Origin of the sequence: uncultured Caulobacter sp. (assembly GCF_947036865.1) — a bacterium.
Taxonomy (GTDB): Bacteria; Pseudomonadota; Alphaproteobacteria; order Caulobacterales; family Caulobacteraceae; genus Caulobacter.
The window spans coordinates 1-49,220 of record NZ_CAMQSF010000026.1; the positions used below are offsets into that span (position 1 = coordinate 1).

Annotated in this window: 47 protein-coding genes, 1 tRNA gene and 6 pseudogenes; 36 read left to right on the forward strand and 18 right to left on the reverse strand. The window is 68.7% G+C overall.

Going from position 1 to position 49,220, the window contains the following annotated elements:
• Positions 1–215, forward strand: a pseudogene (locus tag Q0V34_RS13800) (hypothetical protein); the annotation flags it as partial.
• On the opposite strand, the gene Q0V34_RS13805 reads toward Q0V34_RS13800, so the two are convergent.
• Entirely contained in the window at positions 181–975 is a 795-nt protein-coding gene (locus Q0V34_RS13805) for an SDR family oxidoreductase (protein WP_297512839.1), read from the reverse strand. The pseudogene Q0V34_RS13800 and the gene Q0V34_RS13805 sit on opposite strands and share 35 nt — an antisense overlap.
• 131 nt (positions 976–1,106) lie before the next feature.
• On the opposite strand from Q0V34_RS13805, the gene Q0V34_RS13810 reads away from it, so the two are divergent.
• The 3 genes from Q0V34_RS13810 (at position 1,107) to Q0V34_RS13820 (ending at position 2,862) form a co-directional block, all read left to right on the forward strand.
• Positions 1,107–1,664, forward strand: a complete 558-nt coding sequence (locus tag Q0V34_RS13810) for a DUF1003 domain-containing protein (RefSeq protein ID WP_297512840.1) — start codon at positions 1,107–1,109, stop codon at positions 1,662–1,664.
• Complete coding sequence (locus Q0V34_RS13815) at positions 1,661–2,575, forward strand: carbon-nitrogen hydrolase family protein (protein WP_297512842.1); 915 nt, start codon at positions 1,661–1,663, stop codon at positions 2,573–2,575. The genes Q0V34_RS13810 and Q0V34_RS13815 overlap by 4 nt, the downstream gene beginning before the upstream one ends.
• 107 nt (positions 2,576–2,682) lie before the next feature.
• Complete coding sequence (locus Q0V34_RS13820; RefSeq protein WP_297512844.1) at positions 2,683–2,862, forward strand: hypothetical protein; 180 nt, start codon at positions 2,683–2,685, stop codon at positions 2,860–2,862.
• Positions 2,863–2,884: 22 nt separating this feature from the next.
• On the opposite strand, the gene Q0V34_RS13825 is transcribed toward Q0V34_RS13820, so the two are convergent.
• The 3 genes from Q0V34_RS13825 to Q0V34_RS13835 all read right to left on the reverse strand — a co-directional run bounded on the left by Q0V34_RS13825 (position 2,885) and on the right by Q0V34_RS13835 (position 5,112).
• The gene (locus Q0V34_RS13825) at positions 2,885–3,055 is read right to left on the reverse strand and encodes a hypothetical protein (RefSeq protein WP_297512846.1); all 171 of its coding nucleotides are present in this window, start codon (positions 3,053–3,055) and stop codon (positions 2,885–2,887) included.
• A gap of 131 nt (positions 3,056–3,186) precedes the next feature.
• On the reverse strand, positions 3,187–4,080 hold the full coding sequence (locus tag Q0V34_RS13830; RefSeq protein ID WP_297512848.1) for a CPBP family intramembrane glutamic endopeptidase: 894 nt from the start codon (positions 4,078–4,080) through the stop codon (positions 3,187–3,189).
• Positions 4,081–4,170: 90 nt separating this feature from the next.
• Positions 4,171–5,112 (reverse strand): GlxA family transcriptional regulator, encoded by a 942-nt coding sequence (locus Q0V34_RS13835; protein WP_297512850.1) that lies wholly within the window; start codon positions 5,110–5,112, stop codon positions 4,171–4,173.
• A 95-nt stretch (positions 5,113–5,207) separates the two neighbouring features.
• Here Q0V34_RS13835 and Q0V34_RS13840 point away from each other — a divergent pair, with 95 nt between their 5' ends.
• Entirely contained in the window at positions 5,208–5,888 is a 681-nt protein-coding gene (locus Q0V34_RS13840; RefSeq protein WP_297512852.1) for a DJ-1/PfpI family protein, read from the forward strand.
• A 161-nt stretch (positions 5,889–6,049) separates the two neighbouring features.
• Here Q0V34_RS13840 and ygiD read toward each other — a convergent pair whose 3' ends face one another.
• Positions 6,050–6,820, reverse strand: a complete 771-nt coding sequence (ygiD, locus tag Q0V34_RS13845; RefSeq protein ID WP_297512854.1) for a 4,5-DOPA dioxygenase extradiol — start codon at positions 6,818–6,820, stop codon at positions 6,050–6,052.
• Between the two features lie 213 nt (positions 6,821–7,033).
• Between ygiD and Q0V34_RS13850 the strand changes: the two genes are divergently transcribed.
• The 3 genes from Q0V34_RS13850 to Q0V34_RS13860 all read left to right on the forward strand — a co-directional run bounded on the left by Q0V34_RS13850 (position 7,034) and on the right by Q0V34_RS13860 (position 10,501).
• Positions 7,034–8,134, forward strand: a complete 1,101-nt coding sequence (locus tag Q0V34_RS13850) for an acyltransferase (protein ID WP_297512856.1) — start codon at positions 7,034–7,036, stop codon at positions 8,132–8,134.
• Between the two features lie 61 nt (positions 8,135–8,195).
• The gene (locus tag Q0V34_RS13855) at positions 8,196–8,969 is read left to right on the forward strand and encodes a tyrosine-protein phosphatase (protein ID WP_297512857.1); all 774 of its coding nucleotides are present in this window, start codon (positions 8,196–8,198) and stop codon (positions 8,967–8,969) included.
• Between the two features lie 77 nt (positions 8,970–9,046).
• A complete protein-coding gene (locus Q0V34_RS13860) occupies positions 9,047–10,501 on the forward strand; it encodes an MFS transporter (RefSeq protein WP_297512925.1) in 1,455 nt (484 codons plus the stop codon).
• A 226-nt stretch (positions 10,502–10,727) separates the two neighbouring features.
• Here Q0V34_RS13860 and Q0V34_RS13865 read toward each other — a convergent pair whose 3' ends face one another.
• The 3 genes from Q0V34_RS13865 to Q0V34_RS13875 form a co-directional block, all read right to left on the reverse strand.
• On the reverse strand, positions 10,728–11,291 hold the full coding sequence (locus Q0V34_RS13865) for a TadE/TadG family type IV pilus assembly protein (protein ID WP_297512859.1): 564 nt from the start codon (positions 11,289–11,291) through the stop codon (positions 10,728–10,730).
• The gene (locus Q0V34_RS13870) at positions 11,288–11,842 is read right to left on the reverse strand and encodes a TadE/TadG family type IV pilus assembly protein (protein ID WP_297512860.1); all 555 of its coding nucleotides are present in this window, start codon (positions 11,840–11,842) and stop codon (positions 11,288–11,290) included. The genes Q0V34_RS13865 and Q0V34_RS13870 overlap by 4 nt, the downstream gene beginning before the upstream one ends.
• Positions 11,843–11,911: 69 nt before the next feature.
• Positions 11,912–12,364, reverse strand: coding sequence for a pilus assembly protein N-terminal domain-containing protein (locus Q0V34_RS13875; protein WP_297512862.1), 453 nt, complete (start codon positions 12,362–12,364; stop codon positions 11,912–11,914).
• 317 nt (positions 12,365–12,681) lie between these two features.
• On the opposite strand from Q0V34_RS13875, the gene Q0V34_RS13880 reads away from it, so the two are divergent.
• The 10 genes from Q0V34_RS13880 to Q0V34_RS13925 all read left to right on the forward strand — a co-directional run bounded on the left by Q0V34_RS13880 (position 12,682) and on the right by Q0V34_RS13925 (position 22,704).
• Positions 12,682–12,861 (forward strand): Flp family type IVb pilin, encoded by a 180-nt coding sequence (locus Q0V34_RS13880; protein ID WP_297512863.1) that lies wholly within the window; start codon positions 12,682–12,684, stop codon positions 12,859–12,861.
• Between the two features lie 202 nt (positions 12,862–13,063).
• Complete coding sequence (locus Q0V34_RS13885; RefSeq protein WP_297512864.1) at positions 13,064–13,576, forward strand: prepilin peptidase; 513 nt, start codon at positions 13,064–13,066, stop codon at positions 13,574–13,576.
• A gap of 199 nt (positions 13,577–13,775) precedes the next feature.
• The gene (gene cpaB, locus Q0V34_RS13890) at positions 13,776–14,672 is read left to right on the forward strand and encodes a Flp pilus assembly protein CpaB (protein ID WP_297512866.1); all 897 of its coding nucleotides are present in this window, start codon (positions 13,776–13,778) and stop codon (positions 14,670–14,672) included.
• Positions 14,673–14,704: 32 nt separating this feature from the next.
• Entirely contained in the window at positions 14,705–16,645 is a 1,941-nt protein-coding gene (locus tag Q0V34_RS13895; RefSeq protein ID WP_297512868.1) for a type II and III secretion system protein family protein, read from the forward strand.
• Positions 16,646–16,655: 10 nt separating this feature from the next.
• Positions 16,656–17,336 (forward strand): CpaD family pilus assembly lipoprotein, encoded by a 681-nt coding sequence (locus tag Q0V34_RS13900; RefSeq protein WP_297512870.1) that lies wholly within the window; start codon positions 16,656–16,658, stop codon positions 17,334–17,336.
• Complete coding sequence (locus Q0V34_RS13905) at positions 17,336–18,892, forward strand: AAA family ATPase (RefSeq protein ID WP_297512872.1); 1,557 nt, start codon at positions 17,336–17,338, stop codon at positions 18,890–18,892. The genes Q0V34_RS13900 and Q0V34_RS13905 overlap by 1 nt, the downstream gene beginning before the upstream one ends.
• Positions 18,893–20,392, forward strand: coding sequence for a CpaF family protein (locus Q0V34_RS13910; RefSeq protein ID WP_297512874.1), 1,500 nt, complete (start codon positions 18,893–18,895; stop codon positions 20,390–20,392).
• 3 nt (positions 20,393–20,395) lie between these two features.
• Positions 20,396–21,373 (forward strand): type II secretion system F family protein, encoded by a 978-nt coding sequence (locus Q0V34_RS13915; protein WP_297512876.1) that lies wholly within the window; start codon positions 20,396–20,398, stop codon positions 21,371–21,373.
• 13 nt (positions 21,374–21,386) lie between these two features.
• Positions 21,387–22,370 carry a type II secretion system F family protein gene (locus Q0V34_RS13920; protein ID WP_297512878.1) on the forward strand — a complete coding sequence of 328 codons (984 nt, stop codon included), beginning with the start codon at positions 21,387–21,389 and terminating at the stop codon, positions 22,368–22,370.
• 136 nt (positions 22,371–22,506) lie between these two features.
• A complete protein-coding gene (locus tag Q0V34_RS13925) occupies positions 22,507–22,704 on the forward strand; it encodes a hypothetical protein (protein ID WP_297512880.1) in 198 nt (65 codons plus the stop codon).
• A 153-nt stretch (positions 22,705–22,857) separates the two neighbouring features.
• Here the strand turns inward: Q0V34_RS13925 and Q0V34_RS13930 are convergent, their stop codons facing one another.
• Together Q0V34_RS13930 and Q0V34_RS13935 are read right to left on the reverse strand one after the other, a co-directional pair.
• The gene (locus tag Q0V34_RS13930; RefSeq protein WP_297512882.1) at positions 22,858–24,924 is read right to left on the reverse strand and encodes a discoidin domain-containing protein; all 2,067 of its coding nucleotides are present in this window, start codon (positions 24,922–24,924) and stop codon (positions 22,858–22,860) included.
• An 87-nt stretch (positions 24,925–25,011) separates the two neighbouring features.
• Positions 25,012–25,839, reverse strand: a complete 828-nt coding sequence (locus Q0V34_RS13935; protein WP_297512884.1) for a ferredoxin--NADP reductase — start codon at positions 25,837–25,839, stop codon at positions 25,012–25,014.
• A gap of 455 nt (positions 25,840–26,294) precedes the next feature.
• Between Q0V34_RS13935 and Q0V34_RS13940 the strand changes: the two genes are divergently transcribed.
• Positions 26,295–26,711, forward strand: a complete 417-nt coding sequence (locus tag Q0V34_RS13940; protein WP_297512886.1) for a hypothetical protein — start codon at positions 26,295–26,297, stop codon at positions 26,709–26,711.
• Between the two features lie 45 nt (positions 26,712–26,756).
• Here Q0V34_RS13940 and Q0V34_RS13945 read toward each other — a convergent pair whose 3' ends face one another.
• Positions 26,757–27,020: a hypothetical protein gene (locus Q0V34_RS13945; protein ID WP_297512888.1), complete on the reverse strand. Its 264-nt coding sequence runs from the start codon at positions 27,018–27,020 to the stop codon at positions 26,757–26,759.
• A 206-nt stretch (positions 27,021–27,226) separates the two neighbouring features.
• On the opposite strand from Q0V34_RS13945, the gene Q0V34_RS13950 reads away from it, so the two are divergent.
• The 4 genes from Q0V34_RS13950 to Q0V34_RS13965 all read left to right on the forward strand — a co-directional run bounded on the left by Q0V34_RS13950 (position 27,227) and on the right by Q0V34_RS13965 (position 28,827).
• Positions 27,227–27,302 (forward strand) — tRNA-Trp (locus Q0V34_RS13950).
• Between the two features lie 61 nt (positions 27,303–27,363).
• Positions 27,364–27,684, forward strand: a complete 321-nt coding sequence (gene secE, locus Q0V34_RS13955; RefSeq protein WP_297512890.1) for a preprotein translocase subunit SecE — start codon at positions 27,364–27,366, stop codon at positions 27,682–27,684.
• An 11-nt stretch (positions 27,685–27,695) separates the two neighbouring features.
• Complete coding sequence (gene nusG, locus Q0V34_RS13960) at positions 27,696–28,253, forward strand: transcription termination/antitermination protein NusG (protein ID WP_297512892.1); 558 nt, start codon at positions 27,696–27,698, stop codon at positions 28,251–28,253.
• A gap of 205 nt (positions 28,254–28,458) precedes the next feature.
• A complete protein-coding gene (locus tag Q0V34_RS13965; protein WP_297512895.1) occupies positions 28,459–28,827 on the forward strand; it encodes a hypothetical protein in 369 nt (122 codons plus the stop codon).
• Between the two features lie 26 nt (positions 28,828–28,853).
• Here Q0V34_RS13965 and Q0V34_RS13970 read toward each other — a convergent pair.
• Together Q0V34_RS13970 and Q0V34_RS13975 are read right to left on the reverse strand one after the other, a co-directional pair.
• Positions 28,854–28,971, reverse strand: a pseudogene (locus Q0V34_RS13970) (hypothetical protein); the annotation flags it as partial.
• A gap of 62 nt (positions 28,972–29,033) precedes the next feature.
• Positions 29,034–29,189, reverse strand: a pseudogene (locus Q0V34_RS13975) (hypothetical protein); the annotation flags it as partial.
• Between the two features lie 228 nt (positions 29,190–29,417).
• On the opposite strand from Q0V34_RS13975, the gene rplK reads away from it, so the two are divergent.
• A complete protein-coding gene (rplK, locus tag Q0V34_RS13980) occupies positions 29,418–29,849 on the forward strand; it encodes a 50S ribosomal protein L11 (protein ID WP_297512897.1) in 432 nt (143 codons plus the stop codon).
• Positions 29,850–29,853: 4 nt separating this feature from the next.
• A complete protein-coding gene (gene rplA / locus Q0V34_RS13985) occupies positions 29,854–30,543 on the forward strand; it encodes a 50S ribosomal protein L1 (protein WP_297512899.1) in 690 nt (229 codons plus the stop codon).
• 76 nt (positions 30,544–30,619) lie between these two features.
• Here rplA and Q0V34_RS13990 read toward each other — a convergent pair.
• Positions 30,620–30,739 (reverse strand): annotated as a pseudogene (locus Q0V34_RS13990) (hypothetical protein); the annotation flags it as partial.
• A gap of 74 nt (positions 30,740–30,813) precedes the next feature.
• Between Q0V34_RS13990 and Q0V34_RS13995 the strand changes: the two are divergent.
• Genes Q0V34_RS13995 through Q0V34_RS14005 form a run of 3 tightly spaced genes read left to right on the forward strand, consistent with a single transcriptional unit; the run spans position 30,814 to position 32,658 of the window.
• A complete protein-coding gene (locus Q0V34_RS13995) occupies positions 30,814–31,053 on the forward strand; it encodes a type II toxin-antitoxin system VapB family antitoxin (protein WP_297512901.1) in 240 nt (79 codons plus the stop codon).
• Positions 31,053–31,448: a type II toxin-antitoxin system VapC family toxin gene (locus tag Q0V34_RS14000; protein ID WP_297512903.1), complete on the forward strand. Its 396-nt coding sequence runs from the start codon at positions 31,053–31,055 to the stop codon at positions 31,446–31,448. The genes Q0V34_RS13995 and Q0V34_RS14000 overlap by 1 nt, the downstream gene beginning before the upstream one ends.
• 1 nt (position 31,449) lies before the next feature.
• Positions 31,450–32,658, forward strand: a complete 1,209-nt coding sequence (locus Q0V34_RS14005; RefSeq protein WP_297512905.1) for a TIGR03862 family flavoprotein — start codon at positions 31,450–31,452, stop codon at positions 32,656–32,658.
• Here Q0V34_RS14005 and Q0V34_RS14010 read toward each other — a convergent pair.
• The 3 genes and pseudogenes from Q0V34_RS14010 to Q0V34_RS14020 form a co-directional block, all read right to left on the reverse strand.
• Positions 32,657–32,764 (reverse strand): annotated as a pseudogene (locus tag Q0V34_RS14010) (hypothetical protein); the annotation flags it as partial. The gene Q0V34_RS14005 and the pseudogene Q0V34_RS14010 overlap by 2 nt on opposite strands.
• A complete protein-coding gene (locus Q0V34_RS14015; protein ID WP_297512907.1) occupies positions 32,761–34,125 on the reverse strand; it encodes an alpha/beta fold hydrolase in 1,365 nt (454 codons plus the stop codon). The gene Q0V34_RS14015 and the pseudogene Q0V34_RS14010, both read right to left, overlap by 4 nt.
• 15 nt (positions 34,126–34,140) lie before the next feature.
• Entirely contained in the window at positions 34,141–34,650 is a 510-nt protein-coding gene (locus Q0V34_RS14020) for a DUF2165 family protein (RefSeq protein WP_297512909.1), read from the reverse strand.
• A 405-nt stretch (positions 34,651–35,055) separates the two neighbouring features.
• On the opposite strand from Q0V34_RS14020, the gene rplJ reads away from it, so the two are divergent.
• From rplJ to rpoC, 8 genes are all read left to right on the forward strand, one after another.
• A complete protein-coding gene (rplJ, locus tag Q0V34_RS14025; protein WP_297512911.1) occupies positions 35,056–35,574 on the forward strand; it encodes a 50S ribosomal protein L10 in 519 nt (172 codons plus the stop codon).
• 44 nt (positions 35,575–35,618) lie between these two features.
• Positions 35,619–36,005: a 50S ribosomal protein L7/L12 gene (rplL, locus tag Q0V34_RS14030; RefSeq protein ID WP_297512913.1), complete on the forward strand. Its 387-nt coding sequence runs from the start codon at positions 35,619–35,621 to the stop codon at positions 36,003–36,005.
• A gap of 659 nt (positions 36,006–36,664) precedes the next feature.
• The gene (locus tag Q0V34_RS14035) at positions 36,665–36,904 is read left to right on the forward strand and encodes an antitoxin (RefSeq protein WP_297512915.1); all 240 of its coding nucleotides are present in this window, start codon (positions 36,665–36,667) and stop codon (positions 36,902–36,904) included.
• Between the two features lies 1 nt (position 36,905).
• Complete coding sequence (locus Q0V34_RS14040) at positions 36,906–37,292, forward strand: PIN domain-containing protein (protein WP_297512917.1); 387 nt, start codon at positions 36,906–36,908, stop codon at positions 37,290–37,292.
• A gap of 14 nt (positions 37,293–37,306) precedes the next feature.
• Positions 37,307–38,314, forward strand: a complete 1,008-nt coding sequence (locus Q0V34_RS14045; protein ID WP_297512928.1) for a YCF48-related protein — start codon at positions 37,307–37,309, stop codon at positions 38,312–38,314.
• A gap of 199 nt (positions 38,315–38,513) precedes the next feature.
• A complete protein-coding gene (locus Q0V34_RS14050; RefSeq protein WP_297512919.1) occupies positions 38,514–38,672 on the forward strand; it encodes a hypothetical protein in 159 nt (52 codons plus the stop codon).
• 340 nt (positions 38,673–39,012) lie between these two features.
• On the forward strand, positions 39,013–43,083 hold the full coding sequence (gene rpoB, locus Q0V34_RS14055; protein WP_297512921.1) for a DNA-directed RNA polymerase subunit beta: 4,071 nt from the start codon (positions 39,013–39,015) through the stop codon (positions 43,081–43,083).
• Positions 43,084–43,250: 167 nt separating this feature from the next.
• Complete coding sequence (gene rpoC / locus Q0V34_RS14060) at positions 43,251–47,441, forward strand: DNA-directed RNA polymerase subunit beta' (protein ID WP_297512923.1); 4,191 nt, start codon at positions 43,251–43,253, stop codon at positions 47,439–47,441.
• Positions 47,442–48,825: 1,384 nt separating this feature from the next.
• On the opposite strand, the pseudogene Q0V34_RS14065 reads toward rpoC, so the two are convergent.
• A pseudogene (locus Q0V34_RS14065) lies at positions 48,826–49,220 on the reverse strand (hypothetical protein); the annotation flags it as partial.

The window sequence follows — 49,220 nt, forward strand, 5'->3', positions numbered from 1 at the left end:
AACCCGCTTCGGCGGGCGCGGCCCCCGCCGGCGACGCCGCCGCGCCGATCGTCACGGCCAAGGCCCCGACGCCGGCGATCACGCCGGTCAAGTCGGCCGTCGCGCCGGCGGTCGACAAGCCCGCCGCCAAGGCGATCCCGGTCTCGGCCGATCGCCCCGCGCCGCTGGAAGGCCTGAAGACTACAGTAGGGGCCGGGAGCGGAGCTGCTTCCTGACGACGTTCGCCATGTGACTGGTGGCGAAGCGCATCTGCTTGGCCCGCTTGCCGACGAAATAGTGCAGCGCCTTGCCGTGGGCGGCGTCCCAGACCACCTGGGCGGCGTCCTCGACGGGATAGACCTCGAGCCCGCCCTTGCGGAGGGAGTCGACCATCTGCTCGTTCGTGCCTGACGCCCCGGCGTTCAGGATCGGAGTCTCGACGAACCACGGCATCACGCAAGCGACGCTGACGCCCTGGGCGGCGTATTCGACGTCGAGCGCCTCGGAAAGGCCCCGCACGGCGAACTTGGTGGCCGAATAGACCGCCAGCTTCGGCGAGCCGTAGAGGCCCGCGCACGAGGCGATGTTGATCAGCCGCCCCCTGGCCTCCTTCAGCAACGGCAGGCCCGCGCGGGCGCCGTTGATCACGCCCTTGATGTTGACGTCGACCTGGATGTCGCAGTCGGCGTCCGAGAGGTCGCCCAGCAGTCCGAACCGCGCCACGCCGGCGTTGTTCAGCAGGACGTCGAGCTTGCCGCCCGTCTCCTTGCCGAACGCGCCCAGGGCGTTGGCCCAGCTGTCGCGATCGCGCACGTCGAGCATGTTGGCCGTCGCGTTCTCCCGTCCGAGCGCGTCCTGGGCGGCGAGCAGGCCCGCGCGATCGATGTCGGAGAGGCCCACGAACCAGCCCTCCTTGGCGAAGCGCTTGGCGCAGGCCAGGCCGATGCCGCTGGCGGCGCCGGTGATGAAGATGCTCTTGCGGCCGTTCGCTGGCATGTCGGTCCCCTCCCGTATCTTGGTTATCGCCGATCAGACGGGCAGACGGCGAACGGGTCAAGGCGCGTTCGGTCTTGTCAGGCTTCCCCCGGGACGTCGATGATCGCGGCTCCGTCGCGCGCGAGTCCCGCATGAGCCCCGAACGCCTGAACCATCTGTCGCTGGACCTGCTGAACCAGCCCTATGACGAGCTGACCGACGTGCAGAGGCGGGTCATCGACCTGATCCTGGCCGAGGAGCCGTCGGCCGGGCCGCTGGACGACGATGACGATACGACCTTCTGGACGCGGCTGGCCGACCGCGTCGCGGCGATCGGCGGCTCGTGGGGCTTCATCGGCGGCTTCGCCCTGGCGCTGGTCCTGTGGATGGGGCTGAACCTGGCGCTGGAGCCGCTGAAGCGCGCCTTCGACCCTTATCCGTTCATCTTCCTGAACCTGCTGCTCTCGACCCTGGCCGCCATCCAGGCGCCGGTGATCATGATGAGCCAGAACCGCCAGGCGGCGAAGGACCGCAAGACGGCCGAGCACGACTACGCCGTCAATCTGCGCGCCGAGCTGGAGATCATGCGGGTCATCGACAAGCTGGACGCTTTGCGCAGCGAGGAGCTGATGCTGCTGTGCCGCGAACACGCCGAGCGGCTGGCCGAGCTCCAGGCCGAGGTGGCGCGGCTGCGAGCGGGGCGGGAATGACGACCCTGACCGTCGTCACGGCGCAGTTCGCGGTGTCGGCGGACATCGGGGCCAACCTCGCGGCGATCGAGCGGCTGATGCGCCAGGCCTGGTCGGCCGCCGCCGACGTCGTGCATTTCCCAGAAGCGGCGCTATCGGGCTATGCCGGCGTCGATTTCGAAAGCTTCGAGGGCTTCGACTGGGCGCGGCTGGAGGCGGCGACGCGGCGGGTCATGGCGCTGGCGGCCGAACTGGAGCTGTGGGTCGTGCTCGGCTCGGCGCACCGGCTGTCGGAGGGCCGCAAGCCGCATAACTGCGCCTATGTCATCGACGGCGCCGGCGTGCTGGTCGATCGCTACGACAAGCGCTTTTGCGCGGGCGACGCGGCGGGGCTGACCGGCGATCTCGCCCACTACACGCCCGGCGACCACCTGGCGGTGTTCGAGATCAAGGGCGTGCGCTGCGGCGTCCTGATCTGTCACGACTACCGCTATCCCGAGCTCTATCGCGCCTATCAGCGACGGGGCGCGCGCATGATGTTCCACGGCTTCCACGCGGGCGGTCTCTCTCCCGAGCGGTTCGCGGCGATGGAGGCGCAGGTCGGTCGTCACGCGCTCACGGGCGGGACCACGCTGCCGGCGATCACCATGCCGGCGGGGATGATCGCGGCGGCCTCGAACAACAACATGTGGATCAGCTGCCCGAACAGCGCCGCGCCGAGGAGCTGCTGGCCGTCGTTCATCGTGCGGCCCGACGGCGTGATCCCGTGGGCCTGCGCGCCCGAGGCCGAAGGCTGGATCGTCCAGGAGATCGACTTCGACGCGCCGATCTATGACAGCACCGTCGCTTGGCGTGACCGCGCGATCGACGGCGTGTTGCACTCGGGCGTGCTGGTCGATGACCCAAGGTCGCGCGACCGGACCAGGCCATGACCATCCTGGCGCCGCGGGCCGCTTAGCGATGGAGCGGGGCGGTGCGATAGGCGGAACGGGCGGGGGCGGCGCGGGTTAAGCCCTCGATCCCTTCAGGAGCTTGCCCGATGTCCGACAACCCGACCGCACCGCGAGACCCGTCCGAGGAACAGGCCGAGGAGGCCGTCACCCAGGCCAATGACGACCTGAACGATCAAGGCGATATCGCCGCCGACGACGCCGGCGGCACGGCGGCCGGCCATCGCGTGCAGGACGCGCTGGAAAAGACGCCGCGCGCTCCGGATTGATCCAGCGCGCCTTCGGGGGGCTCTAGCGGCGCACCCAGTGGCAGACGCGCGTGGCCTTGTGGTGATGGCGCTCGACCTTGCAGACGCGGACCTTGTGCGGGCGGTGGTGGTGCGGCGCGGCCGAGGCCGGAACGGCCAGGGCCAGGGCGGCGGCGGCCAGGGCGGTGACGCCCAGCTTAGTAGCGATCGTCATGCGGTTTGCTCCCGAGGTCGGTCATGTCTTCGAAGACCGTTCCCGGGATTTGTTGCGCGGTTATGTCGAGCGTTCAATGGGCGCCGGGCGTCCGCCTCGGTGGCCGGGGGCGAGTCCTGGGCGATCCGAATTCAGGCGGGAGCGAGCCGAGGCAGGACGAACCTGATCGTCAGGATCAGCAGGACGGCCGCCGCCAGGCTGAGCAGGCTGCCCTCCGGACCGGCCGAGCCGCCGGTCAGGAGCTCCGGACCCGCCAAGGTCGACCTGAACACGGACAGCTTGCTTTCGCCGCCGCTGTTGGCCAGGCCGAAGACGGTGCTCTGGGCGAAGTTCCAGCTGGCGTGAAAGCCGAGGGCGAACCACAGCGATCCCGTCCGCAGGAACGACCAGGCCAGGATCAGCGCCAAAACCCCCGCCATCGCCAGGGACAGCGGCGTGGCGCCGGGCTGGCCGAGATGGCCGGCCGCGAACCAGAGGCTCAGCAGCGCGGCCGCCGGCCAGAAGGACACGGCGCGGGACAGCCGCGCGAAGGCGTAGCCGCGGTGCAGGGCCTCCTCGTGCGCCGCCTGCAGCGTCCAGAGCAAGGCCGAGAGCAACAGCAGTTCGCCGATGCGCGCCGGCGAGACGGCGAGGGCGCCGGACCAGGCGTGCAGCACCCAGAGCACGAGGACGATCAAGCCCATCAGGCCGGCGCCGGCCGCCACGCCGGCGGCCGCGAGGACAGGCGCGCGACGAGGGGACCAGCCGCTCACGGAGAATGGCTCCTTCCACAGACCAAGGCACAGCAGGGTCGGGACGACCGCCAGGGCCGTGAACAGAGCGGCATGGGCGATCAGCGCGCCGGATAGACCCGCTTGCAGCAACGCCCGCAGATTTTGGCCCGTCGCCGCCTTGAGCAAGGCCGAAACCGCGACCGCCGAGATGAACGCGACCAGCAGATAGACAAGGGCCTTGCCGAGCGCTCCGGCTCGGGATTTCAGGTCGGGGGCCGCGTTGAAGAACGAGGCGTCCTGGTCGGGAGGCATGGCGGTGATCTCTTCACCTCCCGCGTTGGGAGACCGGCAATCTGCCAAACTTCACCGGGCGACCCAAGCTCTACTTTAGGGCGCGGTCGGCTAGCCGGCCTTGGCCGCGCGTCGCAGCGCCTGGGGCGGCTGGCCGAAGGCGCGGACGAAGGCGCGGCGCATGCGCTCGCTGTCGCCGAAGCCGACCTCCAGCGCCACGTCCTCGACCTGCAGCGGCTGGCTGTCGAGCAGGGCGCGGGCGGCCTCCACCCGCAGGCGCTCGACGGCCTTGGCCGGGGTGACGCCGGTCTCCTGGGCGAACAGGCGGGCGAAGTTGCGCGGGCTCATCGCCGCGCGATCGGCCAGTTGCTCGACGGTCAGGGGCTCGGCCAGGTTCTGGCGGGCCCAGGACAGCAGGGCGTCGAAGCGGCCGGGGCGCAGGTCGATCAGCGCCGAGTGCTGCGACTGGCCCCCCGGGCGGTGGTGATAGACGACCAGCTGCTGGGCCGTCCGGCGGGCGACGGCCTCGCCCTCGTCGGCGCCGATCAGGGCCAGGGACAGGTCGATGCCGGCGGTGATGCCGGCCGAGCTCCAGACCGAACCGTCCTGCACGAAGATGCGGTCGGGCTCGAGCCGGATGTTCGGATAGCGGCGCTGGAAATCCTGGGTTCGGCTCCAGTGGGTGGTGGCGCGCTTGCCGTCCAGCAGGCCCGCCTCGGCCAGGACATAGGTTCCCGAACAGACCGAGGCGACGCGGCGGGCCTCGCGGCCGGCGGCGCGGACGAAGGCCAGGGTCTCCGGACAGGTGGCGGGAACCTTCACCCCGTCGCCGCCGGAGATGATCAGAGTATCGAGCCTGGGCGCGTCGGCCAGGGCGGTGGTCAGCAGGGTCGCGCCCGAGGAACTCGGCGTCGGCTCGCCGCGCAGCGACAGGAAGTGCAGGGCATAGGCGCCCGGCGACAGCCGTCCCGCGATCTCGAAGGCCGCGATCGGGCCGGTGGCGTCCAGCAGCTGAAAGCCGGGATAGACGAGAAAGCCGATCGCGCGGGGCATGCCAAGGTCCGTGGCTGAAATCGCGGGAACTACGTCATTTGCGCCAGAGGCTAAGCCAGCGATGCTGCGCCCGTCAATCGCGACGGAGATCAAGAATGACCCAGCCGCTGCACATCGTCATCGCCCTGTTTCCGGGGGTCACCCACCTCGACTTCACCGGTCCGCACCAGATCCTGTGCCGCCTGCCTGGCGCGACGGTGACGACCGCCAGCCTCGCGGGCGGCGAGATCGAGGCCGACGGCCTCGTGTTCGCGCGCCTGCCCAAGCTGTCGGACATCGAGGCCTGCGACGTGCTGATCGTGCCGGGCGGCCTCGGAACGACCGAGGCCATGGGCGATCCCGACTTCATCGCCGAGATCCGCCGGCTGGCCGACGGCGCGCGCTATGTCTGCTCGGTCTGCACCGGCTCGCTGGTGCTGGGCGCGGCCGGGCTGCTGAAGGGCAAGCGCGCCGCCTGCCACTGGGCTTGGCGCGACCAGCTGGCCCTGTTCGGCGCGATCCCCGACCCGTCGCGGGTGGCGCGGGACGGGCGCTACATCACCGGCGGCGGCGTGACGGCGGGCATCGACTTCGCCCTGACCATGGTGGCCGAGCTGGCCGGCGACGACATGGCCCAGAGCATCCAGCTGGCGGTCGAATACGCCCCGGCTCCGCCGTTCGAGGCGGGGCGTCCCGAGACCGCGCCGGAGGCGGTGCTGCGGCGGGTGTCGGCGATCTACGGCAAGGCGATGGACGCGCGAGTCGAGGCGGCGAGGAAGGCGGCGGAGGCGATGTAGCCAGCGCTTCTTCTCTCCTCCCCTCTTGGGGGAGGGGGACCGGCGAAGCCGGTGGAGGGGGCCAGCGCCGACGCGACTGAGTCATGACCAACCCCCTCCGTCACGGCGCGCTTCGCGGCCGCGACACCTCCCCCATGAGGGGGAGAAGAGGGGAAGGGTGATCACCCCACCTTCACTCCCGTCATCGAGATCGCCGCGAAGACGTCGTCGTTGAAGAAGCTGACCGGCTCGCCGGCCGCCGCCGCGCCCAGCACGTAGAGCAGCGGCAGATAGTGCTCGGCGCTGTTGATCGAGGCTTCGGCGTCGGGACCCAAGGTCCGCCAGTCGATCAGCGGGTCGTGGTCGCCCGCCAGGATCAGGCGCTTGGCCGTCTCGTTGAAGCGGTCGGCCCAGGGCGGCGCTTCCGGACGGCGGAAGTCGGCGGCGCGCAGGTTGTGGACGATGTCGCCGCTGCCCATGATCAGCACGCCTTCGTCGCGCAGCGGGGCCAGGCGGCGTCCGGCCGCGTAGTGCCAGCGCTCGGGCCGGGCGCGATCGAGGCTGAGCTGGACGACCGGGATGTCGGCCTCCGGGAACATCGGGGCCAGCACGCCCCAGGCCCCGTGATCGAGGCCCCGCGTCGGGTGCTGGACCACCCGGTCGGGGGCGAGCAGGTCGGCCACCCGCGCCGCCAGGGCCGGATCGCCCGGCGCCCGGTAGCGCACGTCGAACAGCGCCTGGGGGAAGCCGAAGAAGTCGTGGATGGTCTCTGGCGCGGTCGCGGCGCTGACCGCGCTCGCGCCCTGCGTCTCCCAATGGGCGCTGACCATCAGGATCGCCGTCGGGCGGGGCAGGCTCTGGCCCAGACGCCGCCAGTCGCGGCTCCAGGCGTTGTCCTCGATGGCGTTCATCGGCGAGCCGTGGCCGACGAACAGGACGGGCATACGGGGCATGGCGGGGCCTATCGGAAACACTATTGGTTACAGATAGTGGCCGCGACGCCATACCACAAGCCGACCGATCGCTGACGACTTCCGCCGCGCGGCCCGCTTTGTTATGGCCATGCGGTGACCGTCCCGCTGCCCCACGATCCGCCGGGCGAGACCTCCGTCTCGGCTGGCCCGCTTGGCCTCGTCCCAGACGACCAACCGCGGGCGGCGGCCGTCGTGGAGCCCCCCCAGCGCGAGGTCGTGCGCGGCGGGGCCTTGGATTTCCTGCGCTTTCTCGCCTCGCTGCTGATCGTCGTCTATCACTACGGCGCCGAGAGCCCGATCCGGCTGGAGCGCTTCCACCAGGTGTTCTCGCGGGGCTTCCTGGCGACCGACTTCTTTCTGATGCTGTCCGGCTATGTGCTGGGGCGCGCCTATGGCGGGTCGGTGATCCGAGGCCGGATCGGCACGCTCCGGTTCTGGGCGCGGCGCGCGGCGCGGGTCTGGCCAGGGCACCTGATCGTGCTGGCCATGCTGGCGGCGCTGGTGCTGCTGCTCAATCTCGCCGGCACCGACGCCCACAAGCCCAGCCGCTTCGCCTGGGACCAGCTGCCGGTCCAGGCCCTGCTGATCCACGCCTGGGGCTTTCCCAGCGACGGCTGGAACCTGCCCAGCTGGTCGCTGTCGGCCCTGATCGTCTGCTACGCCCTATTCCCGTTCTTCTGGCGAACGGTCAGCCGCGTGCGTCACGCCTGGCTGTTGCCGCTGCGCGCGGCCGCGATCCTGGGCGTCTTCGAGATCATCGCCCGCCAGGTCTTCCACCACGCGCTGCCCGACCTGCAATTCCAGTTCGGCGTGGTGCGGGCGCTGCCGCTGTTCATTCTCGGGGTGTGCTTGGCGCGCGCGGTCGACATGCGCTGGCCGTCCGAGGCCATGGCCCGGGCCCTGCTGTGGGGTGGGATCGCCCTGCTGGTCGTGACCCAGCCGCTGGACCGCTACGCCCTGCCCGACGAGTGGCTGTTCGACGCGCCGTCGCTCACGGCCATCGGCATGATCGTGCTGGGCGCCGGCCGCCTGCCGGTCAAGCATCCGCGCCGCTGGATCGAGGAGGGCGCCAAGCTCTCCTTCGCCTTGTTCATCACCCACATCTTCGTCGGGGTGATCTATTGGAGCGCGGTGCACAGGCTGATCGAGACCGTGCCGATCGGCATCGGCTGGCAGTGGCTGATGTGGGTGGCGGGCTTCCCGATCGCCTACGGCTTCGCCTGGCTGTTCCACACCTTCGTCGACCAGCCGATCCAGGCGCGGCTGCAGCCGCTGTTGCGGAAACAACCCTAGCCGTTCGCGGGGATTTTCAGCGGGCCTCGCCATCGGCGCGCCGGGCCGCTAAATCCCCCTCATGACCCGTCACATCCCCCTGCAAGGCGTCGAGAACTTCCGCGACTTCGGCGACTACGCCGCCGGGGCGGGGCGGCTGAGGAAGGGCGTCCTGTTCCGCTCGGCGCACCAGGCCGAGGCCACCGACGCCGACCTCGAGACCCTGGCGGCGCTGGGCATCGTCACCCTGGTCGACCTGCGCCGGCCCAACGAGCGCGAGCGTTCGCCGTCGCGCCGCTGGGCGGGCTTTTCGGCGGAGGTGATCGACAACGATCTTGGCGTCACCGGCGCCGATCCGTGGCTGGAGTTCATCGCCAGCGCCGACCTGACCGAGGACTCCGTCCACGCCTATATGGACGACTACTATCGCCGCCTGCCGTTCAAGGAACGGCATATCGACCTCTTCCGCCGCTTCTTCCTGGCGCTGGCCGAGGGGCGGGGCCCGGCGCTGATCCACTGCGCGGCGGGCAAGGACCGCACCGGGGTGCTGGCCGCCTTGACCCACCACATCGCCGGCGTCGCCGACGACGACATCATCGACGACTACCTGCTGACCAACGACCCCACGCGCTTCGCGCGGCGGGGTCACATCTTCATGGACAATATCGAGGCCGCCACCGGCCGACGGCCCAGCGAGGGCGCCATGCGCGCGGCCATGGGCGTCGAGGCCCGCTACCTGGCGGCGACGTTCGAGGCGGTGAAGGCCGAACACGGCTCGCTGGACGGCTATCTGGAGACGACCATCGGCCTGGACGCCGCGACCCGCGAGCGCGTGCGGGCGCACATCCTGCTGTAGGCCCTCAAATCCTTAAGGTGACAAACGCCCGTTTAACCGCCAACCTCGCCTGACGGTCCCGGCAGAGGGCCGGCTTCATTGGGTGTGGCATGAGCGAGTTGGCGGGGTCGCCTCCGGGCTTCAGCGAGACCGTGGGCGAGGACGTTCTGGTCCCCGCGCCTCCGAAGCGCCTCTCGCGCGGGGCGCTCGCCTGGATCCTGCACCAGGGCACGCGCGATCCGTACGTGATCCTGGTCACCATCTATGTCTTCGCGCCGTACTTCTCGCGCGTGCTGGTCGGCGATCCGGTCAAGGGCCAGGCGGTCGTCGCCGATATCTCCACGATGTATGGCCTGGTCACCGCGTTCACCGCGCCGCTGCTGGGGGCGTCGATCGAGCGGTTCGGGCCGCGCAAGCCGCTGTTCGCCTTGCTGCTGGCTATCATGATCCCGCTGCTTTGCGCGCTGTGGCTGGCCAAGCCGGGTGGCCTGCCGGTCAGCCTGATCGGCCAAGCGCTGATCGTGCTGGGCGTGGCCTATAACTGGGGCGACGTGCTGAACAACTCGCTGCTGTCGCGCGCCGCCGCGCCGGGGCAGGAGCCGGTGCTTTCGGGCCTGGGCTACGCGGTGGCCAACGGCCTGTCGGTGTCCCTGCTGATCTTCGTGATGTGGGCGTTCGTGCTGCCGGGCGTCGTGCCGTGGTCGTTCGTGCCGTCCGCGCCGCTGTTCGGCCTCAGCCAGACCGCGCACGAGCCCAGCCGCCTGGTCGGCCCCCTCTCGGCGGCCGTGATGCTGCTGGGCGCCATCCCGTTCTTCCTGTGGACCCCCGACGCGCCGCGCACCGGCGTGTCGCTGACGGCCAGCCTGAAGGAAGGCGTGAAGCTGATCGCCGACACCTTCGCCAATCTGAAGGGCCACGCCGAACCGGCCAAGTTCCTGGCCGCGCGGATGTTCTACTGCGACGGCATGACGGCCCTGATCATCTTCGGCGGCCTGTTCGCGGCCGGGCTGATGAAGTGGGGCGAGCTGGAGATGCTGGCCTACGGCATCTCGCTGTCGATCTTCGGCGTGCTGGGCGGCCTGATCGCGCCGTGGCTGGACAAGACCCTGGGGCCGCGCCGGGCCGTGCAGGCCGAGATCTTCGGCTGCATCGTGGTGCTGATGGCCATGCTGGGCATGACCCGCGACAAGATCCTCTATCTCTGGTCTTGGCCGGAGGCGAGCCACGCGCCGGTCTGGAGCTTCCCGCTCTTCAACACCCTGCCCCAGCTGATCTATCTGGGGCTGGGCCTCTTGGTCGCGGTGTTCGTCACCGCCCAGTACGCCTCGAGCCGGACGCTGCTGGTGCGGCTGGCCCCGCCCGACCGGATGGCGGCGTTCTTCGGCCTGTTCTCGCTGTCGGGCACGGCGACCATGTGGCTGGGCTCGCTGCTGGTGGCCCTGGCGACCAAGCTGTTCCACAGCCAGGTCGCCGGCTTCCTGCCGATCGCCGGCCTGCTGGCGCTGGGGCTGCTGGGCCTGTTCAGCGTGAAGGGCGGCGGCCGGGAGGGGTGAGGGGCGCCTGCTTGCGATTGCTCTTGACCGCCCGCCAGCGTTCCGCGAGCTCCTGGAACAATGCTCTCCCCCAATTGTCTTCCTCGCCCTTGTGGCGAGGATCCATGGTGAAGCCAGGTTCGGCGCAAAGGGGCTTCGTCGGCGACGGGGCCAGGCGGGAAGATCAACCTGATCGAGCGGACCAATCCGTTCTGGGATGACCTTTATCCCGAGCTGATTTGAAGCCTCAGTTCGACGTCGACCACAGCACCGTGTCGGACTTGCGCGGCCGCAGGTAGTAGGTGCGCATGAAGGTCATGCTGGTGGGCAGAACGAGCTTGATCGGGGAGGCGTAGGTATAGCTGACCTTGGCCATGATCACGCTCTGGCTGGCGGGCAGCACGCTGGCCGGGATGGTGGTGACCACGGCGTTCTGGGCCGGGCAGCTTGTCATGCCGGTCACCGAGGCCTTGGACCACGACACGGTGTCCTTGCCGGTGGAGTCCGACACGACGCTGGCCACGCACATCTGCAGGGTCGAGGTCGGGAACGGCGCCATGATGGTCGTCCCGATCGTGAAGATGTCGCTGGTCTTGCTGGGACCGGTCTGGGCGTTCTGGGCCACCAGGTCGCCGATGGTCGAGGCGATGTTCGACAGGCGCCGCTGGGCCATCATCGCCTGGGTCATCTCGGCCATGCCGCAGTACATCACGATCAGCACCGGGGCGATCAGGGCGAACTCGACGGCCGAAACACCGCGCCGATCGCGCCAGAAGCTCTTAAGAGCGGGCTTTCTCGCGCGGCCGCTCATTGGTCGTAGGGCTCATTGGTGAAGGCGGTGGCGGCGTAGATGATCCGCTTGCCGTTGCTGCTCTGCAGGCCCGTCTGAAGCAGCGGCGTGATCAGCGGCCAGGTGTAGTAGGCCCGGACGAGCACGATCGAACCGGCCGTGCCCGGGTTCCAGTTCATGGTCGTCGGCACCGTGCCGGCGCTGGCCGAGGTGGCGCTGGTCGCGTAGTCGGCGAAGGTCCGCACGTCGATCTGCAGGGCCGAGCCGCAGGTGGACGCTCCGATCCAGCTCATCCGGTTGCAGACGGCGGTCTTGAAGCTGGACGCCGTGCCGCCGCTGTTCTGGATCTCGCCGGTGCGGATGGTGCGGCCGGCGTCGATCACCGCGTTCTCCAGGGTCAGGGACACCAGGAAGACGAGGCCCAGCTCGATGATGGCGAAGACCAGCATCAGGAACGGAATGGCCACCAGGGCGAACTCGACGGCGGTCGCGCCGCGCTCGGCGCGCGCGAAACGGCCCGCCAGGCGAGCCAGGCGGCGGCGGGCGCGGACGAGGGTGAGGCCGTGGACCATGGCGCGCGACGCTAGCGCAACGATCCTAACCACTGGTTAGGAACGCGCCCGCTCACGCGCGCGAGTCTTTTAGGGCACGGTCGGAGCCGCCGTCGCCGCGCCGGCGGCGGCCGCGCCCAGCCGCGTGCACTGGGCGGCGCAGGCATAGTTGCTGGCGACCGCGCCGCGATAGATGGTCACGCCGCCGCCGCTGTTTTCCGACACCACGATCTGCCGATCGGCCAGGGCGCGGCCGCCGGGACCGAAGGCCAGCAGGCTGGTCACGCCCGGGCGCTTGCCCAGGACCACCAGGGTGCGGTCGTTGACGACGCTGACGTCGGCCACGGCCGGGTCGCCGACCACGATGTCGCGGACCGGCGCCCCCAGATTCACATAGGAGGCTTGGCCCGCCGCGACCGGCAGATCCGCCGAGTTTGGCGTCGGCAGGCTCCGGGCCGGGAGCATCTGGGCCCGCGCGGACAGGGCGCCGAGGGGCGCGATCAGGGTCGCGGCGGCGACGAAGGCGAGCGAAAGGCGGCGCATGAGGGTTTCCGATCCCGGGTCCGAACGGGTCCAGTCTCATTTTTATTGGTCAACAAAAGACTAAAGCGACGCCGGGCGCGGCGAAGCGTCGCCCAAGAAAGTCGTTGAATCAGAAGGCCTTGGCCAAGGTGGCGGTCTCCATGGTTAAGAACAAATAACAGTAAATACAAATAAACCAAAAGAAAATCGCCGAAAACTATTCGGCATTTACTGGCCATTAAGTGAGGTCGGCGAAATTGATCGTGTTTTCGGGGGTGAGCAAGTCGAGCTGGCTTGAGAACCTCAAATCAACCAACCCTGGTTAAGGAGACCAAGTCATGACCAAGTTCGTCACGCGCTTCCTGAAGAATGAATCGGGCGCCACGGCCATCGAATACGGCCTCATCGTCGCCCTGATCGCCGTCGTCATCGCGACCGCCGTCACGACCCTCGGCACCAACCTGAAGACCGCCTTCACGAAGGCCGGCACCACCGTGTCGACGGCGGCTGGCACCTAAGCCAACCTCGCGACACGCTCGAAAAAAGAGGGTCGGGGCTTCGCGCTCCGGCCCTTTTTCTTTGGGTTCGGCAAGTCTTCGCGGCGGGAGACACTTGGTTCGCGGCCGGCTTTTCCGACGCCAGGGACCTCGCGGGAAACCATTGCTTCACCGGTCGCGTCCCATAGTGGCGCGAGATCGAAACCAAGGCGCCTTCGTCCCCATGCAGGCTATTCAGATCCCGCTGCTGCTGATCTTTCCGGCCCTGGCCATCGTGGGCGCGCTGAAGGACCTGACCAGCTACACGATCCCGAACTGGATCTCGCTGGCGCTGATCGCCGCCTTCGTTCCGGCCGCCCTGGTCAGCGGCGCGCCGCTGGGTCAGATCGGCCTGTGCCTGGCCGTCGGCTTCGTGGGCCTCTTGATGGGCATGGGCATGTTCGCGGCCGGCTGGATCGGCGGCGGCGACGGCAAGCTGTTCGCGGTCTGCGCCCTGTGGCTGGGCTGGCCCGCCGCCCTGCCGTTCATGCTCTATACGGGTCTGGCCGGCGGCGCCCTGACCTTCGCCATCCTGGCCCTGCGCTCGGGCTGGCTGGCCCCGGCCGTGGCCGGCGGTCCGGCGTGGCTGCGCAAATTGGGCGCGGAGGGCGGCGACCTGCCCTACGGCGTCGCCATCGCGATCGGCGCCCTGGTCGCCTTCCCGCAAGGCGCGCTGGCCCACGGCCTGCTGGGCTGAAGCCCCTCTCGTCCTCTCTCGCCGGGGCGCGCGGCGCGACAGCCTGTCGCGCGATTTCCTAGCCCGCCGTTAAAAACTTTTAGCGCCCGTTAACCATGCGCGGGCGAGCATGGGCCGTAGCCAGAAGGGCTGACTGACGAATCGCGCGCGTTCGCCTGAAGGCGGCCACGCGGCTCACCCCAGAGTTTTCAGCCCGCGCATGAGCCCCGTCCGTCTCCTGATCGTCCTGGTCGCCGCGATCTCGGCCATCGGCCTGGCCGTCGTGTTGCAGCGCGTGCTGGGCGGCAAGCCGGTCGCGCCCATGGTTCGCGCCGCGCCCGCGGCGGCGCCGGGCAAGCCCATGACCCAGGTCCTGGTCGCCAAGCGCGACCTGCCCGTCGGGACCCGCCTGGTGGCCAGCGACGTCACCTGGCAGGCCTGGCCCTCCGACGCGATCAATGGCGCCTTCATCACCAACGGCGCGGCGCCGCCCAAGCCGGACGGCAAGGTCGCCGAGGCCAAGGCGACCCTGGCCGCCACGGCCGACCAGATGATCGGCGCCGATCCGTCCAAGGCGGTCGAGGGCGCGATCGTCCGCGACGCCATCCTGACCGGCGAGCCGATCACCCCTCGCAAGATCGTGCGGGGCGGCGAGGGCGGTTATCTGTCCGTCGTCCTGACCCCCGGCAAGCGCGCCATGTCCGTGCCGGTCAGCTCCGACACCGCCGTGGGCGGCTTCATCCTGCCGGGCGACCGCGTCGACGTGCTGTCGACGCGCGAGGTCTCGGGCGGCGGCGGCGAGGGCGGGCCGAGCCTGGGCAAGGCGACGGTCGCCGAGACCGTGCTGCAGAACATCCGCGTGCTGGCGCTCGACCAGAACACCGCCGCCGACAAGGACGCCAAGTCGATCGTCGCCGCCACCGCCACCCTCGAGGTCGGACCGGCCGAGGCCGAGGCCCTGGCCAAGGCCAAGGCGTCCGGCCCGATCACCCTGGCGTTGCGGGCCTATACCGACCTCGGCGGCCCGTCGGGCATGACCCGGCCCGTGACCGTCGACGACTCCACCGTCCGCATCAACCGCGGCGGCGCGACCACCAGCGTGGCGGTGCGCCCGTGAACCGCCCCTTGGACGCTTCCCCGAAAGCCCAGATGTCCTTCAAGCGTCGCCTCCTGACGGCCCACGCGGCCGCCCTGCTGGCCATGTCGTCGAGCGCGCCGGCCTTCGCCGACGGCCCGGTCGGCGGCTCGCACCTGTATCGCCCGCCGGCCCGCGCCGTCCGCGCCGCGCCCCCGCCGCCGGCGCCCGCCCCGGTCACCTACGCCCCTTCCGCCGGCGAGCAGGTGGCGCGCGTCACCCTGACCGCCGACCAGGACACCGCGACCCTGGAACTGGCCAAGGGCAAGTCGGCGATCGTCGAGCTGCCCAGCGAGGTCCGCGACCTCCTGGTCACCAATCCCCAGACCGCCGACGCGGTGCTGCGCGACAAGCGGCGGATCTACATCGTCGCCCTGGCCGAGGGCACGACCGACGCGGCCTTCTTCGACGCCGCCGGTCGCCGGATCCTGACCCTGAACATCCGCGTCACCCAGCCGGTCGACCAACTGGCCGCGACCCTGGGCCGGATCATGCCCGAGGCCAAGATCACCGTCTCGCCCGTGCGCGACAGCGTGGTGCTGAGCGGCCTGGTGCGCAACGCCGCCGAGTCGGAAAGCGCCGCGCGCGTCGCCGCCCAGTTCGTCGGCTCGCCCGACAAGGTCCTGAACATGCTCAGCGTCGCGGGCAAGGACCAGGTGATGCTGCAGGTCCGCATCGTCGAGGTGCAGCGCAACGTCATCAAGCAGCTGGGCGTCAATCTGAACGCCGTGCTGGGGCAGCTGGGCTCCGATCAGTTCACCCTGGGCTTCTCGCCGACCTACGGGGTCAATGGCGGCCTGCTGGGCGGCATCAACGGCGGCTACAAGCTGGACACCACCTCGCAGCCGACCAATCCGATCCCCAGCCTGTTCGGCGCGATCCCCGGCGCGAATTCGGGCGTCTCGCTGCTGAACTATCTGCAGCGCTTCCTCGCCAGCGACAGCTCGTTGACCAGCGCCCAGAGGGGCTATCTCGGCTCCTACGTCAATTCGGTCGCGGGCCGGACGACCGCCGTGATCCCGTCGGGCAACTCGACGATCACCTATACGATGAACGATGTCGGCATCTCGGCGGCCCCCCTGCCGTCGGCGGTCCAGTCGTACCTGCAGAACGGGTCGGTCACCGGCGGCAACGCCGCGGCCAATCTGTGGATGCAGAACTTCATGAGCAATCTGAACTCGGTCACGCCGGGGACGGGGTTCTACCAAGACAAGGGCAACCCGCTGGCCAACGTGACCAACAACCTGGCGGGCAGCGACGGCGTCAACTCCGCCAAGGGCATGTTGCAGGCGTTCGAGCGGGTGGGCTTGGTGCGCACGCTCGCCGAACCGAACCTGGCGGCCGTGTCCGGCGAGGCCGGCCACTTCCTGGTCGGCGGCGAGTTCCCGGTCCCGACGGGCAGCGACCTGTCGGGGAAGGTCACGCTGGAGTTCAAGCCCTACGGCGTGGGTCTGGGCTATACGCCGGTGGTGATGTCCGGCGGCCGCATCTCGCTGAAGGTGTCGACCGAGGTCTCGGAACTGACCAGCGTCGGCGCGTTCTCGCTCGCGGCGGGTCCCAACGCCACTCTGACGGTCCCGGGCCTGTCGGTCCGTCGCGCGGAAACCACGGTGGAGCTGCCGTCGGGCGGCTCGTTCATGATCGCCGGTCTGCTTCAGCAGACGACCAAGGAGATGATCGACGCCGTGCCGGGGATGACCAGCATGCCGATCCTGGGCGCGCTGTTTCGCTCGCGCGACTTCCTGAACAATCAGACCGAGCTGGTGATCATCATCACCCCCTACATCATCGACCCGACCAAGCCTCAGAACCTGCAGACGCCGGCTGACGGCCTGCGCTTCGCCGACGACATGAGCACGGTGCTGCTGGGGCGGCTGAACAAGGTGGTCAAGGCGCCGGCCGGCGCCAACGCGGGGCGCGCCTATCAGGGCCCCGTGGGCTATGTGATCGAGTAAGGACGCCGCCATGACGCACCGTGATCTCGTCAAGACCGTCCTGATGGCCGCCGCCCTGCTGGGGCTGGCCGCCTGCGCCTCGACCCCGCCGGATCAGGGACCCAACAAGAACGCCGCCACCGAGACCCAGCAGTGGATGGACCGCATCAAGGTCACCTCCGCGCCGGACGAGATCGTGCTGGCGACCCACGCCACCGGCGTGTCGGCCAACCAGTCCGCGGCGCTGGAGGCCCTGGTCGGCCGCTGGCTGGAGGCCGAAGCGCGCGAACTGGTCGTCACCGCGCCGAACGGCGCCGGCGCCATGGCCAGCCAGGTCCGCGATCGCCTGATCCTGTTCGGCGCGCCCGGCGCGCGCGTGCGGGTCGTCGGCTTCGATCCGACCGGCCCCGAGGACAACACCATCCGCGTCGGCTTCCTGCGCTACGAGGCCGAGCGGCCCAAGTGCGGCCAGCGCTGGGAAAACCTGTCGGCGACCCGCAACAACGTCGTCTATGAGAACTTCGGCTGCGCCATGGCGGCGAACCTCGCCGCCCAGGTGGCCAATCCCGAGGACCTGGTCCGGCCGCGCGACATGACGCCGCCCGACGCGGGCCGCCGGAACGACATCCTGGGCAAGTACCGCAAGGGCGAGATCACCAGCTCCAAGAAGGACGAGCAGGCCAGCGGGACCGTCTCGAAGGCGATCCCGTAATGCGGCCGACCGACAACGATCCCTTCGACCTGGGCTTCGACGCCGCCGACGAGTTCACGACCGGCGCGGCCGATCCCTGGCGCTCGTCCGCGCCGTCCCTGAACCCGGCCATCGACGGCTTCGACGACCCGTTCGCGGACTTCCCGCCCGCGCGTCCGGGGGAGGACGCTCCGCCGCCATGGAATCCGCGGCAGACTCCCCAGACCCGCCCGGCCCCGCAGCCGCAGCGCGCGGCCCAGCCCGCGCCGGCGCCGGTCGTGGAGCGGCGCGAGCAGGACGACGGCGGCTTCGAGATCCCCGCGGCGCGATCGGCCGCGCCGGCGCCGGTCTATCCCGAGGCGCTCGCCGACGGCGGCCTGGGCGAGGCGGTGATCCCGCGGATCACCATCCACGCCTTCTGGTCACGTCCCGAGACCGCCCAGCTGGTCGAGACCGCCGCCGCCGACCGCCGCATGGCCCGCGCCTCGACCATCGCGCGCGAGGGCGGCCTCGAGGCGGCCGTCGACTATTACCAGAACCAGCCGACTCCCTCGCTGGTGATGGTCGAGACGATGGACGGCGCCCAGCGCCTGCTACACCTGCTCGACAGCCTGGCCCAGGTCTGCGACCCGGGCACCAAGGTGGTCGTCATCGGCCAGACCAACGACATCGCCCTCTATCGCGAACTGATGCGGCGCGGCGTCAGCGAGTACCTGACCCAGCCGCTGTCGCCGCTGCAGGTGATCCGGGCGGTCGGCGCGCTCTACGCCGACCCGGCCGCGCCGTTCATCGGCCGCCAGATCGCCTTCGTCGGCGCCAAGGGCGGGGTCGGCGCCTCGACCCTGGCGCACAACTTCGCCTGGGCCATGGCCGAGAAGATGGAGACCGCCACGGTGCTGGTCGACCTGGACCTCGCCTTCGGCACCGCCGGTCTCGACTTCAACCAGGACCCGCTGCAAGGCGTGCTGGACGCGCTGACCCAGCCCGAGCGCCTGGACCCGGTGCTGATGGATCGGATGATGGTTCGCTGCGGCGACCGCCTGTCGCTGTTCGCCGCCCCGGCCACGCTGGACGACGACTACGAGATCGGCGCGGACGCCTATGAGGAGGTGACCCAGAAGATCCGCGGCGCGGCGCCGTTCGTGGTGCTGGACATCCCGCACGTCTGGAACGCGGCGACCCGGCGGGTGCTGATCGGCTCCGACGACCTGGTGGTGGTCGCGACGCCCGATCTGGCCAGCCTGCGCAACGCCAAGAACATCATCGACCTGGTGCGCGCCGCCCGCCCGAACGACATTCCGCCGCGCCTGGTCTTGAACCAGGTCGGCGTGCCGGGCCGGCCCGAGATCCCGGTCAAGGACTTCGGCGAGGCCCTGGGCGTGCAACCGTCCCTGGTCCTGCCGTTCGATCCCAAGCCCTACGGCCAGGCGGCCAACAACGGTCAGATGCTGGCCGAGGTGGCCCCGAAGTCGAAGGCGGCCGAGGGCCTGGAGCATCTGGCGCGGCTGATCAGCCGCCGCGAACCGCCGGCGCCGGAGAAGACGTCGATATTCTCGGGCCTGTTCAAGAAGAAATAGATGTTCGGCAAGCGCGACCCGTCAGCTCCCGGCGAGAAGAAAGCGCCGCCCCCCGCGCCCGCGGGCGGAGCGGCCATCGCCACGCGGCCGCAACGCGTCGAGCCCGCCGCCGAGCCCAAGGCGCCGGCGCCCAAGGTCAATGGTCCGGCCCCCAAGGCGACCCAGGGCCTGGAACAGCTGCGCGCCGCCCAGGGCCAGCCGCAGACCGCCTCGATCGTCCGCGAGCAGAGCGACTACTACCACGCCACCAAGACGACGATCTTCAACGCCCTGCTGAACACCATCGACCTGAGCCAGCTGGCCCAGCTCGACCACAAGCAGGCGGCCGAGGAGATCCGCGACATCGTCGCCGAGCTGGTGGCGATCAAGAACGTCTCGATGTCGGTGGCCGAGCAGGAGCACCTGGTCCAGGACATCATCAACGACGTCCTCGGCTATGGCCCGCTGGAGCCGCTGCTGGCGCGCGACGACATCGCCGACATCATGGTCAACGGCGCGCACCGGGTGTTCATCGAAGTCGGCGGCAAGGTCCAGCTGACCAATGTCCGCTTCCGCGACAATCTGCAGCTGATGAACATCTGCCAGCGGATCGTCAGCCAGGTCGGCCGCCGCGTCGACGAAAGCTCGCCGATCTGCGACGCGCGCCTGCCCGACGGCTCGCGCGTCAACGTCATCGCGCCCCCCTTGGCGCTGGATGGCCCGACCCTGACCATCCGGAAGTTCAAGAAGGACAAGCTGACCATGAAGAACCTGGTGGAGTTCAACTCCATCAGCGCCGAGGGCGCGCGGGTTCTGGGGGTCATCGGCGCCTGCCGCTGCAACGTGATCATCTCGGGCGGCACGGGCTCGGGCAAGACGACGCTGCTCAACACCATGACCGCCTTCATCGACCCCACCGAGCGGGTCGTGACCTGCGAGGACGCGGCCGAACTGCAGCTGCAGCAGCCGCACGTGGTGCGCCTGGAAACCCGGCCGCCCAATCTTGAGGGCTCGGGCGCGGTGACCATGCGCGACCTGGTCAAGAACTGCCTGCGGATGCGTCCCGAGCGGATCATCGTCGGCGAAGTGCGCGGTCCCGAGGCGTTCGACCTGTTGCAGGCCATGAACACCGGCCACGACGGCTCGATGGGCACGCTGCACGCCAACAGCCCGCGCGAGGCGATCAGCCGCGTCGAGAGCATGATCACCATGGGCGGCTACGGCCTGCCCTCGAAGACCATCAAGGAGATGATCGTCGGCTCGGTCGACGTGATCATCCAGGCCGCCCGCCTGCGCGACGGCTCCCGGCGCATCACCCACATCACCGAGGTCGTGGGCCTGGAGGGCGACGTGATCGTCACCCAGGACCTGTTCGTCTACGAGATCACCGGCGAGGACGAGCACGGCCGCGTGGTCGGCAAGCACCGCTCGACCGGCATCGCCCGCCCCCGCTTCTGGGATCGCGCCCGCTATTACGGCCTGGAGCGCGAGCTGGCCGAAGCCCTCGACGCGGCGGAGTAGGCGATGCTGTTCATCATCGTCGGGATCCTGGGCTTCATCACGATCGCGGGCCTCGGCTTCGCCTTCGCCGGCGGCGACAGCGCCCAGGTCAAGGCCGCCAAGCGCGCCCAGCTGATCGCCGGCGGCGGCGAGCGCCAAGCCAGCGTCCGGGCCAAGGCCGCCGCCAACACCCCCGACGCGCGTCGCCAGACCATCCTCAAGGCCCTGAAGGACCAGGAACGCAAGCAGAAGAAGGCCTCGCTCAGCGTCGCGGCGCGGATGCAGGCGGCGGGCCTGGGCGAGAATGTCCAGATGTTCTGGATCGTCAGCGCCGTGCTGGGCGGCTTCGTGGCGGTGCTGATGCTGCTGCTCGGCCAGATTCCGCTGGTGGCGCTGGGCGCGGGCTTCGCCGCCGGCGCCGGCCTGCCGCGCTGGGTGCTCGGCTTCCTGGCCAAGGGGCGGGTGCAGAAGTTCACCGAGGCCTTCTCCGACGCCATCGACATCATCGTGCGCGGCATCAAGTCGGGCCTGCCGGTCCACGACTGCCTGAAGATCATCGGCAAGGAGTGTCCCGAGCCGCTGGCCGGCGAGTTCCGCATCCTGACCGAGAACGTCGCCATGGGCGTGCCGATGGATGCGGCGCTCGAGAAGATGTACGAGCGGATGCCGACCAACGAGCTGCGCTTCTTCTCGATCGTGCTGGCCATCCAGCAGAAGACCGGCGGCAACCTGGCCGAGGCGCTGGGCAACCTCTCCACCGTGCTGCGCGCGCGCAAGCTGATGAAGGAGAAGATCAAGGCGCTGTCGGCCGAAGCCGTGGCCTCGGCCTTCATCATCGGCAGCCTGCCGCCGGGCGTCGTCCTCCTGCTGAGCATCATGTCGCCGTCCTACATGGCGCCGATGTTCAGCGACCCGCGCGGCCACCTGTTCATGCTGGTCGGCGGCGTTTGGATGAGCATCGGCATCTTCGTGATGCGCAAGATGATCGACTTCAAGTTCTGAGGGGCAGGGCCGCGTGAATATCGTCCAGACCCTGACCAACCCCTCCAACATCCTGACGGCGTTCATCGCCCTGGTGGTGTTCGCCACGATCATCACCCTGGCCTCGCCGGCCCTGCGGGACAACAATCTGGAAGGCCGGCTGAAGTCGGTCGCCAACCGGCGCGAGGAGCTGCGGCGCCGCTCGCGCCAGAACATCGCCGCCCGCGCCTCGGGCGGCGGCCGGCTGCGCCATACCGACGAGGGCCTCTACAAGAACGTGGTCGAGCGGCTGCAGCTGTCGCGGCTGCTGGAGGATCCGAAGGTCGTCGACAAGCTGGCCCAGGCCGGCTTCCGCGGTCCCCGGCCGGTGACGGCCTTCTACTTCTTCCGCTTCGTGATGCCGTTCGTGTTCGGCGCCGTGACGGCCTTCTACCTCTACGTGGTCAACGACTTCGGCCTGCTGCCGATGCAGAAGATGTGCGCCTGCATCGCCTTCGTCGCGCTCGGCTACTACGCGCCCAACGTCTACATCACCAACATCGCCCAGAAGCGGCGGGAGTCGATCGTCGCGGCGTTCCCAGACTCGCTCGACCTGCTGCTGATCTGCGTCGAGAGCGGCATGTCGATCGAGGCGGCGATCCAGAAGGTCGGGTCGGAAGTCGGGGCCCAGTCGATGGAGCTGGCCGAGGAGCTGTCCCTGCTGACGGCCGAGCTGTCGTACCTGCCCGACCGGCGCCTGGCCTATGAGGGCCTGGCCCGCCGGACCAACCATCCGGGCATCAAGTCGGTGGCCACGGCCATGATCCAGGCCGAGCGCTACGGCACCCCCCTGGGCGCCGCCCTGCGGGTGATGGCCAAGGAGAACCGCGAGCTGCGCCTGTCCGCCGCCGAGAAGAAGGCCGCCGCCCTGCCGGCCCAGCTGACCGTGCCGATGATCATGTTCTTCCTGCCCGTGCTGTTCATCATGATCCTGGGTCCGGCGATCATGAAGGTGCAGGACGTGTTCGGGAAACACTGAGCGGGGCGGTGACGCTCAGCCACTCCCTTCCTAGGCCCAGAGCGGGGAAGGGCGCTTGTTTCGCGGTCGCCCTGGCCATTCCTGGCCCAACCCTTGCGCGAGCCCGGCCGAACAGTTTCGGTTTGGGACAAACGTCATGGCTCACGCATCTGGCAAGCAGTCTTCCGTCCGCGCGTTCGCCAAGGCGGAGGAGGGCGGGGCGGCCGTCGAGATGGCCCTGCTGCTGGGCCTGGCGGCGTTCTTCGCCTTCAGCCTGCGTCACGTGCTGGTCGAGCCGGTGTTGGCGATCTTCAACCGCGCCACCCAGGTGATCAGCCAGGCCCTGGCGGGCTAGGGCTTACGAAGATCTCGACACCATAATCCGTGTCATCCCGGAAGCCTCGCGGAGGCTGTCCGGGACCCAGGCGCAACCGCATTGCATCGGCCCCTGGGTCCCGGCTCTCCGCTTCGCCGCGGCCGGGATGACAAGGAAATATTGCGCCGAAGCCTAAAGCGCGCCCCGCACCACGGTCAGCGACCACGGCGGCAGGACCAGCGGCGTCGTCCCGTCCTGGCGCCCGCGGCGCGGCGGCAGCTCGCGCTCGGGATGGCTCTGCTCGCCGGCGTCCCTCCAGGCGTAGCGCGAGCGGTCGTAGGTCCAGGTCTCCACCGGGCCGGCGAAGGCGCGGCCGTCGCTGAAGGCCAGGCGCGTGGCGTGCGCGGCCTTGGCGTCGCGATTGACCAGCATCAGCGCCCACTGTCCGTCCGGCCGCTCGACGGCGTAGGCGGTGACCAGCGGCCGGCCCTTGGCGTCGCGGGCCTCCGCGCTGGCCGGCCAGAGCCGGTGCCGGCCATGGCCGCCGTCGGTCCAGGCGTTGGTCAGCAGCCAGGCGGCCCAGAAGGTCGGCGTGCGCCACTTGGCCTGGCCGTCCGGCCCGGTCTGCCAGGTCATCATGTTGCCGTAGCCGGCGCAGGCCTGGTGCTGGTTGATCGGCTGGTTGGGCGTGTAGCCGAACAGGAAGGCCTGGGCCCCGCCGCGGGTCATGAACTGGCCCACGATGTCGGCGTTCAGCAGCGCCGCCGGGATCTCCGACATCACCCGCCCCGAATAGGCCGAGAAGCCGTACTCGCTGATCACCAGCGGCGCGGTCACGTGGTCGGCCTTCAGGCGGGCCAGATCGGCGTCCAGCATCGCCGTCTGGTCCAGCAGCTTCTCGTCGATCCGGCCGCAGACGTCGTCGAACGGGTAGCGCTCGAACGAGAAGAAGCCGAGGTCGGAGAGGCGCCCCCGCGCCGCCAGGGCGTCGACGAAGCGGCGGGTCCAGGAGCGGTCCTCGCCGACCTCGGCCGCCCACATGTCGGCGACGGCGGCCTGCGAGCTGGGGCCGCCGGTGACGATCTTCGGATCCACCGCGCGCACCGCGTCGGCCATCTGGATGTAGAGCGCGGCATAGTCCTCGGGCGCCCCGTACTGGCCATCGGCCTCCTCGCCGAGCTCGACCTGCGTCACGGGATGGCCGCGCCGCTTCAGATAGCGGATCTCGGCGGCGACGTTCTCGGGCGTGTCGAACAGGGTCCCGACCGGGACCATCATCGGCAGGCCGCGCGTCAGGCCCGTCTGGTAGACGAGGTCCAGGCCCGGCTGCTCCAGGCCAAGGTCGATGTCGCTCGCCCGGTGCCAGGGGTCGGTCGAGGAGACGTGCATGATGCTCTGGGTCGTGTTCGAGCGGCCCTTGCGCACCGCGTCGACGAACCGCCCGCCCTCCAGCCGGCCGAACCCGACCTCGGCCACGGCGTAGCCCAGGCCGTCGCGGACGTCCCTGGAGCCCTTCGGCGCGGTCCCGGACGAGCGGGTCATCAGCACCCGGATCATGATCGTCGTCACCGGCGCGTCCGCCAGCTTCAGGGTCGAGACGCCGCCGGTCGCGCCCTTGATGTCGCCGTGGGGGAAGGTGACCCAGCGGCCGTCCGGGTCCCAGTCGTCCTGGCCGGTCCAGTACTGCACCTGGTAGTCGACCGCGTAGGGCGTGGCCCAGGTCAGGCGGGCGGCGTCGATCGCCTGCCTGCCGCCCAGCTCGACGGCCAGCCACTGCGGCCGCGCCGGCGCGTGGGTGTAACGGCTGTCCAGATAGGGGTTCGACTTCCAGAAGGTCGCGGGATCGCCGTCGTCCAGCCGCGAATAGCCGCTGTTGTTGGCGTTGTCCTTGGTCATGCCCCGCCGGGGCAGGTCGTAGCCGTGGGACAGCAGGATCGGCGCGCCCGGCCGGTCGTCCGACGTCCAGTAGCCCTGGGCGCGGGCGGGGTCGCTCCAGCGGCCCTTGGGGTTCCAGTGCCAGGCCTCGACGCCCAGCTCGGTCCGCAGGCGATAGGTGACGCGCGGCAGGCCCACGGCCTTCATGGCGGCGATGTTGCGCGGCGTGTAGGTCGCCTTGACCTCGCCCCGGCCCATGCCGTCCAGCCCGCCGCCGAACGCCTCGTCGGGTCGGAAGACGTTGGCCGGCTTGCCGGCGGACAGGTCGATCGTCACCCGGTCGGGCACGGTCAGGGCGGCGGCGAGGGCGAGGACGGCGATCACGGCGGCGAGTCAAGCCTTGGCGTTGAGGCGAAATGGGGGCGCGCTGCGGGCCCCCGCGCCGTCGATATCGGATGCGGCGCCCGACGCCTACCCGACGAACGCCCGCTCGATCACGAAGTCGCCGGGTTCGGCGTTGGAGCCTTCCTTCAGCCCCTGGGCCTCGAGGATCGCGGCGGTGTCCCTGATCATGGCCATCGAGCCGCACAGCATGGCCCGGTCGTGCTCGGGATCGAAGGCGGTCTGGTCGAGGCCGAGGTCGCGGAACAGCTGGCCCGAGGCGATCAGGTCGGTGAAGCGGCCCTGGCGCTCGAACGGCTCGCGCGTGACGGTGGGGTAATAGGTCAGCTGGGCGCGGGCCTCGTCGCCGACCAGCGGATCGTCGAAGATGTCGTGGGTGAAGAGCTCGCGATAGGCCAGCTCCTTCACCTCGCGCACGCCGTGGGCGACGATGACGCGCTCGAAGCGGGCATAGGCGTCCGGGTCGCGGGCCACCGACAGCCAGGGCGCCAGGCCCGTGCCGGTGCCGAACAGGAAGAGGCGCTTGCCGGGCTTGACGGCGTCGAGGACCAGGGTCCCGGTCGGCTTCTTGCCCAGCAGGATCTGGTCGCCGGGCTGGATCAGTTGCAGGCGCGAGGTCAGCGGGCCGTCCGGAACCTTGATCGAGAAGAATTCCAGCTCCTCGGCGAAGCTGGGCGAGGCCACCGAATAGGCGCGCAGGATCGGCTTCTTCTCGCCAAGATCCTCGCGCGGCGGCAGGCCGATCATCACGAACTCGCCCGAGCGGAAGCGGAAGCTGGCGGGGCGGGTGATGGCGAAGCTGAACAGGCGATCGGTCCAGTGCTTGACCCAAAGCACCGTCTCGACGTGGTGGGGGGCTTCCTTCGCCGGCGCGGCGGCGGTCGCGGGGGCCGTCATCAAACTCTTGAATCCTTGGCGCGCGGGGCGCGGGCGACGCCGCCAAGCCGGGTGGGCGGCGTGCGTCTCATGTGAGCAAGGCGGCGCCGGAGTCAACGCCGCTTGTCTGAAGGCCGGCGGGGAAAAACTGACGACGCGCGACCGCCCGCCGCATCCGTCGGCCCCCGGAAAGATCACGCGCAGTATTCGCAAGTGCGAAAAGGTCGCGACACGGTAGGCCAGTAGTCGTTCAGATGGCCGGGCCTTTGATCCGTATCCGGTGCGAGATTGCGCGGTTGAGCGACGATGGTCGCCAAGTTGTCCGTGTTCGGCATGCTGGCGGGCATTCTTTTGCGAGATCGCCAAAATCACGGAACCGCTTTTTCGAAAAAGGCGAAAATGTGATTGCCGGTCCTGGAATCGAGGCGCAGACTTCCCGTTGCTTCGTTCGCGAAGCCAACGATACGGAGGAACGTATGCGGGTTTGGTTCGTAGGGGCCGCCGCGGCGGCCGGTCTGTTAGCGTTTGGTTTGGCCGGTTGCAGCGACGGCGGCGCGAAGACGAAGGTCGCGCAAGCCAATCAAGTGGTCGTGGAAGGCACGTCGGTGACGGCGTCGGGCTGCGTCCGCCCGGTGGAGAAGACCAACTGCCTGGTCGTGAAGGGCCGAGGCGGCGGATATTACGACATCAGTTCGGCCAATCCGGCCCCCGATCTCAGCAAGGGCGTGGCGATCTCGCTGCAAGGCACGGACAGGGGCAAGAACACCCAGTGCGGGCGTGAGCTGACTGACGTGAAGTTCTCCTATCTGGGCATCCAGTGCGGAGCGACGACGACGCCGGCCTCGGCCGAGGCCGAGAAGGCCGACAAGACCAAGACGTCGAAGGCGGGCTAGAGGCTATCTGTTTCGAATGGGATCATTCGAGACAGATAGACGGCCTTAGCCTTCGGTCCGGGGCTCGTCGGGATCGGCGTCCGGATCGTTCCGGGCGTTCGGCGAGCGGTCGGGCGAGAGCGCGCCCGTGCCGGGATCCGTCTGTGTCTGGGGCGAGCGTGTGCTGGCGGCCGCGCCGTCGGGCTCCGTGGCCGGGCGGGGCGGCTGGCCGTCGTCGTTTCCGCGCGCCTGATTCTCGTTCTCGACCTCGCGATTCGACGGACGGTCGGCGTGCGGGTCTGGCGAGGCGGGGTTCGAGATCGTCGGCATGGGTCGGAAACGCCCCGCGCGGGGCTTCGATCCGGGCTTTTGAACCGCGCGGCCGCCGCAAACCGCCGCGCGCCGCTTGCCGGGCGAGTGCGACCCTGCTAAATGGCGCGGCTCTGGCGACAGATCATGGCGCGCCGAAGCTTCAAGGCTTCCGGCGCGCCGTCTGTCTCTGGATGTCCGTCGGCCCGGAAGGGCGGTCGGTCCGCAGGAGTGTAGCTCAGCTGGTAGAGCATCGGTCTCCAAAACCGAGGGCCGGGGGTTCGAGTCCCTCCACTCCTGCCACTATATGTCTTCGACGGGCCGCCTTGGGCCCGCGTTTATGGAAGTCGTGAGCTTCAAGAGCATGGCCAGGAAACCGGGATCCAGCCCGTCCGCGATGAAGGCCCGCGCCGGCAAGACGGCCGCGGCGATGGCGCCCGCCGGGGCCGGCGCGACCGCCGCCGCCGCGCCCGCCGCCCCGAAGAAGCGCACGAGCCCCGTGCAGTTCTTCCGCGAGGTCCGCGCCGAGGCCCGCAAGATCACCTGGACGACCCGCAAGGAGACCTGGATCACCTCGGTGATGGTCTTCATCATGGTGGTCATGGCCTCGCTGTTCTTCCTGGCGGTCGACGGCGGCCTGGGCCTGGCCATCAACCAGCTGCTGAAGCTCGCCACCGCGCGATAAGATCAGAGACGATGAGCACCGAAACCACGTCCAATCCGAACCACAAGTGGTACATCGTCCACGCCTACTCGAACTTCGAGAAGAAGGTGGCCGAGAGCATCCGCGAGCAGGCCAAGAACCAGGGCCTGGAGGAGAACTTCTCCGAGATCCTGGTGCCGACCGAGGAGGTCGTCGAGATCCGCCGCGGCCGCAAGGTCAACGCCGAGCGCAAGTTCTTCCCGGGCTATGTCCTGGTGAAGATGAACCTCTCGGACGAGGCCTACCACCTGATCAAGAACACCCCGAAGGTCACGGGCTTCCTGGGCAGCGGCTCCAAGCCGATGCCGGTCTCGGAAAAGGAAGTCCAGCGCATCGTCGGCGCCATCGAGGAGGGCGTCACCGCTCCGAAGGCCGTGGTGCTGTACGAGGTGGGCGAGAACGTCCGCGTCATCGACGGCCCGTTCGCCAGCTTCAACGGCTCGGTCGAGCAGGTCGACGAGGAAAAGGCCCGCCTGCGCGTCACCGTCTCGATCTTCGGCCGCGCCACCCCGGTCGAGCTGGAATACAGCCAGGTCGAGAAGATCAGCTGATCCTTCGGATCGCCTGAAGCTTTCGAAAGGCCCCGTGTCGCAAGACGCGGGGCCTTTTGCTTTGCGGCGTTTGGCGTTGAGGTTATCCACAGGGGCGCCCTCTAACGCTCATCCCATCCCCGCTCGGAAACGATGATTTCCGTTTGGCGGCGGAGACTTAGCGGAAAACGCCCATTTCTCGTCCCCGGGCCCGCGCCGCGAGGCCATGCTGTTCGTCATGAGCCCGACCCCCGATCCCAGCGCCTGGCGCGCCGATATCCAAGCCCGGCTGATGGCCGCGATCGACGCGGCGTGGGCCCTGGCCGAACACAGCGACGATCCGGCGGTGATCGCCAAGGCGCGCGAGAAGGCCAAGCTGTGCGGCCAGATCGCGGCCACGGCGCGCAAGGTGGCGGCCATGACCCCGGCGGAGCGCCCCGGCAAGGCGGGGTCCGGGCGGCCGCTGGACCTGATCGCGGACTTCGTCCGGGACATGGAGGCGGCGACGACAGCGCCGGCCGAGCCCCCGCCCGAACCCCGCGCCGCCCAGGCGGTGGCCATGCGGGCGGCGCTGGCGAAGCTGAAGCGGCGGTAGGGGGCGTTCGGTCCTTAAAAACACGCCGTCATTCCCGCCCTCGTGGCGGGAACCCCTGGTTCAACTGACACGTGAGACGCAAGCGATCCGCTCAGCGGATCGCCCCTCCCGCACCTGCGGCGGACAGAGGGGTTCCCGCCACAAGGGCGGGAATGACGGTTGGAAGAGGGCGTCGCCCGCCTTCTCCGGGGAGGCCGGTGTGGAAACCCTCTCCCAGAGGGAGAGGGCGGGGCCCGCCGCGAAGCGGTGGGAGGGTGAGGGGTTACGAGGTCTGACGGCGTGCCGGCGCTCCGTCCGACGCCGTAACCCCTCACCCCAACCCTCTCCCTATGGGAGAGGGAGCATGTCCGCAAACCACTCATCTCGGCATTTGGAAACGTCGGCTGCCAGCCTCCGGCCCAGAAGCCCCATCCCCCTAGACTCAGCACCCCCCGCCTGCTACACGCCCCGCCTCGCTCCAAGACCCCGGTCCTGGGGCGCGCTCGTCGTTTAGGCTCACCGCTTCCGCGACGAGACCAAATCCGTGGGAGGGACGCCAAGCCCGCACCACGGCTCACCAGCGAGGGCCTCGGCCCTCACGAGAGGACATCATGGCTAAGAAGATCCTGGGCTACATCAAGCTCCAGGTGAAGGCTGGCTCGGCCACGCCTTCGCCCCCCATCGGCCCGGCTCTGGGTCAGCGCGGCGTCAACATCATGGGCTTCTGCAAGGAGTTCAACGCGCGCACCGAGAACATCGAAAAGGGCACCCCCCTGCCGACCGTGATCACGGTCTATCAGGACAAGTCGTTCACCTTCGTCACCAAGACCCCGCCGGCCACCTTCTTCCTGAAGCAGGCCACGGGCCTGAAGTCGGGCGCCAAGCTGACCGGTCGCGAGACCGTCGGCCAGATCACCCGCGCCCAGCTGCGCGAGATCGCCGAAAAGAAGATGAAGGACCTGAACGCCAACGATCTCGAGGCCGCCGCCAAGATCATCGAAGGCTCCGCCAAGGCCATGGGCCTGAAGATCGTGGAGGCCTAATCCAATGGCTAAGCAACCCAAGCGCATCAAGGCCTGGACCGGCGACCGCGAAGCGGCTCACTCGCTGGAATCGGCGATCAAGCTCGTCAAGGAAAACGCCAAGGCCAAGTTCGACGAGACCATCGAGATCTCGGTGAACCTGGGCGTCGACCCGCGTCACGCCGACCAGCAGGTCCGTGGCGTCGTCAACCTGCCGTCGGGCACCGGCCGTGACGTCCGCGTCGCCGTCTTCGCCAAGGACGCCAAGGCCGCCGAAGCCACCGCCGCCGGCGCCGAAGTGGTCGGCGCCGAGGACCTGGTCGAGAAGATCCAGAACGGCTTCATGGACTTCGACCGCGTCATCGCCACCCCGGACATGATGGCCCTGGTGGGTCGTCTGGGTAAGGTGCTGGGCCCGCGCGGCCTGATGCCGAACCCGAAGGTCGGCACCGTGACCCCGAACGTCGGCCAGGCCGTCAAGGACGCCAAGGGCGGCGCCGTCGAGTTCCGCGTCGAAAAGGCCGGTATCGTGCACGCCGGCATCGGCAAGGCCTCGTTCACCGAGGACGCCCTGCTGGTCAACGTCAAGGCGCTGATCGAAGCCCTGAACCGCTCCAAGCCCTCGGGCGCCAAGGGCGTGTTCATCAAGCGCGTGGGCCTGTCCTCGACGATGGGCCCGGGCTTCAAGGTCGACATCGCCTCGATCGGCGGTTGAGCCTCGCCTTTCAGTAAAGCGTAAGCGGACGGGCGCTGGAGCGATCCAGCGCCCGTTTCTGCGTTTGGGGGCGGCTTCCCTCTCCCCTTGCGGGAGAGGGTGGCCCGACAGGGCCGGGTGAGGGGTTGCGCTCCGCTATCCGGAAAGGCCTGTGCGACCCCTCATCCGTCAGCTTCGCTGACACCTTCTCCCGCAAGGGGAGAAGGAAGCCCCCAACATTGTCCCCCCGTCTAGCCGATGTTACCTTCCATCTAGACGAAAGCCCCCGCCATGCCCTTCCACGTCCGCGATCCCGAGACCGACGCCCTGGTGCGCCAGTACGCCGAGGAAAAGCGCGTCGGCATCACCGACGCCATCAAGCTGGCCGTGCTCAAGGCGCGCGAGGCCGATGCGCAGGCGCTCGCGGAAAAGCGGGCGACGCTGAAGGCGCTTCGTGGCGAGGTGGCCTCCTGGCCCAGGACGGGCGAGGTCGCCGACAAGGCCTTCTTCGACAGCCTCAACGACGAGTGATGTTCGTCGACGCCTCGGCCTGGACGGCCATCATCCTTAACGAGCCCGAAGCCGAGGATTTCGAGACCCGGCTGCTGACCTCGAGCCTCGTGCTGACTTCCGCCCTCGCCAACTGGGAAACCGTCCGGGCCGTCATGAAGGTCACGCATCAGGCCCAGGCCCGCGTCGACGCCATCGTCGCGGGCTATCAGCTTGCCGCCGGGGCGCGCCTTGTCGCGATCGGAGAGGCCGAGCAGCGTCTGGCCCTCGACGCCCACGCCCGCTTCGGCAAGGGCGTCCACCCGGCGCGGCTGAACATGGGCGATTGCTTTTCCTATGCCTGCGCCAAGGTCCACGGCGTTCCGCTGCTCTACAAGGGCGAGGATTTCGCCCTGACCGACATAACGGCGGCCTGAGGTGGGCGAGGAGACCTTCGACGTCGCGGTGATCGGCGGCGGGCCGGCCGGGCTGATGGCGGCCGAGACGGTGGCCAAGGCCGGCAAGTCGGTGGCCGTGTTCGAGAAGATGCCGACCTTCGGGCGCAAGTTCCTGATGGCCGGGCGCGGCGGGCTGAACCTGACCCATTCGGAGGACTTCGAGCGGTTCGTGGCGCGCTATGGCGACCGCGCGGCGACGCTGCGGCCGATGCTCGAGGCCTTCTCCCCGGCGGACCTGGTCGCCTGGGCCGAGGGGCTGGGGCAGGAGACCTTCGTCGGGGCCAGCGGCCGGGTGTTCCCCAAGGCGATGAAGGCCTCGCCGCTGCTGCGGGCGTGGCTCTCGCGGCTGGAGGGGCAGGGCGTCCGGCTGCGGCCGCGCGCGGCCTGGAAGGGCTGGGACGCGGCGGGGCGGCTGCTGATAGAGGAGCCGGAGGGCCGCCGCGCGGTGCGGGCCCGCGCCGCCGTTCTCGCCCTGGGCGGGGCCAGCTGGCCGAAGCTCGGCTCGGACGCGGCCTGGGCGCCGCTGCTGCGCGTGGGCGGCTCGGAGATCGCGCCCTTCCGTCCTGCCAATTGCGGCTTCGACGTCGCCTGGAGCGAGGTATTCCGCGACCGCTTCGCCGGCGAGCCCTTGAAGAACGTGGCGCTGACCCTGGGCGGCGCGCGGGCGCGGGGCGACGCGATGATCGCCCGCTATGGCCTGGAGGGCGGGGCGGTCTACGCGCTGGGCGGAACGGCGCGGGACGCGGCCCTGGCCGGCGGGGCGGTGCTGTCGGTCGACCTGCGGCCGGACATCCCCGCCGAGACGCTGGAGCGCCGCCTGCGCGCGCCGCGCGGCGGCCAGAGCCTGGCCAACTTCCTGCGCAAGGCCGTCAAGCTGTCGCCGGTCGAGGTCAATCTGCTGCGCGAGGCCCACGGCCTCGACCTGCCGGCCGAGCCGGCGGCCCTGGCGGCGGCGATCAAGGCCGCGCCGGTCGCGCTGACCGGCGTCCAGCCGCTGGAGCGGGCCATCTCGGCGGCCGGCGGCGTCCGGTTCGAGAGCCTGGACGGCCTGGCGCTGAAGTCCCGCCCCGACGTGATCCTGGCCGGCGAGATGCTGGACTGGGAGGCCCCGACCGGCGGCTACCTGCTGCAAGCCTGTTTCGCGACCGGCGTGGCGGCGGGCAGGGCGGCGTTGGGGCGGTTGGGTTAGCTGGAAATCCTCGCCCCTCGACAAGCTCAGGGTGAGGATTTCCGATCAACCGCCGGCTATCGCCCTCACCCCGAGCCTGTCGAAGGGGGAGGGCGACGCACCTCACCTCATCGCCGCTCGGATCTTCGCCGCCATCGCCTCCAGGTCCTTCGGATCGGCGGGGGCGTTCTCGGCCAGATAGACGGGCTTGCCGGCGATGCGCGGGATCACGTGGACGTGCAGGTGCGGCACGCTCTGGCCGACGCCGTTGTTCTGCACGATCATGAAGCCCTGAAGGCCGAGCGCGTCGACCTCGGCCTGGCCGACCTTCTGGGCGACGGCCATCACCTTGGCCAGGTCCCCGGGGTCGATCTCCAGCAGGTTGCGGGCCTTGGAGGTCTTGGAGATCACCAGGACGTGGCCGGGCTCCATCGGGGCGCGGTCCATGAAGGCGAGGACGTCGGCGTCCTCATAGACCTTGTAGGCCGGCAGCTCGCCGCGCAGGATCCTGGCGAACGGATTGTTCGGGTCATAGGCCGCCTTCAGCGGGATGGCCGGGCCGGCGGGCAGGATGCTCGGATCGAAGCGGGCCAGCCAGCGCAGGACCTCGCTCTCCAGGGCAATGCGCGAGTCCGAGAAGCTGTGGTCGGTCGGGTAATAGGCCTCGGTCAGGTCCTTGGCGCCGGCGGCCCTGGCCGCGGCGGCCTGCTTGCGAACCGCCGGCGCGTTGGCGAACTCCGCGCCGATCATCAGCACCGGCCGGTCGGCGATCTTGGCGCTGAGGTTCTCGAGGTCCAGCTTGGCCTTGTCGCGGATCAGCTCGTCGGCCAGGGCCTCGGCCGTGGTCGCCAGGGGCGCGGCGCCGGCGCGGAGGGACTCGGCGACGGCCTTGCGGCCCTCGGCGCTGTCGGGAACCTGGGCCGCGTCTTCGGCGATGTTCCAAGCGTCGATCATCACCGTCCCGGCCACGCGCGGGTCGGCCGCCGCGGCGCTGGCGGCCATGAAGCCGCCCATGCTGTGGCCGGCCACGACGATGCGCTTGGGGTCGATGTGGTATTTGGCGAGGTTGGCCGGATCCAGCAACCAGGCCACCGCCGCCTCGCTGTCGACGCGGGCGTTAGCGAAGCTGAACTGGCCCTGGCTGCCCCCGGCGCCGCGATGTTTGATCCGCAGGGTGTTCCAGCCGGCGCGGCGCACGGCCTCCAGCAGGTCGATATTGGTATCGTTGCCGGATAAGCCGTGCAGGAACAGCAGCGTCGGGTGCGGCTGGTCGCCCGAGGCCGTGTATAGGATGGCGTTGATCTTCGAGCCGGCGACATCGATCCGGAAGGCGGCCATGCCGGCCGGATGGTCCTTGTCGCGCGGCGGATCGGCGACCACGGCGCGCGGCGTGGGCGGGGCCTTGAGCTCGGCCCGAGCCGGGGGCGCGAGGACTAGGACCAGACTGGCGAGACCCAGCGTCAGTTGGGCGGCAAAGTTGCGTTTCATCGGGTCATATCCTCTTCAAGCCTTATCGTCTCGCCGAGGCGCCGAACCCTGGCCCGTCAGCAGGATCACCAGCACCGCCGCGTGCAGCAGAAAGAACCGCGCCGCGGCGTCCGTGCCGCCCCAGGTGCTGGACTGCCACATCAGGAACCACTCGCCGCCGATCGCCACGAAGCCGGCGCCGTACAGGAGCATGGCGGCTGTCAGACCGGCCACGGGGACGCCCAGCGCCGCCTCGAAGGCCTCGACGTCGCGCGCCCGGCGAAGGAGCCGCGCCGCGCCCAGCGTCAGCAGCGTCGCGCTGAGCCCTTCGGCGGCGATGATCAGCAGATAGGCCAGGCGCTGGGCGGGCTCCCATGGGATAGCGCGCCACAGCTGGGTCGAATGGGGAAAGATGCTGTCCATCGCCAGCACGTGCCGCACGAAGTCCCAGTTGGCGCCGTAGTCCGCGATGTTGTTGAAGGTCACCAGGGCCATCAGCAGCGCCATCGCGGCGACCAGGCCGGCCTTGCAGTACCGTATCAACATCGCGCGCGCGCCCCCGCCCGGTTCATCGTCGCGCTTGGCATAACATGGATCGCGGGATGTCAAGGATGGCGGCCAGGCGGGCTTTCGGGCGGCGGTTGATCTTCACGCCCGTTTCGTCTATACGGCCCGCCTCTTCGACGGAGTCCGCTCCGCTGGAGAACCTGTTTGAGAACTGCGGGGCGTGGGGTCACCAACGCCGTAATCGAGGAAGAGCCCTTCCTCGCCGTCGGGAGACAGGGATAGAGACGCCAAGGTCTCCCGCTCGTGGCTTTAGCCCGAGACCGGAGCGCGGCCGACTTTCCTTGGAACAGGCAAATGCGACTCGCATGCGGGAGCGATCCCGCGTGGGAAGCGCAATTGGCTGCCGGAATGGTCCGGCCGCTGCTAACTGAGTAGGAGACCGCAATGGACCGCGCTCAAAAGCAGGAGTCGATCGAGACGCTCAAGGGCGTCTTCGCCGACGCCGGCGCTGTCGTCGTGACCCACTACATGGGTCTGACCGTTGCGGAAATGACCGACCTTCGTCTTCGCCTCCGCAAGGAAGGCGCCGCGATCAAGGTTGTGAAGAACACCCTGGCCCTCAAGGCTCTGGACGGCAAGCTCGGCGACAAGGGCGAAAAGCTCTTCACCGGCCCGGTCGCCATCGCCTACGGCCCGGACGCCGTGTCGGCCGCCAAGGTCGCCGTCCAGTTCGCCAAGGAAAACGACAAGTTCAAGCTCGTCGGCGGCGTTCTGGACCAGACCAACGTGCTGGACGAGAACGGCGTGAAGGCTCTGGCGACCCTGCCGTCGCTGGACGAACTGCGTGGCAAGCTCATCGGCCTCATCCAGGCTCCGGCGACCAAGATCGCTGGCGTCCTGCAGGCTCCGGCCGGCCAGCTGGCTCGCGTCTTCAACGCCTACGCGACCAAAGACGCCGCGTAACGGTCATCCCCGCATCTATCCCAATCTCTCTAAGGAACTGACACATGTCCAAGCTCGAAAAGCTGGTTGAAGAACTGTCGACCCTCTCGGTCCTCGAAGCTGCTGAACTCTCGAAGCTGCTGGAAGAAAAGTGGGGCGTCTCGGCCGCCGCTCCGGTGGCCGTGGCCGCCGTCGCCGGCGCTGGCGCCGCTGCTCCGGCCGAAGCCGCCGAAGAGCAAACCGAGTTCACCGTTGTCCTGCTGGACGGCGGCGACAAGAAGATCAACGTGATCAAGGAAGTCCGCGGCGTCCGTCCGGACCTCGGCCTGAAGGAAGCCAAGGACCTGGTCGAAGGCGCTCCGCAGAACGTCGTCGAAAACGTCTCGAAGCAACAAGCCGAAGAAGTTTCGAAGAAGCTCACGGAAGCCGGCGCCAAGGTCCAAATCAAGTAATCCGATCCCGGCGTTTCGTCGGGAACGGGTTCCTTGCGGAACCGCCGAAGCGGCCTCGGAGGGAAACCTCCGGGGCCGTTTTCTTTTGAGGTCCGTGACGTCTGCGACGGGTGGACAAAGCGGTCACAAGGAAACCCCTCTCATGGAGAGAGGGAGGGGCCCGCGCCGCAGGCGTGGGAGGGTGAGAGGGTAGGCGAAGCCCGAGGATGCTTCTGGCGCTGCTTGGATCCATGTGCCGGCACGCCGGCTGACGGCGTAACCACTCACCCTCCCAAGCTTCGCTTGGGCCCCTCCCTCTCTCTAAGAGAGAGGGCTTTTCTCACCGTCCCACTAGGGGCGTTAGCCGACCTCCCCAGGTCGGGGCGAACCTTACATCTCTTGGAGGCCGCAGCGTGCAGGGCTGATCAGGTCAGTCAAGGATCGCCTTCGGCGACCGCTCCGCGGCGACGCGCAGCGTCGTCCTTGAGTGACCTGATCAGCCCTGCGATCGTCTCACCGTGAGATGTAAGGAGGGCTCCTTCTCGGCGAGAAGGGCGGATCAACGGAACTAAACGACACCGGCGCCGATAGGCGGCGAAACGGAGGGGCCCTCCGCCCCCATTCCCCAACCCCGCTCAATCGCGTATACACACGTGATCACCTGTCCGGAGCCTCTCTCCATGGCCAGAGCCACCAGCCGGACCTTTCGCAGCGGCAATAGCGAGGCCGTCCGCCTGCCGCGCGACGTGGCGTTCGGGGGCGACGTCGAGCTGACTATCGTCCGCTCCGGAGACGTCCTGACCATCTATCCCGCCAAGCCGCCGATCTCGGCGCTGCTGAAGACGCTCGACGCGCTGCCGAGGCCGAAGTCGGTCGAGGTCCGCGACGACGAGGACCTGCCCGAGCGGCCGGGTCTCTGAATTGGCTTTCCTGCTCGACACCTGCGTGGCGATCGGCCTGCGCGACGGCGATCCGGCGGTGACGGAGAAAATCGCGGCGCTGGACGGCGCGATCCTGCTGTCGGTGGTCAGCCGCGTCGAGCTGGAAGGCGGCGTCTATCGGGATCCGGCGGATGTCGGGACGCGACGCGCGCGGCTGGACGCGATCCTGGCGGCGCTGCCGGTTCTGGCCTTCGACGACCAGGCGGCGGAGGCCTATCGCGCCATCGTCGAGGCGGCCGGCTATTCGCGGCGCAAGCTGTTGGACAGGATGATCGCGGCCCAGGCGCTGGTTCACCGCGCGGCGGTGGTGACGCAAAATCCCGCGGATTTCCGCGATATTCCCGGCTTGGAGGTGGTGGCTTGGTGACGCGACGTGAACTGATGGCCGCCGGCGCCGCCGCCCTGGCCGCGACGCCCGCCTTCGCCCAGGACCATCTGGGCGGCATCCGCATGCCCGCTTCCACCACCGAAAGCGAACTCCGCGGCCTCTCGCCGACCGGCGGCAAGACGTACTGGGCCTCGGGCTCCAAGGGCTGGATCATCCGGGGCAAGGACGAGCGGCAGGACGCCATGCGGATCGTCGGGGCCGAGGGGCTGGACTTTCGGGGGCTGCACGCGCTCGACGACCATCACGTGCTGGCCATGAGCGCCGGGCCGGGCGGCGCCTCGCAGCTGTGGCGGACGAGCGACGGCGGCAAGACCTGGAAGCGGATCGTGGTCAATACCGACCCTGACGGCTTCTGGGACTCGATCGCCTTCGTCGACCCCAAGCGCGGCTTTATCCTCGGCGACCCTACGCAGGGGCGGTTCACGGTGCTCTACACCGCCGACGGCGGCGAGACCTGGACGCGGCTGAAGGCCGAGGGCGTGCCGCCGGCGGCGGCCAACGAGGGGGCCTTCGCGGCCAGCAACGGCTGCGTGGCGATCGGCCGCCATGGCCAGGTGGCGTTCTGCACCGGCGGCGCGGGCCGGGCGCGGGTCTATCTGTCGCGCGGCGGGGGCGGAGTGTTCGTGGCGCTGGAGACGCCGATCCTGGCCGACGCGGCCTCGAAGGGCGCCTTCGCCGTCGCCTTCGCCAAGGACGGGACGCTGTGGGTCTGCGGCGGCGACTACCGGAACCCGACCGCGCCGGGCGTGAACCTGGCGCGGCTGGCGCCGGGCGGTCTGACCTTCGAGGCGGTCGCGGCGCCGCCGGGCTATCTGTCGTCGGTCGCGGTTCTGGGCGACACGGTGATGGCCACGGGCCTGGCGGGCACGATCGCCAGCCGGGGCGGCGCGGCGTTCCAGAGGGTGTCGGCGGCGCCGATGAACACCGTGCGGCTGACCTCGAAAAAGACGGCCGTGCTGTGCGGGCCGAAGGGGGCGATCGGGCTTTGGCGGGCGGGGTAGGGGGCGACAGAGAGATTTCCCTCTCCCCTCGCGGGAGAGGGTGGCCGCCGAAGGCGGTCGGGTGAGGGGGCGCGCGGCGTCGCCGAGAAACCCCTCATCCGACGCTTCGCGCCACCTTCTCCCGCAAGGGGAGAAGGACGTCATCGGCCTCGTCCGCCACGCCCGGGGAACCTCTCCCAACGCCCGACGTTATCCCCGCATGCTCAAGCTCGCCGGCGTCCTGCTCGTTCTGATGATCCTGTTCGGGGTCCTGGGGTTCGTCGCCAATGTGGCGGGCGCGATCACCAAGGTGGCGTTCTTCGTCTGCCTGATCGGGCTGGGCGTCTCGCTGGTCGTGAAGATGCTGAAGAAGGCCTAAAGGGCCTCTTCCGCCGATATCCTGGGTCTTGAGGGACCGCCGGGTCCGGCGTCTTTACGACATCTTACGAATCCCCCTTTTCTTCCGCGCTCGCATCCCCTATATCCGCCGGCTCACGAAGATATTCGCGGAGCGCGCGTGCGCGCGTCCGCCGTTACGCCCCGAGGCGCGGTCAGCCGCCCTCCGATCAGCGCGAAGGGGCGCCCGTCAGGCTTCCGGTCCCGGTCGCCCGACAGGGGAATTCCAGCGTCCGCGGCTCTCGGAGCACGAGAGCGGCGAGGGTGGACGCCCAGGCAATTCGAACTCACGCGCGGACTCCATCCGCGCCCAGGGAAAACACATGGCGCAATCCTTCACCGGCAAGAAGCGGATCCGGAAGTCGTTCGGCCGCATTCCCGAGGCTGTGCAGATGCCGAACCTCATCGAGGTTCAGCGCTCCTCCTACGAGCAGTTCCTGCAGCGCGAGGTCCGTCCGGGCCAGCGCCGCGACGAGGGCGTCGAGGCGGTCTTCAAGTCGGTGTTCCCGATCAAGGACTTCAACGAACGCGCCGTCCTGGAATACGTTTCGTACGAGTTCGAAGAGCCCAAGTACGACGTCGAGGAATGCATCCAGCGCGACATGACCTTCGCCGCGCCGCTGAAGGTCAAGCTGCGCCTGATCGTGTTCGAGACGGAAGAAGAAACCGGCGCCCGCTCGGTCAAGGACATCAAGGAGCAGGACGTCTACATGGGCGACATCCCGCTCATGACGGACAAGGGCACCTTCATCGTCAACGGCACCGAGCGCGTCATCGTCTCGCAGATGCACCGCTCGCCGGGCGTGTTCTTCGACCACGACAAGGGCAAGACCCACGCCTCGGGCAAGCTGCTGTTCGCCGCCCGCGTGATCCCGTACCGCGGCTCGTGGCTGGACTTCGAGTTCGACGCCAAGGACATCGTCTATGTCCGCATCGACCGCCGCCGCAAGCTGCCGGCCACCACCTTCCTCTATGCCCTGGGCATGGACGGCGAAGAGATCCTGACCACCTTCTACGACGTCGTGCCGTTCGAGAAGCGCGCGGGCGGCTGGGCCACCCCGTACAAGCCCGAGCGCTGGCGCGGCGTGAAGCCGGAATTCCCGCTGGTCGACGCCGACACGGGTGAGGAAGTCGCGCCGGCCGGCACGAAGATCACCGCCCGCCAGGCCAAGAAGTTCGCCGACGCGGGTCTGAAGACCCTGCTGCTGGCGCCGGAAGCCCTGACGGGCCGCTACCTGGCGCGCGACGCGGTTAACATGTCGACCGGCGAGATCTACGCCGAGGCCGGCGACGAGCTGGACGTGCCGGCCATCCAGGCCCTGGCCGACCAGGGCTTCGACACCATCGACGTGCTGGACATCGACCACGTCACGGTTGGCGCCTACATGCGCAACACCCTGCGCGTGGACAAGAACGCCATCCGCGAGGACGCGCTGTTCGACATCTACCGCGTCATGCGTCCGGGCGAGCCGCCGACGGTGGAAGCCGCCGAGGCGATGTTCAAGTCGCTGTTCTTCGACGCCGAGCGCTACGACCTGTCGTCGGTGGGCCGCGTGAAGATGAACATGCGCCTCGAGCAAGAGGTGTCGGACGAGGTCCGCATCCTGCGCAAGGAAGACGTCCTGGCCGTGCTGAAGGTCCTGGTGGGCCTGCGCGACGGTCGCGGCGAAATCGACGACATCGACAACCTGGGCAACCGCCGGGTCCGTTCGGTGGGCGAGCTGCTGGAAAACCAGTACCGCGTCGGCCTGCTGCGCATGGAGCGGGCGATCAAGGAACGCATGAGCTCGGTCGATATCGACACGGTCATGCCGCACGACCTGATCAACGCCAAGCCGGCCGCGGCGGCGGTGCGTGAATTCTTCGGCTCCTCGCAGCTGTCGCAGTTCATGGACCAGACGAACCCGCTGTCGGAAATCACCCACAAGCGTCGTCTGTCGGCCCTCGGCCCGGGCGGTCTGACCCGCGAGCGCGCCGGCTTCGAAGTCCGCGACGTGCACCCGACCCACTACGGCCGGATCTGCCCGATCGAGACGCCGGAAGGTCCGAACATCGGTCTGATCAACTCGCTGGCGACCCACGCCCGCGTGAACAAGTACGGCTTCATCGAGAGCCCGTACCGTCGCGTGAAGGACGGCAAGCCGCTGGACGAAGTCGTCTACATGTCGGCGATGGAAGAGTCGAAGCACGTCATCGCCCAGTCGAACATCAAGGTCGACGGCGGCGAGATCGTGGAAGACCTGGTTCCGGGCCGCATCAACGGCGAACCGACCCTCCTGCAGAAGGAGACGGTGGACCTGATGGACGTGTCGCCGCGCCAAGTCGTGTCGGTGGCCGCCGCCCTGATCCCGTTCCTGGAAAACGACGACGCCAACCGCGCCCTCATGGGCTCGAACATGCAGCGTCAGGCCGTGCCGCTGGTGCAGTCCGACGCCCCGCTGGTCGGCACCGGCATGGAAGCGGTCGTCGCCCGTGACTCGGGCGCGGTCGTGATCGCCAAGCGGACCGGCGTGGTCGAGCAGATCGACGGCACGCGTATCGTCATCCGCGCCACCGAGGAGACCGATCCGGCCCGCTCGGGCGTCGACATCTATCGCATGTCGAAGTTCCAGCGCTCGAACCAGTCGACCTGCATCAACCAGCGTCCGCTGGTGAAGGTGGGCGACAAGATCAGCGCCGGCGACATCATCGCCGACGGTCCGTCGACGGAGCTGGGCGAACTGGCCCTGGGCCGCAACGCGCTGGTCGCGTTCATGCCCTGGAACGGCTACAACTTCGAAGACTCGATCCTGATCTCCGAACGTATCGTCCGTGACGACGTCTTCACCTCGATCCACATCGAGGAATTCGAGGTCATGGCCCGCGACACGAAGCTCGGTCCGGAAGAAATCACGCGCGACATCCCGAACGTCGGCGAGGAAGCCCTGCGCAACCTCGACGAAGCCGGCATCGTGGCGATCGGCGCCGAGGTCCAGCCGGGCGATATCCTGGTCGGCAAGGTGACGCCGAAGGGCGAAAGCCCGATGACGCCGGAAGAAAAGCTGCTGCGCGCCATCTTCGGCGAGAAGGCCTCGGACGTCCGCGACACCAGCCTGCGCCTGCCCCCGGGCGTCGCCGGCACGATCGTCGACGTGCGCGTCTTCAACCGTCACGGCGTCGACAAGGACGAGCGCGCGCTCGCCATCGAACGCGCCGAGATCGACCGCCTGGGCAAGGACCGCGACGACGAGTTCGCGATCCTGAACCGCAACATCTCGGGCCGTCTGAAGGAGCTCTTGGTCGGCAAGGTCGCCGTGTCGGGTCCCAAGGGCCTGTCGCGCGGCGAGATCACCGCCGAAGCGCTGTCGCAGATCCAATCGGGCCTGTGGTGGCAGATCGCCCTGGAAGACGAAAAGGCGATGGGCGAGCTGGAATCGCTGCGCCGCCTGTTCGACGAGAACCGCAAGCGTCTCGACCGTCGCTTCGAGGACAAGGTCGACAAGCTGCAACGCGGCGACGAACTGCCTCCGGGCGTCATGAAGATGGTCAAGGTCTTCGTGGCCGTGAAGCGCAAGCTGCAGCCGGGCGACAAGATGGCCGGCCGTCACGGCAACAAGGGCGTCATCTCGCGCATCCTGCCGATCGAGGACATGCCGTTCCTCGCCGACGGCACGCACGTCGACGTCGTTCTGAACCCGCTGGGCGTGCCCTCGCGCATGAACGTCGGTCAGATCTTCGAGACCCACCTGGGCTGGGCCTGCGCCAATCTCGGCAAGCAGATCACCAACCTGCTGGAAGACTGGCAGCACGGCGGTCAGAAGCAGGCCCTGATCGAGCGCCTGAGCGAGATCTACGGTCCGGACGAAGAGCTGCCGGAGTCGGAAGAGGAGCTGGTCGAGCTGGCCAAGAACCTGGGCAAGGGCGTTCCGATCGCCACCCCGGTGTTCGACGGCGCGCGCATGAGCGACATCGAGGACCACCTCGAAATGGCCGGCGTCAACCGCTCGGGCCAGTCGATCCTGTACGACGGCCTGACCGGCGAGCAGTTCAAGCGTCCGGTCACGGTCGGCTACATCTACATGCTGAAGCTGCACCACCTGGTCGACGACAAGATCCACGCCCGTTCGATCGGTCCGTACAGCCTCGTCACCCAGCAGCCGCTGGGCGGTAAGGCCCAGTTCGGCGGTCAGCGCTTCGGGGAAATGGAAGTGTGGGCGCTGGAAGCCTACGGCGCGGCCTACACCCTGCAGGAAATGCTGACGGTGAAGTCCGACGACGTGGCCGGCCGGACCAAGGTCTACGAGTCGATCGTCCGCGGCGACGACACGTTCGAGGCCGGCATCCCGGAAAGCTTCAACGTGCTGGTCAAGGAAATGCGCTCGCTCGGCCTGAACGTCGAGCTGGAGAACAGCTGATGATCCTCCCCCGCAGGGGGAGGGGGACCACGAAGTGGTGGAGGGGGCAGCCCCGCCATCGCCGAGCTACCCCCTCCGTCCCTGCGGGACACCTCCCCCGGAGGGGGAGGAGCTAGGTCATCACTACTCGAAATTTTTCGCGGGACGCCCCCGCAGAAGGAACCAAGATGAACCAGGAAGTCCTGAACATCTTCAATCCGGTCCAGGCCGCTCCGACCTTCGACCAGATCCGCATCTCGCTGGCCTCGCCCGAGAAGATCCGCTCGTGGTCGTTCGGCGAGATCAAGAAGCCCGAGACCATCAACTACCGCACGTTCAAGCCCGAGCGTGACGGCCTGTTCTGCGCCCGTATCTTTGGCCCGACCAAGGACTACGAATGCCTGTGCGGCAAGTACAAGCGCATGAAGTACAAGGGCATCATCTGCGAAAAGTGCGGTGTCGAAGTCACCCTGGCCCGCGTCCGTCGCGAGCGCATGGGCCACATCGAACTGGCCTCGCCGGTCGCCCACATCTGGTTCCTGAAGTCGCTGCCCTCGCGCATCGCCATGATGCTGGACATGCCGCTGAAGGACATCGAGCGGGTCCTGTACTTCGAATACTACATCGTCACCGAGCCGGGCCTGACCCCGCTGAAGCAGCACCAGCTGCTCAGCGAGGACGACTACATGCGCGCCCAGGAAGAGTACGGCGACGACAGCTTCACCGCCGAGATCGGCGCGGAAGCCATCCAGAACCTCTTGAAGGCGATCGACCTCGAGAAAGAGGCCGAGAAGCTGCGCGAGGAGCTGGCGGGCAACCCGTCGGACATGAAGCAGAAGAAGTTCTCCAAGCGCCTGAAGATCCTGGAAGCCTTCCAGGAGAGCGGCAACCGTCCGGAATGGATGGTGATGACCGTGGTGCCGGTGATCCCGCCGGAACTGCGTCCGCTGGTGCCGCTGGACGGCGGCCGCTTCGCGACCTCGGACCTGAACGACCTCTACCGCCGGGTCATCAACCGGAATAACCGCCTCAAGCGCCTGATCGAGCTGCGCGCCCCCGACATCATCATCCGCAACGAAAAGCGGATGCTGCAGGAGTCGGTCGACGCCCTGTTCGACAACGGCCGTCGCGGCCGCGTGATCACCGGCGCCAACAAGCGGCCCCTGAAGTCGCTGGCCGACATGCTGAAGGGCAAGCAGGGCCGCTTCCGTCAGAACCTGCTGGGCAAGCGCGTCGACTATTCGGGCCGTTCGGTCATCGTGGTCGGTCCCGAGCTGAAGCTGCACGAGTGCGGCCTGCCCAAGAAGATGGCGCTGGAGCTGTTCAAGCCGTTCATCTACGCGCGTCTGGACGCCAAGGGCCTGTCGGGCACCGTCAAGCAGTCCAAGCGCATGGTCGAGCGCGAGCAGCCGCAGGTGTGGGACATCCTCGAGGAGGTGATCCGCGAGCACCCGGTGCTGCTGAACCGCGCCCCGACCCTGCACCGTCTGGGCATCCAGGCGTTCGAGCCGAAGCTGATCGAGGGCAAGGCCATCCAGCTGCACCCGCTGGTCTGCGCCGCGTTCAACGCCGACTTCGACGGCGACCAGATGGCCGTGCACGTCCCGCTGAGCCTGGAAGCTCAGCTGGAAGCGCGCGTCCTGATGATGTCGACCAACAACATCCTGTCGCCCGCCAACGGCCGCCCGATCATCGTGCCGTCGCAGGACATCGTGCTCGGCCTCTACTACCTGTCGCTGGCGCGCGACAACGAGCCGGGCGAGGGCAAGATCTTCGCCGATCTGGGCGAGATCGAAGCGGCGATGGACGCCGGCGTCCTGTCGCTGCACGCCAAGATCAAGGCGCGTCACACCGAGATGAACGCCGACGGTCAGCTGGTCCGCAAGGTGATCGACACCACGCCGGGCCGCATGAAGATCGCCGCCCTTCTGCCGCAGCACCCCCAGATCGGCCACCGCCTGATCGAAAAGGCGCTGACCAAGAAGGAAATCGGCAATCTGATCGACATCGTCTATCGCCACTGCGGCCAGAAGGCGACGGTGATCTTCGCCGACAAGGTGATGGGCCTGGGCTTCAAGGAAGCCGCCAAGGCCGGCATCTCGTTCGGCAAGGACGACATCGTCATCCCGGCCCGCAAGACCGCGATCGTCGAGGAGACCCGCAAGCTGGCCGAGGAGTACGAGCAACAGTACGCCGACGGCCTGATCACCAAGGGCGAGAAGTACAACAAGGTCGTCGACGCCTGGGCCAAGGCGACGGACCGCGTGGCCGACGAGATGATGGCCGAGCTTCAGATGAAGCATAAGGACGAGAACGGCCGCGAGAAGGAAATCAACGCCATCTACATGATGGCCCACTCCGGCGCCCGCGGTTCGCAAGCCCAGATGAAGCAGCTGGGCGGCATGCGCGGCCTGATGGCCAAGCCCTCCGGCGAGATCATCGAGACCCCGATCGTCTCGAACTTCAAGGAAGGCCTGACCGTTCAGGAGTACTTCAACTCGACCCACGGCGCCCGTAAGGGCCTCGCGGACACCGCGCTGAAGACCGCCAACTCGGGTTACCTGACCCGTCGTCTGGTCGACGTCGCGCAGGACTGCATCATCGTCGAGGAAGACTGCGGCACCACCAAGGGCATCACCCTGCGGGCCGTGGTCGAGGGCGGCGACGTGCTGGTCTCGCTGGGCACCCGCGTGCTGGGCCGCTTCACGGCCGAGGACGTCAAGGATCCGGGCACCGGCGAGCTGGTCGTGCCGGCCGACACCTATATCGACGAGAACATCGCCGACGCCATCGAGGCGGCGGTCGTCCAGTCGGTCAAGGTCCGCTCGGTCCTGACCTGCGAGGCCAAGATCGGCGTCTGCGGCGCCTGCTACGGCCGCGACCTGGCGCGCGGCACGCCGGTGAACATCGGCGAAGCGGTCGGCGTCATCGCCGCCCAGTCGATCGGCGAGCCCGGCACCCAGCTGACGATGCGGACCTTCCACATCGGCGGCACCGCCCAGGTGGCCGAGCAGTCGTTCTTCGAAGCCTCGAACGAGGGTACGGTCCGCGTGATCGGCCCGACGGTCGTGGGCGCCGACGGCGCGCTGGTCATCATGAGCCGCAACACCACCGTCAGCGTGCTGGTCGACGGCAAGGAGCGCGAGACCTACAAGCCGCCGTACGGCGCGCGCCTGAAGGTCAAGGACGGCGATACGGTCAAGCGCGGCCAGCGCCTCGGCGATTGGGACCCCTACACCACCCCGATCATCACCGAAGTGGCCGGCAAGATCCGCGCCGAGGACCTGGTCGACGGCCTGTCGATCCGCGAGGAGGTCGACGAAGCCACCGGCATCGCCCAGCGCGTGGTCGCCGACTGGCGCGCCTCGGCCCGGGGTTCGGACCTGCGTCCGGCCATGGGCGTGCTGTCGGAAGACGGCTCGTACAAGCGTCTCAGCAACGGCGGCGAGGCTCGCTACCTCCTGTCGGCCGGCGCCATTCTCTCCGTCGCCGACGGCGACGAGGTGAAGCCGGGTGAAGTGATCGCGCGTATCCCGACCGAAGGCGCCAAGACCCGGGACATCACCGGTGGTCTGCCGCGCGTCGCCGAACTCTTCGAAGCCCGCCGTCCGAAGGACTGCGCGGTCATCGCGGAAATGGACGGCCGCGTCGAATTCGGCAAGGATTACAAGAACAAGCGCCGGATCAAGATCACGCCGGACGTCGACGCCGACGGCAACCAGCCCGAGCCCGTCGAATTCCTGATCCCGAAGGGCAAGCACATCGCCGTCCACGACGGGGACTACATCACCAAGGGCGAGTACATCATCGACGGCAACCCGGATCCGCACGACATCCTGCGCATCCTGGGCGTCGAGGCCCTGGCGAACTTCCTCGTCGACGAGATCCAGGAGGTCTATCGTCTGCAAGGCGTGCCGATCAACGACAAGCACATCGAGACGATCGTTCGTCAGATGCTGCAGAAGGTCGAGATCATCGAACCGGGCGACACGGGCCTGATCAAGGGCGATCACCTGGACAAGCCCGAGTTCGACCGCGAGCAGGAAAAGGCCATCGCCCGCGGCGGCCGTCCGGCGGTCGTCCAGCCGGTGCTGCTGGGCATCACCAAGGCGAGCTTGCAGACCAAGAGCTTCATCTCGGCCGCGTCGTTCCAGGAAACGACGCGCGTCCTGACCGAAGCCTCGGTGCACGGCAAGACCGACACCCTGGAAGGCCTGAAGGAGAACGTGATCGTGGGTCGCCTGATCCCGGCGGGCACGGGCTCCTACCTGCGCAGCCTGCAGCGCGTCGCCGCCAAGCGCGACGAGCAGCTGGCCCAGCAGCGCGAGGACGCCATGGAGCCGCTGCCGGCCGAGATCGCGCTGGCGGACGCCGAATAGGCGGTCTTCGCTTTCATGGACGACGGAAAGGCCCGGGGGAGACCCCGGGCCTTTTTCGTTCCTCCCTAAACCCGTTTTCCCCGGCGAATGCCGGGGCCCAGATCGAACCCACGGGCCCTACGCGAGGCGCTCGGCCCGATCTCGCGTCATCCCCAGCCGCTCCGGATGAATCTGGGCACCGGCATTCGCCGGGGAGAGCGGGGGAGGAGGCGTGAGCGCAGCCTCCAAGAGATTTAAGGACGCCCCTCGACCTAGGAGGTCGAGCGAGAAACCCGTAGCCTCTCAAGGCGTCGCACCGGAAGCCCCCCACTCATATGCACGGGCCGTGCCCCCAGTCGCACATGTATCCAAACAGAAGGAAGACCGCTGGCGAAACGAGGGCGAACGGCGCTCCCAAAAGCGTCCATGCGCCGAGCCATCGGTATCGTTTGACGGCGAGGACCACGAAGGCCAGCCAGATAGCCGACGCCGTCAAGAATACGACCGGGAGGGTCCAACCGAGCCAGACTATGAGCGGCGAACTGGACAACAGGCCCGCGCCGAGCGATGTGGCGGCGGCGGCGAAGCTTCCTCCGAATATGATCCGCCTACCGAGTTTCATCGTTTTCGTCTCGGGGTGCTCCGATGGAGGGCATTGTGCTCGCCAATCGATAACGCTCGCTTACCTAAGGTGGTGGATGTCTCCCTTCCCCCTGGATGGGGGAAGGGTCGGGGATGGGGGTGACCTGCGGAGGCTAGTCCCCGCGCGGCGTCCGCCGCCGCATCACCCCCACCCCTGCCCCTCCCCCATCGGAGGGGGAGGGGACGTGCTCCCGAGGGGCCATCAACACTCAACGCTAAAACAGCCTTCGTTCAGCCTCTACATCCGTCTCCCCGGCGAACGCCGGGGCCCAGATCGAACCCGCTAGCATCGGAGCGCTGGCGATGCGGCATGGCGCGTCCGCCCCAGCCGCTCCGGATGAATCTGGGCCCCGGCGTTCGCCGGGGAGAACGGGGGGAGGGTGCGTGAGCGACCTTCTCCCCCGGAGAAGGAGCCCTGCACGCTGCGGCCTCCAAGAGATTTAAGGATCGCACCGACCTGGGAGGTCGGCTTTCGAGCCAAGTCGGACAGCGCGGGAAGCCCCTCTCTCTTAGAGAGAGGGAGGGGCCCAAGCGAAGCTTGGGAGGGTGAGTGGTTACGCCGTCAGCCGGCGTGCCGGCACATGGATCCAAGCAGCGCCAGAAGCATCCTCGGGCTTCGCCTACCCTCTCACCCTCCCACGCCTGCGGCGCGGGCCCCTCCCTCTCTCCATGAGAGAGGTTTCCTTGTGCCCGCTCCCCACCCATCCCGGGCATCACGTTTCATCGCCGCGCGCGACCTCTCGGAGCACCTGAGGCCCCCGGCTCAGCGCCCCTGGCCCGCCTTCTTCTGCAGCTCCAAGAACTTCCGCGCCCGGGCTTCGTTGTCCTCGTCGCGGCGCTTGCCGTTGATCACGTCCTGGCGCGGCCGGCCCAGGCCGTCCTGCTCCGCGCCCAGCACGAAGGGAATCTCTTTCATCGTGCCGGGGTGCTCCTTGCTGCGATGGTCGACGCCCGGCCCCATCGAGCTCTCCTTGTACCGGCGATAGGCCTCCTGGGACGCCGCCGCGGCGTCGAGGGCCTGGCGCTTGGCCGGGTCCAGGCCCGAGAGCGGGTCGCCCTTGGCCTTGGCCGCGCCGAACCGCTCGTCGCAGGTCTCGCGCTCGCGACGGGTCAGGCCCACGACGTCGGCGCTGAGGCAGCCGGTGGTGGCGCGCAGGG

Bases quoted from the DNA above. Each gene is read 5' to 3' on its own strand.
- Q0V34_RS13805 (WP_297512839.1), bottom strand. From the start codon at position 975: ATGCCAGCGAACGGCCGCAAGAGCATCTTCATCACCGGCGCCGCCAGC.
- Q0V34_RS13810 (WP_297512840.1), top strand. From the start codon at position 1,107: ATGAGCCCCGAACGCCTGAACCATCTGTCGCTGGACCTGCTGAACCAG.
- Q0V34_RS13815 (WP_297512842.1), top strand. From the start codon at position 1,661: ATGACGACCCTGACCGTCGTCACGGCGCAGTTCGCGGTGTCGGCGGAC.
- Q0V34_RS13820 (WP_297512844.1), top strand. From the start codon at position 2,683: ATGTCCGACAACCCGACCGCACCGCGAGACCCGTCCGAGGAACAGGCC.
- Q0V34_RS13825 (WP_297512846.1), bottom strand. From the start codon at position 3,055: ATGACGATCGCTACTAAGCTGGGCGTCACCGCCCTGGCCGCCGCCGCC.
- Q0V34_RS13830 (WP_297512848.1), bottom strand. From the start codon at position 4,080: ATGCCTCCCGACCAGGACGCCTCGTTCTTCAACGCGGCCCCCGACCTG.
- Q0V34_RS13835 (WP_297512850.1), bottom strand. From the start codon at position 5,112: ATGCCCCGCGCGATCGGCTTTCTCGTCTATCCCGGCTTTCAGCTGCTG.
- Q0V34_RS13840 (WP_297512852.1), top strand. From the start codon at position 5,208: ATGACCCAGCCGCTGCACATCGTCATCGCCCTGTTTCCGGGGGTCACC.
- ygiD (WP_297512854.1), bottom strand. From the start codon at position 6,820: ATGCCCCGTATGCCCGTCCTGTTCGTCGGCCACGGCTCGCCGATGAAC.
- Q0V34_RS13855 (WP_297512857.1), top strand. From the start codon at position 8,196: ATGACCCGTCACATCCCCCTGCAAGGCGTCGAGAACTTCCGCGACTTC.
- Q0V34_RS13865 (WP_297512859.1), bottom strand. From the start codon at position 11,291: ATGAGCGGCCGCGCGAGAAAGCCCGCTCTTAAGAGCTTCTGGCGCGAT.
- Q0V34_RS13870 (WP_297512860.1), bottom strand. From the start codon at position 11,842: ATGGTCCACGGCCTCACCCTCGTCCGCGCCCGCCGCCGCCTGGCTCGC.
- Q0V34_RS13875 (WP_297512862.1), bottom strand. From the start codon at position 12,364: ATGCGCCGCCTTTCGCTCGCCTTCGTCGCCGCCGCGACCCTGATCGCG.
- Q0V34_RS13880 (WP_297512863.1), top strand. From the start codon at position 12,682: ATGACCAAGTTCGTCACGCGCTTCCTGAAGAATGAATCGGGCGCCACG.
- Q0V34_RS13885 (WP_297512864.1), top strand. From the start codon at position 13,064: ATGCAGGCTATTCAGATCCCGCTGCTGCTGATCTTTCCGGCCCTGGCC.
- cpaB (WP_297512866.1), top strand. From the start codon at position 13,776: ATGAGCCCCGTCCGTCTCCTGATCGTCCTGGTCGCCGCGATCTCGGCC.
- Q0V34_RS13895 (WP_297512868.1), top strand. From the start codon at position 14,705: ATGTCCTTCAAGCGTCGCCTCCTGACGGCCCACGCGGCCGCCCTGCTG.
- Q0V34_RS13900 (WP_297512870.1), top strand. From the start codon at position 16,656: ATGACGCACCGTGATCTCGTCAAGACCGTCCTGATGGCCGCCGCCCTG.
- Q0V34_RS13905 (WP_297512872.1), top strand. From the start codon at position 17,336: ATGCGGCCGACCGACAACGATCCCTTCGACCTGGGCTTCGACGCCGCC.
- Q0V34_RS13910 (WP_297512874.1), top strand. From the start codon at position 18,893: ATGTTCGGCAAGCGCGACCCGTCAGCTCCCGGCGAGAAGAAAGCGCCG.
- Q0V34_RS13915 (WP_297512876.1), top strand. From the start codon at position 20,396: ATGCTGTTCATCATCGTCGGGATCCTGGGCTTCATCACGATCGCGGGC.
- Q0V34_RS13925 (WP_297512880.1), top strand. From the start codon at position 22,507: ATGGCTCACGCATCTGGCAAGCAGTCTTCCGTCCGCGCGTTCGCCAAG.
- Q0V34_RS13935 (WP_297512884.1), bottom strand. From the start codon at position 25,839: ATGACGGCCCCCGCGACCGCCGCCGCGCCGGCGAAGGAAGCCCCCCAC.
- Q0V34_RS13940 (WP_297512886.1), top strand. From the start codon at position 26,295: ATGCGGGTTTGGTTCGTAGGGGCCGCCGCGGCGGCCGGTCTGTTAGCG.
- Q0V34_RS13945 (WP_297512888.1), bottom strand. From the start codon at position 27,020: ATGCCGACGATCTCGAACCCCGCCTCGCCAGACCCGCACGCCGACCGT.
- secE (WP_297512890.1), top strand. From the start codon at position 27,364: ATGGCCAGGAAACCGGGATCCAGCCCGTCCGCGATGAAGGCCCGCGCC.
- nusG (WP_297512892.1), top strand. From the start codon at position 27,696: ATGAGCACCGAAACCACGTCCAATCCGAACCACAAGTGGTACATCGTC.
- Q0V34_RS13965 (WP_297512895.1), top strand. From the start codon at position 28,459: ATGCTGTTCGTCATGAGCCCGACCCCCGATCCCAGCGCCTGGCGCGCC.
- rplK (WP_297512897.1), top strand. From the start codon at position 29,418: ATGGCTAAGAAGATCCTGGGCTACATCAAGCTCCAGGTGAAGGCTGGC.
- rplA (WP_297512899.1), top strand. From the start codon at position 29,854: ATGGCTAAGCAACCCAAGCGCATCAAGGCCTGGACCGGCGACCGCGAA.
- Q0V34_RS13995 (WP_297512901.1), top strand. From the start codon at position 30,814: ATGCCCTTCCACGTCCGCGATCCCGAGACCGACGCCCTGGTGCGCCAG.
- Q0V34_RS14000 (WP_297512903.1), top strand. From the start codon at position 31,053: ATGTTCGTCGACGCCTCGGCCTGGACGGCCATCATCCTTAACGAGCCC.
- Q0V34_RS14015 (WP_297512907.1), bottom strand. From the start codon at position 34,125: ATGAAACGCAACTTTGCCGCCCAACTGACGCTGGGTCTCGCCAGTCTG.
- Q0V34_RS14020 (WP_297512909.1), bottom strand. From the start codon at position 34,650: ATGTTGATACGGTACTGCAAGGCCGGCCTGGTCGCCGCGATGGCGCTG.
- rplJ (WP_297512911.1), top strand. From the start codon at position 35,056: ATGGACCGCGCTCAAAAGCAGGAGTCGATCGAGACGCTCAAGGGCGTC.
- rplL (WP_297512913.1), top strand. From the start codon at position 35,619: ATGTCCAAGCTCGAAAAGCTGGTTGAAGAACTGTCGACCCTCTCGGTC.
- Q0V34_RS14035 (WP_297512915.1), top strand. From the start codon at position 36,665: ATGGCCAGAGCCACCAGCCGGACCTTTCGCAGCGGCAATAGCGAGGCC.
- Q0V34_RS14045 (WP_297512928.1), top strand. From the start codon at position 37,307: ATGGCCGCCGGCGCCGCCGCCCTGGCCGCGACGCCCGCCTTCGCCCAG.
- Q0V34_RS14050 (WP_297512919.1), top strand. From the start codon at position 38,514: ATGCTCAAGCTCGCCGGCGTCCTGCTCGTTCTGATGATCCTGTTCGGG.
- rpoB (WP_297512921.1), top strand. From the start codon at position 39,013: ATGGCGCAATCCTTCACCGGCAAGAAGCGGATCCGGAAGTCGTTCGGC.
- rpoC (WP_297512923.1), top strand. From the start codon at position 43,251: ATGAACCAGGAAGTCCTGAACATCTTCAATCCGGTCCAGGCCGCTCCG.